Below are 57671 nucleotides of genomic sequence, written 5' to 3' on the forward strand. Positions count from 1 at the left end.
GGGTGGCCCCTGAAGCTTGTACGGGCGCGGGCGCGGCCTGCGTTGCGCGCTGCACCGGATGACCGGACGGGAGCGGGGACGTCAGACGCACAGCGGGCCGAGCCTCCGGCCCGGGCCTGAGCGGGGTGGGGGGCGCGAGCCCCACGGTCGGCAGGGGGGTGCCAGTGGCGGGCGGCGCGGCCATTGCGCGCTGCATCGGAGCCGCCTCCGGGAGACCCTTGTTCTCGGCCGAGACGGGCGGCGCCGGATGACCGGACGGGAGCGGGGACGTCAGTCGTACGGCCGGCAGAGCCTCCGGCCCAGACCTCGGCGCTGCGGCGTGTACGGGCAAGGGCCCGCCGGACGCCGTCGGCGGGGACGTGGGGGTGGCGCCAGGGCGCGCCTGGGCAGGCGCGGCAGGCGCGGCACGCTGCACCGAAGCCGCCTCCGCGACGCTCCCCCGCTCGGCAACCGGGACGGTCGGCAGCGGGGGCGCGAGCCCCGGCCTCGGCGGAGACATGGGGGCGGCGGCAGCACGCTGGACCACGGGCGTCGGTACGGGCGGTGCAGGGCGGACCGGCGGGATCGGGGCGGCGTCGGGGACGGGCGCCGCGTTGGGACTGACGTCGGCGCGCTGCACCACCGGGGCGGGCCCGTCGCCGCGGCCGGGCACGTTCGACGCATGACGCCCGGGCGCGGCCGGGTGGGTGCTGCCGTCGCGGCGGGGGGCGGGGGTATGAACGGGCCCGGCTGCCACGGGAACGCTCCGGGCGGTCGGCGACGGCTCATCGCCGACGGGCCGCCGCGCCACAGGGGCGCCGAGACCAGGCCGCGGCCGCGAGGTCGGGGCGGTGAGCCGCTGTACGACGTCGGCGCCTGCGGTCGGGGACACGTGTCCCGTCGGAGACACGACAGGTACGGCGTCGAACTGCGGGGCGGGAGAGGTGGTTTCCGGCCGAGGCACCCCTGCCGAGGGGTCGGCGGACGCCACGGCGGGGCGGCGCTGGACGGAGGTTGCGTGCTGCCCCGGGCGAGGCGGCGCGGACACGAAACCCACGGCCGGGCCGGACCCGCCGGGCCTTTGCTGCACAGACGGTACTGCGGCCCCTGACCGAGACGACTCAGGCGCCGGGCTTACCGCCGCGCCCGACCCGCCGGGCCGTTGCTGCACAGACGGTACGGCCGCACCCGGCCCAAGCGACGGAGACATCGCACTCGGCGCCGAGGCCGACCCGACCGGCCTGCCCTGCACGGCAGGTGCGGCCGCCTCCGACCGGCGTGGATCGGAAACCACCGGCAATCCCGACGTGCCCGGTCGACGCTCACCGGACGGTACGGCCGCACCGGGCGGAGGCGCCGACGACGCCGACCCAGCCAGCCGGTGCTCCGCCGACGGTACGGCCGCCGCCAAGCCGGTCGCGAACGGCCGGTGCTCCCCCGACCGAGACGGCTCGGCCGCCGGGCCAGACACAGCCGGCCGACGCTGCACAGACCGAACTGCGCCCCCCGGCCGAGGCGACTCGAGAACGGCCGAGCCAGTCCCGAACGATGCAGGCCGCTCCCCCTGGCGAGGCGCCTCGGCCGCCGGGCCAGACACTGCCGGCCGACGCTGCACAGACGGTACTGCGGCCCCCGGCCGAGACGGCTCAGGCGCCGGGCCCGACGCAGCTGGTGCTGCGGCTCCGGGCCGAGGCGACTCGGGAACGGTTGGGCCAGTCACGAGCGTTGCGGGCCGCTCCCCCTGGCGAGACGGCTCGGGCGCGAGACCCACCGGCGCTCCCGAAGCAGTCGCTCGGCTCAGCGCGGAGGACGGCGACTGGGCCCCCGGGCCCACCAGCCCGGCCGGTCGGCGCTGCACGGACGGTACGCCGACGCCCGGCCGCGGCAGCTCGGGGAGGGCCGAGCCGGTCGCGATCGTTGCAGGCCGGGGGTGCCCCGGACGAGACGGCTCGGCGAACGGGCCCGACGCAGCCGGGCGGCGCTGCGCAGAGGGTGCTGCGGCCCCCGGCCCAGGCGGCTCCGCCGCCCGGCCCGACGCAGCCGGTTCGCGCCGCACGGACGGTACGCCCGGTGCCGGGCGAGACGGCTCGGGCGCCGTCGAGGCTGCTGCGGAAGCCGAGCGAACTCGGCGCAGTGGTACGGCCGTCGGGGGCGACTGCCGGGAGTGCACGGAGGCCTGGGACGCCTGCGGCAGCGCGGCGGTGAGCGCGCGGGCCGGGGCAAGGGCCCGTACCGGAGGGGGGACTGGCCGTGACTGGGAGGGTTCGGGGACCGAGCCCCCGGGGGCGCGCTGGACAGCCGGTATCGGTTCGGCCGAGGTGTGTTCGAGCGGCGTCGTGTCCGCCGGCGCGGCGGTCGGGGGCCGTCGACGTACCGCCTCAGACGCGGTACCGGCCTCGGAGCCACTGCCAGGCAGTCGACGCGCCGACGCGGGCGTCCCCTCCTCCCGGGCCGGGGCACCCGCCTTCTCCCCGGAGGGCACCCCGCCCGCCACAGTCGCCAGCGTGCGGCGCTGTACGGCGGAGGCGGCCGAGGGCGTGGCCGGGCGGGACAGCGGGGTGACCGTGACGGCCGGCGGGGTCCAGGGCCGTACGGGTATCGGGTTGTCCTCCTCCGCCGCTGCCACCGGCAGGGAGAGCGAGGGCAGTTCGATACCGGAGGCGGGCGAGGAGGCTGCGGTCAGTACACCGTGGACCAGCCCGCCCGGTGCCCCGTCGAGCACGGCGTGCGACAGCGGGGCGGCGAAGGCCGGGCTCTGCCAGGTCGTGAGCCGGGCGCCGAAGCCGGTGTCGGCGACCGGGCCCGCCGACGCGGCGGTCACGCGCTGGATCGGCGGCAGTGCGGACCACCCGGCGGACCTGGCCACACCCGGTCCGGTGCCGGTGCCGGCAGCCACATCCACACCAGCACCCGTAGCCACACCGGACGGCGTCGTCGCGTCCTCCGCCGCCGCCCGTCGCCGTCGGCCACCGTCCCTGAACCTGCTGAGGAGTCCCACGCCCTACCCCTTCGCCGAGGCGCGCATGACGAGTCCCGCGATCTGGTCGGTGTACCGGCGGCGGTCGCGGTGTTCGAGGTTCAGGATCTCCTCCAGGCTCCAGTGGAAGTGGTAGGCGATGTACGCGATCTCCTCGTGGAGACGGTCGGTCGCGTACGTCACGATTCCCCCAGGCGGCTCCCGCCGAGTTCGACCTCGAACGGCTGCTCGCAGTGGGGGCAGGTGACGCCCGCCCTGGTGTGGCCCTCGGCGTTGATCTGGCGGTAGAAGTCCTGCAGGAAGGCCAGGTCGGAGGCGAACATGTTCTCCACCACCCCGTCGTGCACCAGCGGCAGCGTGCCGAGCCGGGTGATCACCCGGCCGAGCAGGACCACCGACAGGTAGGCCGGGTTCTCCTGCACGCGCATGTCGCGCAGCGGCACCAGCTCGTCCCGGGCGGTGGCGAGCCGCATGACTCCGTGGCGGTGCACGGTGCCGGAGTCGTCGACGTAGCCGCGTGGCAGCTCGAAGGCGAACTCCGTCAGCAGCCGTTCGGCCGCCGGGGCGGGAGCCGGCGCGGCGGTCTGCCGCTCCGGCTCCGTCCCGGTCTCCGCGGGTACGGGTGGGCCGTCCGCGAGCGCCGCAGCCGGACCCGCGCCAGGACCCGCGCCGACGCCCGCGCCGGCCCCGACGCCCGCACCCGCCCGGGGAGCAGTACGCCGCATTACTCGATGACCAGTTCTTCGAACGTGATGGTCACGGTCTCGGTGAGCGCGGACGCCTCGCCGGCCTTCACCGTGCTGGTGTCGATCTTGCTGCACCAGGCGTTGCGCATGTTGTACCGCTTGACCGGATTGTTCTGATAGTCCATCACCATGATGGTGGCGTTCTTCCGCGCGGTGGACATCGCGCCGTTCACCGACTCGGTGATCCACTGGTTGAAGGCCGCCGACTGCGTCATACCGCGTACGACGGTGCACGTGCCGGCCTTCTTCACACCGGGCAGCTTCTTCGTCACGGGCTTGCCCTGCGCGGAGACCTGCTGGTACTCGATGACGTCCTGTTCGAGACTGAGGCCGCTGACCTCGGCGAGGTACTCGACCATCACGCCGTCGATCTGAAGGCCGAAATTATGTGAGGTGAGGGCGTCACCCGGCTGGAGACTCATCTGTTCTCTGTCCTTCTAGGGGCTTGTGGCTTGGCTCGTACGGCGAATCGGGGACGACGGGCGGGGGCGGGGGCGGGAGGACTACTCCTCCAGTTCGCCGTTGCCGCTGGAGAACTGGGCCAGCCGGAAGATCACGAACTCGGCGGGCTTGACCGGTGCGATGCCGATCTCGCAGATGACCCGGCCGAGGTCGACCGACTCCTGGGGGTTGGTCTCCTCGTCACACTTGACGTAGTACGCCTCTTCCGGCCGGGCGCCGAAGAGGGCGCCGTTGCGCCACTCGTTGACCAGGAAGGCCGAGACGTTGCGGCGGATCCGGGCCCACAGCGCGTGGTCGTTCGGCTCGAACACCACCCACTGGGTGCCGATCAGGATCGACTCCTCCAGGTAGTTGAAGTACCGCCGCACGTTCAGGTAGCGCCAGGCCGGGTCGGAGGAGAGGGTGCGCGCACCCCAGACGCGGATGCCGCGGCCCGGGAAGGCCCGGATGCAGTTGACCCCGATGGGGTTGAGCAGGTCCTGCTCGCCGCGGGTGATCTGGATCTCCAGGTCCACCGCGCCGCGGACGACCTCGTTCGCGGGCGCCTTGTGCACGCCCCGCTCGAAGTCGTTGCGGGCCCAGATGCCGGCGATGTGGCCGCTCGGCGGGATCGTACGGGTCTGGCCGGTGGCCGGGTCGAAGGCCTTGATCCAGGGGTAGTAGAGGGCGGCGTACTTGGAGTCGTATCCGGCGGTCTCCTGGCGCCAGACCCGGATCTGGCGGGCGTTCAGGCCGGGCGGCGGGTCGATGACGGCGACCCGGTCCCCCATCAGTTCACAGTGGGCGATCAGTCCGAGCTGGACCGCCTTCACGGCCTCCAGGTCGATCGCGCCACGCTGGTAGGCGGCCATCAGGTCGGGCACGGCGACCATCGACACCTCGTCGACCGCCTCCAGGCCGCCGAAGCCGGTGCGGTCGGCCGAGTCGCCGAGGTACTCGGCGGGGCCGGGGTGCGCGGCCGCCGTGCCGGAGGGGACGGCAGGGCTGGCGGGGGCAGCCGGGGCGGGGGCGGGGGCCACCAGCGCCACGGTCTGGTTGTCGGGCCGGGCCAGCTGCGCGGCCGGCGCCGCCTCCTGGACGGCGATGAGCCGGGAGCGCTCCTTGACCTGCGTGACCACGTAGTTGCGCCCGCTCTTCTTCGCGGTCACGTCGAACGTCTCGGCGACGGTGTCGCCGTCCTTCACGATCAGCTTGAACCGTTCGGCCGGTCCGTCGCCCTCCGGGTCGGCGACCTCGACGCTCAGCGAGCCGGGGGCGACGGCGCTGACGGTGAAGGTGCCGAGCTGCCGGGGCTCCCCCGGCGGCAGGGCGGCCGGGGCCGCGGAGCCGGACACCGGGGCGGCGTTCGCGGCGGCCGGGGCGGTGTCGGACGCTCCCTCGGGGGCGCCGCCGACACGTACGACGTAGGCGGCCGTGCCGCCGTTGTTGAAGAAGCCGTAGACGCTGTGCGCAAGGTAGTACCCGTCGGTGAAGTCACCGAAGGCCGCGACGTACTGCGTCCAGTTGGTCACCAGCGTCGGTTCGTTCAGCGGACCGGTGGGCGCTAGCCCCACGAAGGCCGCCACCGAGGTTCCCACCCCTTCGATGGGACGCGAGCCACTGGCCACCTCCTCGACGTATACGCCGGGCGACAGGTAGGACGGCATGCTCTGCTCTCCTCGGGGTACGCGACAGGACGGCTTCCACCCTCACGCGCGCGGCGTGTCACCCGAAACGTCCTGCGGTACCTGCTCGGGGGCACCGCCGTTGCCCGCAGGGGCAGTTCACCGCGCCCCGGGAGCGCCCGCTGGGCCGCACCCACCCCCGAGGCTGCCCTTGGGACTGCCCTCAAGGCTCTCCCGGGGGCCGCCGCGAACGGGTAACGCTGGGATGCCAACCAGCGAGGAGAGCATCGTGCGCGCACACGAACAGCGGGCCGACCGGGCCGGTGACCGGGACAGAGCCCGCCCGAAGGCGCCGTTGACCACACCCGCGCTCCAGCTCCTGGCGCTCCAGCGCGCGGCGGGCAACGCCGCCGTGGCCCAGGCCGTTGCCGAGGAGCGCCACGAGCACGGCGCGAACTGCGGACACGGGCCCGCGGCCCAGGACTCGACGGTCCAGCGCTCCGCGGTGCACGAGGTGCTGCGTTCCCCGGGCCGGCCGCTGGACGCGCCGCTGAGGAGCGAGATGGAGGCCCGGTTCGGCGGCGACGACTTCAGCGGCGTACGTGTCCACACCGACGCGGTCGCCCAGCGGTCCGCGACGGAGATCGGCGCCAAGGCGTACACCTCCGGCTCGCACGTGGTCTGGGACGGTCAGGACAAGCACACCCTCGCCCACGAGCTGGACCATTACCGCCAGCAGAGCCAAGGCGCCGTCCCCGGCACCGACAACGGTTCGGGGCTGAAGATCTCGGACCCGTCCGACTGGGCGGAGCGGCAGGCGGAGGACACGGCCCGGCGGGTGATGAGCGGTGCTCCGCCGGTGCAGCGCGCCCGTACCACCGCCGGGGGCGGCGGCAGGGCGGCGGAGGCCGGCGGGGCCGCTCCCGTGCAGCGCGTCCTGGACTCGGAGGTGATCGACAGCGCCCGGGCGACGCTCGGCATCACCGGCACCGTGAAGATCGTGGAGGTTCCGGAGGGCATTCCGGCGGACACCCGGTTCGCCGACTACCCGGCGGGGCACTGCGTCGGACTCAGCGCCCAGGACGCTCAGTTGAGCATCCACGCCATGAACGGCGGTGATCCGGCGCAGCCCGCCGCAGACGCGGTCAGGAACGCCGGCGGCGGCGGATACTTCGCCCAGCACGGCATCATCGTGACGAACAGCAATCCGTCCCCCGGCTTCACCGTGTCGCAGACCATCCAGCACGAGATGGGCCATCTCCAGCAGCACGAGGCCGGGTTCAACGTCGACATGTCCGGCGGCCGGCGGGCGCTGGTCGAGTACCACAACGTGCTGGTGAACGAGAACCGCCTCACGGGCGAGATGCGCAGCTTCTACACCTCCGACGACAACACCACGCCCTCCTCGATCAGGGCGGCGGCCACGGCGCAGGGGATCAATCTGGGCAATCCCTGGAAGGCGCTCAACGACTATCTCGCGCAGCAGGGCGTCGACCCCGACGGTTCGCAGCAGCGGTTGCTGAACGCGATCATCGAGGAGCTCAAGGACGACAAGTACGACGCGATCGAGGGCAAGGGCATGGCGAAGGCGCCGATGCGCGACAAGATCAAGGCGCGGGTCGGCAGGATGTACTTCAACAAGCTGCTCGCCGCGCCGCCCGCATAGCCGTTCCCGCGGAGTCGGACGGGGCCGCGGCGGCGAAGGCGGGGCCGCGGCCGCGCGTACGGGGCAGGGCGCGCTGCCCCTGCGGGCAGCGACCGTACCCCTGCGGCTCCTGCCCCGGCCCCGGCCCCGCGGCTAGCGTCCGAACGTGAGCCTTTGGACTTCTCTGGAACCCGCGTCGGCCACGGTGGATCCCGGCGGTACGACGACCGTACGACTGCGGTTACGCAACACCGGGGACGTCGTCGACGAGTACCGCTTCGAGGCGGTCGGCGACGTCGCCCCCTGGACGACGGTGGAGCCGCAGACCCTCCGCCTCTATCCCGGCACCACGGGCACGGTGGAACTGACGATCGCGCCGCCCCGCACCCCCGACGCCGCGGCCGGACCACACCCGTACGCCGTACGCATCACACCCACCGAGCACCCCGAGGCCACGACCGTCCCCGAGGGCCACCTGACCGTCACCCCCTTCACCGAGGTACGCGCCGAACTCGTCCCGCCCACCGTCAAGGGACGGCTGCGCGGACGGCCCAAGCTGGCCATCGACAACCTCGGCAACACCAAACTCACGGCATCGGTCAGCGGCAGCGACAACGGCGACCACCTCTCCTACGAGATTCACCCCTCCAGCGTCCAGATCGAGCCCGGCCGCGCCGCCTTCGTCAACACCACCCTCAAACCCCGCGACATCATCTGGTTCGGCTCCAAAGAACAGCGCCCCTACACCCTGGCCGTGCAGCGCTCCGGAGTCACACCCCTCGACGTCGAAGGCACCTACATCCAGCGCGGATTCCTCCCCGGCTGGCTCGCCACCTTCCTCGGCGTCAGCGTCGCGCTCGCCATCACCTTCGTCATGCTCTGGATCGCCTACAAGCCACAAGTCCGCAGCGCCGCGCTGGAAAAGCCGGTCGAGGCAGGCGCCTCCGCCCTCCCCACTCCCACCCCCTCGGCCCCGCCCGCCAACTCCCCGGCACCCAAGGACCCCGCCCCGCCCGAGCCCCCGAAGGAAGATCCCCCGCCGCAGCCCAGCCAGGACACGGGCGGTGGCGAACCGGACTCGGACGGTGCGGCATCCGGTGGCGGGACCGGTGGCGGTTCGGGCGGCGCGCCCCCGCCGCCCGACAAGCCGGCCGCCGTCGGTTCCATGATCATCGGAAAGGGCTCGAAGCGCTGTATCGACGTGCCGAACGCGCAGGACGGCATCGGCCGCGACGGCACCCAGCTCCACCTCTGGGACTGCAGGGGCAGCGCCAACCAGAAGTGGGAGTTCCGGGGCGACGGCACGGTCCGCTCGCTCGGCCTGTGCATGGACGTCGCGAACGGCTCCCGCGACAACGGCGCCGCCATCCAGCTGGCCCGGTGCAGCGGCAACCCGGCCCAGCAGTTCGTCCTCAGCGGCGAGGGCGACCTCGTGAACCCGCAGGCGGACAAGTGCGTGGACGCCGACAACCACGGCACCGCCAACTGGACGAAGCTCCTGCTGTGGACGTGTGCGGGGACCCCGAACCAGAAGTGGCGCGTGAAGTGACCACCACGGTCATCGCCTCTTCCAGGGCCGGAGCTTCTCGGGGTTGAGCACGGCCCAGATCCGTCGGATCCTGCCGTCCGTGATGTCGAACGCGTACACCGACAGCACGGCGCCGTCCAGGTGTGCTGCCAGACCGGGCTGACCGTTGACCGTGCACTCCTCGACCGCCAGCCGACCCGGAAGGGTCCGGTCGGCGAAGAAGCGGGCGATCTGCTCGGCGCCCTCGATCGGGTGGAGCGACGCCGAACGAGAGGGCGCGGCTCGAAATTCGGCGCTGAGGTCGGGGAGGAGTTCGCTACCAGCCGCCCTCGCCCGGTACCAGCCGCCCCGCCTTGCGGTACTCGCGGCGGGCGCCCTCCAGCAGGTCGGCCGTGGTGACCGGTTCGCCACGGCCGGCGGCGGCGTACGCCGCGGTGACAACGGCGCTGCGGATCGATCCCCCGGCCAGCTCGAAGTCACGGGCGCACACCCCCGCGTCGGTGCCGTCCGCGCAGGGCACGCGCCCGAGGGCGTGCCGCCACAGGGCCAGCCGCTGCTCCGCGTCGGGGAACGGGAAGTCGATCACCAGATCCAGGCGCCGGGTGAACGCCTCGTCGATGTTGGCCCGCAAGTTGGTGGTGAGCACGGCGATACCGTCGAAGGACTCCAGCCGCTGGAGGAGGTAGGCGCTCTCCATGTTGGCGTAGCGGTCGTGCGCGTCCTTGACCTCAGAGCGTTTGCCGAAGACGGAGTCGGCCTCGTCGAAGAGGAGTACGGCGTCGGTCCGGTCGGCCTCCGTGAAGATCCGTTCCAGGTTCTTCTCGGTCTCGCCCACGTATTTGTCGACGACGGACGACAGCTGCACCACGTAGAGATCGAGGCCCAGTTCGGCGGCGACGACTTCGGCGGAGAGTGTCTTGCCGGTGCCGGACTCGCCGGCGAAGAGTCCCAGCACACCGCGCCCCCGGCCGCCGCCGGCGCTGAGCCGCCAGTCTCCGAGGACCCGGTCGCGGTGGCGGGCGCGCAGGGCGAGTTCCCCGAGTTGGGCGCGTGGCCGCTCGGGCAGGACGAGGTCCTCCCAGCCGACGTCCGGCCGGATCCGGCGGGCGTGCCGCTCCAGCCCGGACGCGGACTGCCGGCGGGCGGCCAGCCGGACATGGGTCCCGGTCAGCGGTGTGCCGTCGAACGCGGCGAGGTCCAGGGCGGCGCGCGCGGCCCGGGTGACACGGTCCGCGCCGAGGCGGTACGGGGCGACGGTGGCCGCCAGGTCGAAGGCGGCACCGGTCGCCGCGTCGCCGAGGGCCGCCGCCCACACGTCGGCGGCGCCCGCCGGCAGCCGCGGCGCGTCGAGGACCAGCGGGTCGCGGTCGCACCACTGGGGGTCGTACGGGCCGGTGCCGGTGAACAGCACCGGTACGTCGTCCACGGCCAGGGCTCTGATCAGCGGCCCGGCAGCGGCCGGCAGCGGCGACACGACGAGCGCCAGGCCCCGCAGCCGGGCCTCACGCAGCAGCGCGGCGAACGGCTCGGGGCCGGGGACGGAGCCAGGGCCGGTGTCGGGGCCGGGGGCGGCGACGGCGGGCGTGTAGTGCAGGGCGTCCAGACCGGCCGCGGCCAGCGCCGCCGCGGCCCAGGTGAGCCCGTCGCCCTCCCGGTGCTCGCGCAGATGGACGGTGAGCGGACCCGCGGCCAGCCGGTCGGCGAGCCTGCGGGTGAACTCCTCGTCGTACGGTCCGTGGGGCGCCGCGAGCGGGCGTACGCGGCCGGAGAGCGCGGCGTCCGGTGTGTCGTCGCCGAGGAGATGGGCGACGATCCGGTCGGGCACGCGCAAGGAGCGGCTGAGGAAGGGCCGTTCGGGCTCCTCGACCTCGACCAGTCCGAGCGCGGACAGCGACGCCGTCGGCTGGAGGAGGGCCCGGGACTCGGGCCGGTGCGCGGGGATGCCGCAGAGGTCGAGGGCGAGCCCTGTCGTCGCCCGGCGCCTGCTGACGTCGTCGTTGAGGTAGGCGTACAGCGGCTCGAAGTCCCGGTCGAGGTCGGGCGCGAGGGCGATGAGCAGCAGCTCGGTCTCCAGCTCCCCGAGCCCGAGCCGCACGGCGAGCCGCGCCGCCCGGTCCGGCGCCGAGGCGTCATGGGAGGGGCTCCAGGCTCCCTCATCCAGACCGTGGTGCCGGGGCGAGGAGCCGAGTACGTGACGTACCGCCTCCTCGGACAGGTACAGGCCGCGCAGGGGGTCCGCGGCCGTGGGATCGTCGGCGCCCCGCAGCTCGACCAGCCGGGCGACCCGCTCGCGGAGCCGTGCCAGCCGGGCCAGGAGCGCGGTGGCCGGGTCAGGCTCGCTGCGGGGAACGGGTCGGTCCGGCGTGGAGCCGGCGGGGTGGGTGGAGGCGTACGTCGTCATCGCCGCCGCGCCTCCCCGCTCACGCGGCCGGTGTCCGGGAGGCCAGCGCCTGGGGTGTCGCCGCCGGAGGTGGGCAGCCGGTGCCGGCGCTCCGGCGATCCTTCCAGGGTGCCGTCGATTCCGCGTACCCGCACCGCCGCGCCCTCCGTGACCGGCGGCCCGGCTTCGTACTCGGGGAACGCCGGGAAGGGTGCGGTCACCACCACGTCCAGCGAGGGCTTGAGTTCGCCGCCGAGCGCGGACCAGATCTCGGCCAAGGACCGGGACTCGCTCTGGATCCCGGCGACCGTGAGGGGTACGGACAGCCCCAACGCGCCCAGCGAGCCGGGGAGTTCTTCGGCGGGCAGGATCTCGCGGGGCAGCAGGGTCGCCAGCACCGCCGACAGCAGGCGGTGTTCGTCCTGGGGTTGCTTCGTCCAGGCGGTGACGAGGTACGACAGCCGGAACCAGCGGGGTGGCTGGCGCCGTTTGAGGACCGCGCCGCGTTCGTCCGTGACCGGCACCGTTCCGCGCTGGCGGCGGGTGACGTCCTCGCGGATGTCGTACAAGTAGGCGTTGATCGTGGGGGCGTTGCGCCGGGCGGCCCAGTCGCGGGTGGGGGCCTCCAGGGCGACGTCGATGCCGGAGCCGGCGAGTGCGCCGCCGGTGAGCATCCTCTTGAGGACGTCGTCCACCTCATGGATCACTGAACGCGCTCCCACCTTGCCGTGTACGTGCTGCCGCGTACGTGCTGCCTCGCCTGCTGACGATTCTTCACCGCGCCGCACCCGCCGCCGCAGGCGCTCCGGGGAAGGCGAAGGGGCGGACCCTTGGGCCGTACGGACCTCCGCGGCTGCCCCCGGGGCTGCCCGCGCGGTCAGATGTAGCCCTCGCGCAGGGCGTAGGCCACGGCGTGGGCGCGGTTGCGCAGATGCAGGCGGGTGGTCAGCCCGTGCATGACGTTCTTGACGGTGCGCTCGGAGTAGGAGAGCTTGCCCGCGATCTCGCCGGTGTCCAGCCCTTCGGCGACCAGCCGCAGGACGTCGACCTCGCGGGCCACGAGGCCCGAGGTGGGGGTGCCGGGGTGGCCCGCGGCGGAGCGCTGGAGCGTACCCACCTGGGTCATGAGACGGCCGAGGAGGTCGGCCGGCAGGTCGCCGTCGCCGCGGGAGGCGGCGAGCACGGCCTGCAGCAGGCGGTGCGCGGTCGCTTCGTGGCGCCAGACGACGGCGCCGACCCCGCACTCGATGACGTCGAGGAGTTCGGCCTCCCGGACCGCGCTCACGACGAGGACGGCGCGGGCGCCTTCGCTGCGGACCAGTCTGCGCAGCTGCGCCAGCATGGGCTCGTCCGGCGTCTCCCCGATCAGCACCGCCACGGTCCCGGGCCTGACCTCGGTGCCCTCGCGGAGCTCGACGGCCGGGTGCTGGCGCAGCTGACTGACCGCGCCCGCCCGGGAGATGGGATCCGCGGTGTGGACGACGACGGGGATCCGCTGTCCCGGATCCGCGCTGCCGGACCCGGCCTCCATGGTCCGTAATGAACTAAGCACTCGAATTCCCCCCATGTCGGCGTGCCGCCGCCGTGGCGGGGCCTGCCAATCGCAGGCACAAATCGGATACATGTGCCCATCAATGGTTCGCACAATCGTAGAGTCGGGCCGGGCGCCGCGGGCTGCCGAACACGCCGCGTCCGCGGTGGGGCGGCAGCGAAGTGTCCGAAAGGGAGCGGGCGTCCGGCCCGGCCGGAGGTCGGGCACGCGCGGCCGCAGCGGTGGCGGCCGGGGCCGGTCCGCCGAGTGTTTCTGCTGGTCAGACGCGGTTTGAGCGCCCTGGTCGCAGCAGGTCACCGGGGCCGTGGAAGCCCTCCGCACGCCGTACGGGACGCCGCCCGTTCTGAGAGCGCTCCCAGCACGGGTCGACCGAATGTCGATCCCGGCCACGCCGGAGCGGGGCCCTCCCGGGCCCAGCCGATCGACCGGGTACCTCGGTGGTCGGCCCGCGCGGCGCATCCGACCGGGACGCCCTGGTCGCGCAGGTACGGCGCTGGTCCGGGCGGCCCCGGGCCGGTCTGCGCGCTCTGGTCCCCCGACCCGGGGGCCGGACTGGTCGGGGAACTGGCCGCGTCGCGCCGCCCGGTACCTGCCGGCCGTCGGCCCTCCGGGGCGGCTGCCCCGAGGCCGGTCCCGGCGCCCTCAGCTCGGACGCCCTGTACGACTCCGCGTACGGGCGGGGTTGGATCGTCGCGGGTCGGGCGCGGGTGGGGCAGCCGCCCGCCCCCGGCTCCACACCGCCCACTACCGCACGTACCTCGCCGACCGGGGCGACGCGGCGGAGAGGCCGGCGGCGCGGCTGGGTGAGGAGGCGGCCGGGCGGCCGCCGTGCGCGGTGCTCACCGGGTACGAGCTGGAGACCGTAGTGCCCGCGCGCGGCCCGCGCCGCACGGCACGTGCGAGCGGTGCTCACGGAGTTCAGGCCCGCCTGCCGTGGGCGGGCACCGCGCCAGGCGTGGGCCGCCGCGGCCCCGTACGTCGCGCCGCCCCTGGGCTCCAAGAACGCTCTCAACGCCACGATCCGGCCTGCCGCCTGGCCGTACCGGGGCCGCACACCCTCACCGACTGCGCCGAGGTCCCCGAGAAGCGCGGCCCGGGCAGCGCCGGCCGGCGCTCTGCGTACGGTGCGGTCGACGGCGTCCGGGCCCTGTCGGAGCTCACCCCGGACCACTGCCCGCTCGCGGCCTTCGAGGACCTGGCCGCCAACTGCCTTGCCCGCTCCGGCGCCGCTGGCGCAGCCCGGATGTTCTCGTTCGCGTACGGCGTGGTCGAGGACGCGGCCATCGGCTCGGCCGCCGGACCGCTCGCGGTCCACGACTCCGCGCACCGGGCAGGTCCCCTTCGGCCGGTTCGTCGAGATGGTGCAGGGGGCCGAAATCGTCCGCCCCTCTCGGATGGTTGTCAGGGTCAGGGCCACGCATGGCCACGTACTGTCGGTCGAAGTCGGTGGCGAGGGCGTCACCGTGGCACACGGGAGGATCCATGTCTGAGCACAACGCCGCAGCCGGGTCGGAGAGCCTCACCGGAACCGTCGAGGCCGACTTCCCCGAGTACGCCGCCCCGCCGTCGGAACCGATCGGGCTGCTGCGGCGCTGGCTGGAGCACGCGGTGACGGTCGGGGTGCGCGAGCCGCGCGCGCTCGCCCTCGCCACGGCCGACGCGCAGGGGCGCCCCTCCTCCCGGACCGTCGTCCTGAACCGGCTCACCGAGACGGGCCTGGTCTTCGCCACCCATGACGGCAGCCGCAAGGAGCGCGAACTGCGCGACAACGCCTGGGCGTCGGGGCTGCTCTACTGGCGGGAGACCAGCAGGCAGGTCGCTGTCCGCGGGCCGGTACGCAGACTTTCCGCCGCCGATGCGGACGCGCTGTGGGCGTCCCGGCCGCCGTTCACCCATGCGATGACGGCCGCGTCCCGCCAGAGCAGGCCGCTGGACGGCCTGGACGACGTGGCGGAGCTGCGCGCCCGCGCCGACCAGCTTGCCGCCGCCGGACCGCTGCCCCGCCCCGAGCGGTACATAGGCCTCGAACTCGTCCCGGAGGAAATCGAGTTCTGGGCGAACGGCTCCGGCCGGCTGCACGAGCGGCTGCGCTACGACCGTACCGCCGAGGGCTGGCGGACCGTACGCCTCGCGCCATGACGGCCAGGAACCACCATGCCGCCGGGCCCTGACCAGTGTGACCACAAGGGCTGGGTCGCGGTGCCCGCGCCGTGAGTCCCCGTCAGCGGGCCGCGCGTTCGACGGCCTCCAGCACGGGCCGTACGCCGTCCTCGTCGGCCAGTCGGGCGGCGATCGCGCGGGCGCGGCGGCGGGGGCCCGCGTCGCGGGTCGCGGCCGTCAGCGCGGCGGCGAGGCGGGCGGAGGTCAGCTGCCGCAGCGGGATCGCGTCGGGCGCCACGCCGAGCCGGACCAGGCGGCCGGCCCAGAAGCCCGCGGCGAAGTGGATGGGCACCGGCACCGCGGGGACCCCGGCGCGCAGTCCGGCGGCGGTGGTGCCGGCGCCGGCGTGGTGGACGACGGCGGCCATGTGCGGGAAGAGGAGGCTGTGGGGGACTTCGCCGATGGTGATCATGTCGTCGCCGTCGACGCGCAGTCCGGCCCAGCCTTCTTGGATCACGCCGCGCAGACCCGCCGTACGCAGCGCCTCGCGGATCTGGCCGCTGAAGCGGGACGGGTCGGGGACGGTGATGCTGCCCGTGCCGATGAAGACGGGTGCGGGTCCCGCGGCGAGGAAGTCGCGCAGGGCGGAGGGCAGTTGGGTTGAGGTGTCGGGCGGCCACCAGTAGCCCGTGGCGTCCAGGCCCGGCCGCCAGTCCCTCGGCCGGGGAGCGACATGCGGGCTGTAGCCGTGCAGTACGGGCCAGCGCCGCCGCTCGCGCGCCCGGCGCTGGCCCTGGAGGGTGCGGGGCGGCAGGCCGAGCCGCCGGCGCAGGGCATGCGCGGCGGGGGCGTAGATCTGGTCGAGGGCAAGGTTCACGCCATGCCCGGCGGCTCTGTTGGCGAGCGCGCCCCAGGAGCCGCCTCCCGTCATGGGCGGGGCGAACTGGCGTGTGGGGTGGAGGGGTTGGAGGTGGAGACCGATGCTGGGCAGAGCGAGCCCTTCGGCGATGGCGTAGCCCAGGGGCGCCACCGATCCGGACAGCAGGAGGATGTCACTGGAACGCGCGGCCCGGAGGAGCGCCTCCGTCATGTCCCCGGCCAGGGCCCTGGCCATGGCCACCACCCGCACCAGCTTCCCCGGCCCGGTCCCGCTGCGGTGCAGGGTGCTCCCCCACTCCGACCGGAGTTCGGCCTGCGGATCGACGGGCAATGGATGGAATCCGGCCCTGGTGGTGGAGACCAACGACTCGAACCGGCCGTGCGTCACGACGGTGACCTCGTGCCCGGCGTCCACCAGCCCCTCGGCGAGCCCGGTGAAGGGCGCCACGTCACCACGCGAACCAACCGTCATGATCGCTACTCGCACGATCCCTCAGTATGAACCCCGGCCCGGCGCCGGCGGAGGAGCCACGCTGGCCGCCGGGGGCGCGCCCGCGCGCCTCTGCTCAGTCGTCCGCGCCGGGCTCAGTCCTCCGCGCCGATGGACGGCCAGCGGGCCCCGGGGAGCCCCACCCGGACGGCACGGCGACGGCCGATCGGCCGAACGGCCCAGCTCGGCGGCGTCAGCTGGGCGGGTACGAGGCGCCCTTGAGGCGGCGCGCGAGGTGGGCGGCGTTGGCGGCGAGCGTGGCCGTGGTGGCGGCGGTCTTCTCGGGGGTTTTGTCCAGGTCCTGGTAGTCGGTGCCATGCATGGCCTCGCCGACCCAGTAGGTGACCGCGTTCGCGGGCAGGGTGAAGCCGACGTCGTTCAATCCCTGGAAGAGATTGGCGCTGACGTTGTGGGCGCCGTCCTCGTTGCCGACCACGCACACGCCCGCGACCTTGCCGTAGGTGAGCATGCGGCCTTCGTCGTCGGTCTCGGAGAGTTCGGCGTCCAGCCGCTCCAGCACCCGCTGGGCGAGGCTGGAGGGGTGCCCGAGCCAGATCGGGGTGGACAGGATGAGGATGTCGCAGCCCAGGATCGTGTCCCGGATCTCCGGCCACGCGTCTCCGTCGCCCATGTCGGTCTTCACGCCGGGTTTCACGTCGTGATCCACGACACGGATCACCTTCCCGGTCACGCCATGCTCGCCGAGGGCGGTCATGGTCTGTTCGGCCAGCAGCTGCGAGCTGGAGCGGGCGGGGGACGGCGAGAGGGTGCAGACGAGTGCGACGGCACGGAGTGGTGTGTGATCCATGGTGTCGCTGCTGCCCCGCTCTCCGTGCTTCTACCGCTTCCGCGGCGAAATCCACCCGCACGTCCCGGGCCGCGTCCCGCATGGCATCGCATCGCATCGCATCGCATCGCATCGCATCGGCCACATCGTCGGAACCCGTCGCCCCGCCCGTATGTGACGCGGGACACTCGATTCCCGCCCTCCCGGGCCACGGAAAGTGAAACAGATCACTCTCAGTGAGCTTTTGCGCATGGTTCTTGCGGTCCGGGGCAGGCGGCCAGATCGCCGGGACCGCCCGGTAGGGGGATCAAGGAACGAAAGGCCATACGCGACGTGTCCGCAGCACAACAGACCATCCACGTGGGCGGAGAGTGGCGAGCAGCCGCCTCCGGCGCCACGCGCGAGATCATCGACCCCGTCGACGCGACCGTTTTCGCGGTCGTGTCGGAGGGCGGTGTCGCGGACACGGACGACGCCGTGGCCGCCGCACGTGCCGCGTTCGACGACGGCGCCTGGCCGCGTACACCGGTCGCCGAGCGCGCCGCGCTCCTGCGGCGCGTCGCCGACCTCCTGGAGCGCGACCGCGAGCGGATCGGCGCGCTGGAGAGCCAGGACGCCGGCAAGACCCTGGAGGAGGGCCGCGTCGACGTCGACTGCGTCCGCGACGCCTTCCGCTACTTCGCCGATCTCGTCATGAACGAGAGCGGCGGACGGGTCGTGGACGCCGGCTCCGACGAGATCCACAGCGTCGTCGTACACGAGCCCGTCGGCGTCTGCGCCCTGATCACGCCGTGGAACTACCCGCTGCTCCAGGCCAGCTGGAAGATCGCCCCCGCGCTCGCCGCCGGCAACACGTTCGTGATCAAGCCGAGCGAGATCACCCCGCTGACGACCGTCGCGCTGATCGAGCTGCTGATGGAGGCCGGGCTGCCGCTGGGCGCCGCGAACATCGTCACCGGCCCCGGCGCCACCGTCGGCGCCCGGCTCGCCGAACACCCCGACGTGGACCTCGTCTCGTTCACCGGCGGTCTCGTCAGCGGTACGAAGGTCGCCCGCGCGGCCGCCGACACCGTCAAGAAGGTCGCCCTCGAACTCGGCGGCAAGAACCCCAACGTCGTCTTCGCCGACGCCTGCGCGACCCCGGACGGCTTCGACACCGCCGTCGACCAGGCGCTCAACGCCGCGTTCATCCACAGCGGTCAGGTCTGCTCCGCCGGCTCCCGGCTCATCGTCGAGGAGTCGCTGCGCGAGCGGTTCGTCGCCGAACTCGCCCGCCGGGCCGAGCTGATCCGCCTGGGACGCGGCACGGACGAGGGTGTCGAGTGCGGCCCGCTGGTCTCCGCCGCCCAGCTGGCGCGGACCGAGGAGTACGTCGCCTCCGCGCTGAAGGAGGGCGCGGTCCTGCGCGCGGGCGGCGAGAAGCCCGAGGGCCCCGGCTTCTTCTACCGGCCCACCGTCCTCGACCGCTGCAACCGCCGGATGCGTGTCGTCCGCGAGGAGATCTTCGGGCCCGTCCTCACGGTCGAGACCTTCCGCACCGAGGACGAGGCCGTCGCCCTCGCCAACGACACCGAGTACGGCCTCGCCGGAGCCGTGTGGACCTCCGACGCGGGCCGCGCCCGCCGGGTCGCCGGGCGGCTGCGCCACGGCACCGTGTGGATCAACGACTTCCACCCGTACCTCCCGCAGGCGGAGTGGGGCGGCTTCGGGAAGTCCGGCACCGGCCGCGAGCTGGGCCCCACGGGTCTCGCCGAGTACCGCGAGGCCAAGCACATCTACCAGAACCTCGCTCCGCGCCCCGTGCGCTGGTTCGCGGGCCGAGCGGAGAAGGACCGCGCATGATGAACGACCAGACTCTTTACGACTACGTCGTCGTCGGCGGCGGCACCGCCGGATCCGTGATCGCCTCCCGGCTCACCGAGGACCCTGACGTCACCGTCGCCGTCATCGAGGGCGGCCCCAGCGACGTCGGCCGCGACGACGTGCTCACGCTGCGCCGCTGGATGGGCCTGCTCGGCGGTGAACTGGACTACGACTACCCCACCACCGAGCAGCCGCGCGGCAATTCGCACATCCGCCACAGCCGCGCCCGCGTGCTCGGCGGCTGCTCCTCGCACAACACCCTCATCGCGTTCAAGCCGCTGCCGTCCGACTGGGACGAGTGGGCCGAGGCCGGTGCCGAGGGCTGGGACGCGGCCGCCATGGACCCGTACTTCGCCAAGCTGCGCAACAACGTCGTGCCCGTCGACGAGGCCGACCGGAACGCGATCGCGCGTGACTTCGTCGACGCGGCGCAGGCCGCGCTCGGCGTGCCGCGCGTCGAGGGGTTCAACAAGCAGCCGTTCCACGAGGGCGTCGGCTTCTTCGACCTCGCGTACCACCCGGAGAACAACAAGCGGTCCTCCGCCTCGGTCGCCTACCTGCACCCGTTCCTGGACCGGCCGAACCTGCACATCGCCCTGGAGACCTGGGCGTTCCGGCTGGAGCTTGAGGGGACCCGCGCCACCGGCGTGCACATCCGTACCAAGGACGGCGCCGAGCATGTCGTACGGGCCCGGCGGGAGGTCCTGGTGTGCGCCGGGGCCGTGGACACCCCGCGGCTGCTGCTGCACTCCGGCATCGGGCCGCGCGCCGACCTGGAGAAGCTCGGCATTCCCGTCGTGCACGACCTGCCGGGCGTCGGGGAGAACCTCCTCGACCACCCCGAGTCGGTCATCGTCTGGGAGACCCACGGGCCGATCCCGGAGAACTCCGCGATGGACTCCGACGCCGGACTGTTCGTCCGCCGCGACCCGGAGGCGGAGGGGCCCGATCTGATGTTCCACTTCTACCAGATCCCCTTCACCGACAACCCCGAGCGCCTGGGCTACGAACGCCCCGCGCACGGCGTGTCGATGACCCCCAACATCCCCAAGCCGCGCAGCCGCGGCCGGCTCTACCTCACGAGCGCCGACCCGGAGGTCAAGCCGGCCCTGGACTTCCGCTACTTCACCGACCCGGAGGACTACGACGGCCGGACCCTCGTCGACGGCATCCGTATCGCCCGCGAGATCGCGGCGAGCGAGCCGCTGGCCGGCTGGCTGAAGCGGGAGGTCTGCCCCGGCCCCGAGGTGACCTCCGACGAGGAGCTCAGTGAGTACGCGCGGAAGGTCGCGCACACCGTCTACCACCCGGCGGGCACGTGCCGGATGGGTGCGGTCGACGACGAACTCGCCGTCGTCGCACCCGACTTGAAGATCCGTGGCCTGGAGGGCATCCGGATCGCCGACGCATCCGTGTTCCCCACCATGACCGCCGTCAATCCGATGATCGGCGTCCTCATGGTCGGGGAGAAATGCGCGGACCTACTGGGAGGTAAAGCCTGATGAACACTCCGACCGCACCGCATACACCCCCTTCCGTGTTCGCCGTCCGCGACCTGTGGAAGGTCTTCGGACCGAAGGCCGACCGCGTCCCCGGTGACGCCGGGCTCGCCGCCCTCGACGCGGCCGGACTGCGCGCGCGCACCGGCTGCACCGCCGCCGTACGCGACGTCTCCTTCGACGTCCGCAAGGGCGAGGTCTTCGTGGTCATGGGCCTGTCCGGCTCCGGCAAGTCGACCCTCGTCCGCTGCCTGACCCGGCTCATCGAGCCGACCTCGGGCACGATCTCCATCGACGGCGAGGACGTGCTGTCGATGGACGCCGGACGGCTGCGCGAACTGCGCCGGCACCGGGCGGCGATGGTCTTCCAGCACTTCGGGCTGCTGCCACACCGGTCCGTGCTCGACAACGTCGCCTACGGGCTGGAGATCCAGGGTGTGGGGCGCGCCGCGCGGCGCGAGCGGGCGGCGGAGTTCGTCACCAAGGTCGGCCTCGAAGGCATGGAGCACCGCCGGCCGGGCCAGCTGTCCGGCGGGCAGCAGCAGCGCGTCGGGCTGGCTCGCGCGCTCGCCGTGGACCCCGAGGTCCTGCTGTTCGACGAGCCGTTCAGCGCGCTGGACCCGCTGATCCGCCGTGACATGCAGGAGGAGGTCGTACGCCTGCACCGCGAGGAGGGGCGCACGATGGTCTTCATCACGCACGACCTGAGCGAGGCGCTGCGGCTCGGCGACCGGATCGCGCTGATGCGCGACGGCCGGATCGTGCAGCTCGGCACGCCCGAGGAGATCGTAGGCTCGCCCGCGGACGACTACGTACGCGACTTCGTCCGGGACGTACCGCGCGAGCAGGTCCTGACCGTCCGGGCGGCCATGCGCCCCGCGCGGTCCACCGAGTCCGAGGCGGGCCCGGCGCTCGCCCCGGACGCCACCGTCCACGAGGCCATCGAGGCCGTCGCCCGCACGGGCGAGACCGCGCGGGTCGTCCAGGACGGCCGCTGCCTCGGCGTGGTCGACCAGGCGGCCCTGCTGGGGGTCGTGGCAGGGGTCGCGGCCCCGGCCGGAAAGGCGGCCGCCTGATGTACGCGCATACGACCTGGCCGCCGCCGGGCCACCCGGCACACGATGACCGCCTTTCGGCGCGCGGTGGACGCCTCGGAGCGGATGACCGCCCGGCACACCGTGACCGCCGCGTCCGGAGGTGGGCCCGATGACCGCCACCGTCACCCCCAACGGCACGCCCGCCACAGTCCCGCCCGCCACCGCCACGCCCATGGGCCCCGCGACCGAGCCGGCCGCGTCCGCCACCGCCACCGCCACCGGTGCGCTGCGCGCCTTCGCCCGGGACCGCCGTCGGCCGATCGCGGCCGGAGCAGTCGTCGCGCTCGTCCTCGGCGCCCTGCTCCTGGGCGGCGGCGGCTGGCCCGCCGCGCTCACCGTCGACCTGTCCGGACCGCTCGGCACCACCAGCGACTGGATCATCGACAACCGCGACAGCCACCCGCTGTTCCTCTACGGCCTCGGACACGTCAGCAACGCCGTCGTCCTCTCCGTACGCGCCGTCTATCTGGTGCTGCTCGCCCTCGGCTGGGCCGGCGTCACCGCCGCGGCCGGGCTGGTCGCCTGGCGTGTGGCGGGCGCCCGGCTCGCGTTGGTCGCGGTCGCCGCCTTCGGGGCGTGCGGGCTGCTCGGCATGTGGGTGCCCACCATGCAGACGCTCGCCCTGATGGTGGTCGCCGTCGGCGCGTCCGTCGCGCTGGGCGGGGTCCTCGGACTTGCCGCCGGTCTCTCGGACCGTACGCACCGGATCCTGCGGCCCGTCCTCGACACCATGCAGGTGCTGCCGGCGTTCGCCTACCTCCTGCCGGTCGTGCTGGTCTTCGGCATCGGTGTGCCGGCCGCCGTCCTCGCCACCGTCGTCTACGCCGCCCCGCCCATGGCCCGGCTCACCGCCCTCGGGCTGCGCGGCGCGGACGCCGGCGTGATGGAGGCCGCCGCCTCAATGGGCGCCACCGCCCGGCAGCGGCTGCTCACCGCCCGGCTGCCGCTGGCCCGCAAGGAACTCCTCCTCGGCGTCAACCAGTCGATCATGATGGCGCTTTCGATGGCCGTGATCGCGTCCGTGATCGGCGCGGGCGGCCTCGGCGACCGCGTCTACCAGGCGCTCGCCTCCGTCGACGTCGGCGCGGCGCTCGCCGCGGGCGTCCCGATCGTGCTGCTCGCCGTCGTCCTCGACCGCGTCACCGCCGCCGCGGGCGAGCGGATCGGTGCGGCTCCGGCCCGCCACGCCCGGCTCGGCTGGGCCGTCGCCGCCGTGACCACCGCCGCCGTCGCCGTGGCCGGGCGTCTGTCCGGCCGGCTCGGATGGCCCGACGCCTGGACGGTGGACATCGCGCCGACGGTCAACACGGCCGTCGACTGGATGACCGCCCACCTCTACTCCGGCGTGCCCGTGATCGGCGGCACCGCCGACTGGGCCGGCCACTTCACCACGTGGGTCCTCGACCCGGTCCGCGGCGGCCTGCAGTGGCTGCCCTGGTGGGCCGTGCTGGTGACCGTCGGCGTGCTCGCCCTGCTCATCGGCACCTGGCGCACCGCGGCGACCGCTGTCGCCGCGATGGCCGGGATCGGCGTGCTCGGTGTCTGGGACCCGGCGCTCGACACGCTGTCCCAGGTGCTGGCCGCCGTCGCCGTGACGCTGGTGCTCGGCTTCGCCGTCGGCATCGCGGCGGCCCGCAGCGCCCGGCTGGCCCGCGCGCTCCGCCCCGTCCTGGACGTCTTCCAGACGATGCCGCAGTTCGTCTACCTCATCCCCGTGGTCGCACTGTTCGGCGTCGGCCGCGCCCCGGCCGTCGCCGCCGCCGTGGTCTACGCGCTGCCCGCGGTCGTACGGATCACCACACAGGGCATGCGTGCGGTGGATCCGGCCGCCATGGAGTCGTCCCGTTCGCTGGGCGCGACCGGGCGGCAGCAGCTGTTCCAGGTGCAACTTCCCCTGGCGCGGCCCGCGTTGCTGCTCGCCGTCAACCAGGGCGTGGTCCTCGTTCTCGCCGTCGTCGTCATCGGCGGCCTCGTGGGCGGTGGCGCACTCGGTTACGACGCGGTCTTCGGCCTCGCCCAGGGCGACCTGGCGACCGGTCTCGTCGCCGGTGCGGCCATCGTCGGCCTCGGCCTGATGCTCGACCGGGTCACCCAGCCCACGGAACGCCGAGACCCTGCCGGAAAGGGGGCCTGAGATGGCTCGCACCCGTACCCGCGCGCGTACCCGTACGCGCTTCGCCGCTCTGGCCGCCGCCGTCGCCCTGACGGCCCTCACCGGCTGCGGCGCCGCCGACATGACCACGCAGGCCTCCCCGTACGCCGACGCGAAGAGCTCGCGGACGGTGACCCTGTCCGTGCAGTCCTGGGTCGGCGCGCAGGCCAACGTCGCCGTCGCCCAGTACCTCCTGGAACAGGAGCTCGGCTACCGCGTGGACACCGTCCAGATCGACGAGATCCCCGCCTGGGACGCTCTCAGCCAGGGCCGGGTGGACGCGATCCTGGAGGACTGGGGCCACCCGGAGCAGGAGAAGCGGTACATCGACGACAAGGGGACCATCAAGCGCGGTGGCGATCTCGGGGTGACCGGCCACATCGGCTGGTTCGTGCCCACGTACTTCGCGAAGGAGCACCCGGACGTCACCGACTGGAAGAACCTGAACAAGTACGCCGACACCTTCCGCACGGCGGAGAGCGGCGGCAAGGGGCAGCTCCTGGACGGCTCGCCGTCGTACATCACCAACGACAAGGCGCTGGTGAAGAACCTGGACCTGGACTACCAGGTCGTCTTCGCGGGCTCCGAGGCGGCGCAGATCACCCAGATCAAGCAGTTCGCCAAGGAGAAGAAGCCGTTCCTGACCTACTGGTACAACCCGCAGTGGCTGTTCGAGAAGGTCCCGATGACGGAGGTGAAGCTGCCGGCGTACAAGGAGGGCTGCGACGCCGACCCGAAGAAGGTGGCCTGCGCCTACCCCCACACGCCGCTGCAGAAGTTCCTCAACGCCCGCTTCGCGGACGGCGGGGGTGACGCCGCCGCCTTCCTGAAGAAGTTCCGGTGGACGACCGAGATGCAGAACGACGTGGCGCTGATGATCGCGGAGCAGAAGCTGTCGCCGCGGGAGGCGGCCCGGAAGTGGGTCGAGTCCAACGAGGCCACCTGGCGGACCTGGCTTCCGTCGTGACGCGCGGGTGCGGTGGGCCCGGCCTGTGCCGGGTCCACCGCGCCGGCCTCTTGACGCGCCCCTAGGCTCTGTCGGCCGACGCCTCGACGGCCTTCGCAGAGGTGGCCAGCTCCACCACGGCCGTCAGGCTCAGCCCGGGTGCCGCCTGACGCAGCGCCTTGATCGCGGCGATCGAGTCGGCCGGGCCGGTCACACCCGCCACGTCGAGCCGCTCGCGCACCCAGCGGGCGCGCAGCCGCTCCGGCGGTACGGCCACGGCGTCCCGCACGATGGCCAGCGCCCGCTCAAGCCCGGCCCGCTCCTCCGGCGCGGCACCCTCGAGCGCCTCGCGGACGGCTGCCTCGATGCCGTCGGCGTCCCGTACCACGATCGTCTGCACTTCCGGCTTCGTGATTCCGAACATGCGGCGATCCTCCGCCCGTGCCGGTGCGTGGGACAAGCGAGTTGAGGATCTTCAGAGGTCGGGCCCAAAGCCCGGCGCCCGGCGACGGGTCGGTCGCGCCGGGGCGTCCACCGGGCGGCCTAGCTCTGCCTCGTCCAGCGCTGCGACGCCTCCCCGGCACACGAGGCCGTCACCAGGCCGCTGCTCATGCCCAGGTCGAGGCAGCCGCCGCCGTATTCGGCCCGCAGGCTGCCGCCCGGACCCGTGCTCCACAGCCGGCTGGCGTCCCCGGAGCAGTCGCCCACGAAGACGGCCTGGCCGAGACCGTTGGAGTACAGGCATCCGCCGGTCTGCCGGTTCTCGAGCTTGAAGGTACCGTCCGGCCCGCTCCGCATGGTCCACCGGGCGGTCGAGTCGGAGCACGCCCCGTGGTCGGAGGAGCCGTAGACCTGGATGATGCACCGGTTGTTGTCGCCGTTGCGGTAGCGGTAGGTGCCGGAGGTCGGGGGCTTCGTGGCCGTGGGCGTGGCACCGCCGGGGGTCCCCGAGGCGCCCGTGCCGGTGGAGGTGCCAGGGGTGCCTGAGCCGGTGGAGGCGCCGGAGCCTCCGGAGGGACCTGAGCCGGCCGAGCCGCCGGAGCCGTCCTGGGTGCCGGTCGCGGCGCCTGAGCCGGCCGTCACCTGGGTCCCGCCGCCGGCTCCCGCGCTCTGGCCCTTGCCGGCGTCCTGGCCCTTGTCCTGGTCCTTGGGCGGCGACGGGGGCGCCGTACGGGGCGGGGTGCCGCCCTTCGTCGGCGGCGTCGGGTCGGCGGGTGCCGAGACCGCCGAGGAGGGGGTGCTGCCTGCCTGGTTTCCGGGGGTCGACGTGTGCGGCAGGTTCTGGACGACGAGGGTCGTACCACCCGCGACCACGACGACGGGGACGACGGCGAGGACGACGCGCGTACGCCGCCGGCGTTCGGGCCGCCCTGGACGCTCGGTTCGCTCAGGCCGCTCAGGTCCTTCAGGGCGGGCCTCGGACTTCGGCTCCGGCTCGGACGTCCGCTCCGGCTCCGGCTCGGACTTCCGCTCCGGCTCCGGCGTTTCGCCCGCGAGCGGGAGGGTCGGTACGTCGACCTCCTGTACGTCCGCGGCGAACGCGGCCCGCTCGGAGAGCCGCTCGCTGATCGCTGCCGGCCACAGCGAGGCGGCGAACGGGCCCTGTCGCGAGGCGCGTTCGAGCAGTTCCGCGGCGCTGGGGCGGGCCTCGGGGTCCTTGGCGAGGCAGCCCGCGACGACCTCGGCGAGGTCCGGCGCGAGAGCCCGCAACGGCTCCAGGTCGGGCTCCTCGTGGACGATGCGGTACAGCACACCGTGCCCCGACTCGTCCCCGAAGGGCGGCCGCCCGCACGCCGCGTAGGCGAGCACCGAGCCCAGCGCGAAGACATCGGCGGCGCCGCTCACTCCCTTCGTCCCCGAGGCCTGTTCGGGCGCCATGTAGGCGGGCGTGCCGACGACCATGCCGGTCCTGGTCAGCTGGCTCTGCTCGGCGGCGCGGGCGACACCGAAGTCGATGAGGGTGAGACCGTCGAGGGTCAGCATGACGTTGGACGGCTTGATGTCCCGGTGCACCATCCCGAGCGCGTGCACCGACGCGAGACCGGCCGCCGCCTCCCGCAGCAGCAGCCACAGCGCGGGCACGGGCAGCGGAGCGCCGTGCAGGTCGACGGCCTCCCTCAGCGTGATGCCGGGGACGTACGCGGTGGCGAACCAGGGCGGCCGCGCCGTGCGGTCGCCGGCCAGCAGCGGTGCGGTGGTCTCGGCGGGCAGTCGGGCGAGGTTGTCCAGCTCGTGCCCGAAACGGCGCAGGAAGTCCTTGTCCTCGCCGACGACCGAGGCCAGCAGCTGCTTCACGGCGACGTACCGGCCCTGGTGGACCCCGAGGTACACCCGCCCCATGCCGCCGGCGCCGAGCCGGCCCACCAGCGGAATCGCCCCGATCCGCGGCGGATCCTCCGCCTCCAGCGGCTCGGCTCCGCTCCCCCTCAGCTCCACCATGTCTCCAAGATCTGCCCCGTCAGAATTGGAATCAGGTTCCAGAATCTACTCTAGATCCAGGCCCAGTCGGCGACTTCGGGAAGGTCCGTGCCGTGTTCACGGATCCAGGCGTGGTGACGGGTACGGGCGTCCGCCATCGCCTGGCGTACGCCCACGGCACGCACCCCGAGCCCCGGCACACGGTCGATGACGTCCATGACGAGCCGGTAGCGGTCGAGGTCGTTGCTGACCACCATGTCGAAGGGCGTGGTGGTGGTGCCCCTCTCCTTGTAGCCGCGGACGTGGAGGTGGGCGTGGCCGGTCCGGCGGTAGGCGAGGCGGTGCACCAGCCAGGGGTAGCCGTGGTACGCGAAGATCACCGGCCTGTCCGGTGTGAAGAGCGCGTCGTACTCGGCGTCGGTCATGCCGTGCGGGTGCTCTCCCTGGGGCATGAGCCGGGTCATGTCCACGACGTTGACGACACGTACGGCGAGGTCGGGCAGATGGTCGCGGAGCAGTCCGGCGGCCGCGAGCACCTCCTGGGTGGGGACGTCGCCCGCGCAGGCGAGGACCACGTCCGGCTCCCGCGTGCCGTCCTCGGTGCCCGCCCACTCCCACACACCCGCGCCCCTGGCGCAGTGGACGCGGGCCTCGTCGAGGGAGAGCCAGTCGAAACAGGGCTGTTTGCCGGCGACGATCACGTTCACGTAGTCGCGGCTGCGCAGGGCGTGGTCCGCCACCGACAGCAGGGTGTTGGCGTCCGGCGGCAGGTAGACGCGGACGACTTCGGGGCTCTTGTTGAGCACGTGGTCGACGAAGCCCGGGTCCTGGTGGGAGAAGCCGTTGTGGTCCTGCCGCCAGACGTGGGAGGTGAGCAGGTAGTTGAGGGAGGGGACGGGTGCGCGCCAGTGCAGGGTGCGCGCGGTCCTGAGCCATTTGATGTGCTGGTTGACCATGGAGTCGACGATGTGGACGAAGGCTTCGTAGCAGGAGAAGAGTCCGTGGCGGCCGGTGAGGACATAGCCCTCCAGCCATCCCTGGCAGGTGTGTTCGGAGAGGATCTCCATCACCCGGCCGTGCCGGTCGAGGTGTTCGTCGGTGTCGGCGGTCCGCTCCTGCCACGCCTTGCCGCTGGCCTCGTACACCGCGTGGAGGCGGTTGGACGCGGTCTCGTCCGGGCCGACGAGCCGGAAGTCACGGCGGTCGGCGGTGGCGGCCATGACGCCTTCCAGCAGGTCGCCGAGGACCTTGGCCGGCTCGTGCCGGCTACGGCCCGGCTCCTCGACGGGGACGGCGTAACGTTCGAGCGGCGGCACGGGCAGGTCACGGGTGAGCAGACCGCCGTTGGCGTGCGGTGTGGCGCCCAGCCGCCGCCGGCCTTCCGGTACGCAGTCCAGGACGTCCGCCCGTGGGCGGCCGCGCTCGTCGAAGAGCTCCTCGGGGGCGTACGAGCGGAGCCACGCCTCCAGCTGGGCCAGGTGGTCGGGGTTGTCCCGCACGCCGGCCAGGGGGACCTGGTGCGAGCGCCAGGTGCCTTCCACCGGCAGACCGTCGACCTGCGCGGGGCCGGTCCAGCCTTTGGGTGTCCGCAGGACGATCAGCGGCCAGCGCGGCCGCTGGGCCGGACCGCCGGAGCGCGCCGTCCGCTGGATGTCTCGGATGCGGTCGAGGGCGGTGTCCATCGCGCCGGCCATCGCGCGGTGCACCTGAAGCGGGTCGTCGCCGGTGACGTGCAGGGGGTCGTGGCCGTATCCCCGCAGCAGCTCGTCCAGCTCCGCCTCCGGCAGCCGGGCGAGCACGGTCGGATTCGCGATCTTGTAGCCGTTGAGGTGGAGGACGGGCAGCACCGCTCCGTCCCGCACCGGGTCGAGGAACTTGTTGGAGTGCCAGGAGGCGGCGAGCGGCCCGGTCTCCGCCTCGCCGTCGCCGATGACGCAGGCGACCAGCAGCTCGGGGTTGTCGAGTGCGGCGCCGTAGGCGTGCGACAGGGAGTAGCCGAGCTCGCCGCCCTCGTGGATGGAGCCGGGCGTCTCGGGCGCGACATGGCTGGGGACGCCGCCGGGGAAGGAGAACTGGCGGAACAGCCGGGCCATGCCGGTCTCGTCCCGGCTCACGTCCGGGTACACCTCGCTGTAGCTGCCTTCGAGCCAGGAGTTGGCGAGGACGGCCGGTCCGCCGTGCCCCGGGCCCCAGATGCACAGGGCGTCGAGTCCATGCTGTGCGATCACCCTGTTCAGATGGGTGTGCACGAGGTTGAGCCCGGGTGAGGTGCCCCAGTGCCCCAGCAGCCTCGGCTTGATGTGGGCCGGTTCCAGCGGCTTGCGCAGCAGGGGGTTGTCCATCAGGTAGATCTGCCCGACCGACAGGTAATTGGCGGCCCTCCAGTGGGCATCGAGCCTGGCCAGCTCCTCGTCGCTCGGCGGGATGCTCTGCGGTGCGCCCTGGGGCCGGGTGACGTCACTCATCTGGTCCTCTGCCTTTCCTGTGGAGCCCTGTCTTCGACGCTGTACGCCTTCCCCGGAACTCTCCGGAGAACAACCTGAGGTGGTTGCGGCGCGCGGGGAGTGGGACGCTGAAGGTGGGAATCTGTACCGAGGAGACTCGGGAGGCCCGAATGGGACGCGATGTCCCGGCGCTGGTGTTCACCCGTGACGACCGTCGCCAGTTCCGGAACAAGATGCACATGTGCCTCGACGTGCTGGCGCGGATGCTGCGTGAGTCGCGCTTCGACTTCGAGCGGCCGCAGGTCGGTCTGGAGATCGAACTGAACCTCGTGGGCCCCGGAGCCGAGCCCGCCATGCGCAGTACGGACGCCCTGGAGGCGATCGCGGATCCCTCCTGGTCGAGCGAGCTGGGCCGGTTCAACCTGGAGATCAACATCGCTCCGCGTCGGCTCACAGCGGGCGGCCCCGACTCCTGGGAGCAGGAGATCCGGGACGCGCTCAACCATGCCGAGGAGAAGGCCGCGGCGATCGGCGCGCATCTGATCATGATCGGGATCCTGCCGACGCTGGAGCTGAAGAACGTGGGTCTGGCCGCGCTGTCGGAGAATCCGCGGTACCACCTGCTGAACGAGCAGATCTTCGCCGCGCGGGGCGAGGACCTGCTGATCGCGGTGGACGGCGTCGAGCGGCTGAGGACGTACGCGGACACGATCACGCCGGAGGCGGCGTGCACCAGCACGCAGTTCCACCTGCAGGTTTCGCCGGACGAGTTCGCGGACTACTGGAACGCCGCACAGGCCATCGCCGGGGTGCAGGTGGCCTTGGCGGCGAACTCTCCGTTCCTCTTCGGCAAGGAGCTGTGGCGCGAGACGCGTATCCCGCTGTTCGAGCAGGCCACCGACACCCGTCCGGACGAGATCAAGGTGCAAGGTGTACGGCCCAGGGTGTGGTTCGGCGAGCGGTGGATCACCACCGTCTTCGACCTCTTCGAGGAGAACGCGCGCTACTTCCCGGCGCTGCTGCCGCTGTGCGACGACGAGGACCCGCAGGAGACGCTGGAGGGCGGTGGCACGCCGGGTCTTGCCGAGCTCACCCTCCACAACGGGACGATCTACCGCTGGAACCGCCCGGTCTACGCCGTCGTCGACGGCGTGCCGCATCTGCGGGTGGAGAACCGGGTGCTGCCTGCCGGCCCCACGGTGGCCGACATACTGTCGAACGGTGCCTTCTACTACGGACTGACCCGGGCCCTGGTCGACGAGGACCGGCCCGTGTGGTCGCGGATGTCGTTCTCGGCCGCGGAGGACAATCTGCACACCGCGGCCCGGCACGGCATCGACGCCGAGCTGTACTGGCCGGGGATGGGCGAGGTCCCGGTGACCGAGCTGGTGCTGCGGCGCCTGCTGCCGCTGGCCCACCGCGGTCTGGAGCGCGGGGGCATGGACGCGGCCTGGCGGGAGCCGCTGCTGGGGATCATCGAGCAGCGGTGCGTCACCGGCCGCAACGGCGCGGTGTGGCAGTCGGAGATGTTCCACCACCTCCACGACGTCATCCACGCCGACCGGCCCGTCGCGCTGCGGCGGATGACTCAGCAGTACATCGACTACATGCATCTGAACGCTCCGGCGCACACCTGGCCGGTCGAGTGACCCGCGCGCCCCGGGGGCCCGAGACCGCGCGGACCGTTCGGGCGTAGGCTTCGCCCGATACGAACGCGTGGGGGCGGGGGCGCATGACGGCTGAGGCGGCACGGTGGGGTTCGACCCTCGATTCGGTGGTGGTGTACGCGCAGGGCGCGCTCTGCCGCCGCCTGGCCCGGGGCAGCGTGCCGCCGGACGGCTGGCTGCGGGTGACGGGACTGCCCCGCTCACTGGACCCGGGCTCACTGCGGGCCCGGGTGCTGGGCGCCCCCGGGGTGCGGGTCACCGAGGCACGGGTGGAGGTCGAGGCCGAGCCGCCCGGGACCGGCGCGCCGGACGACGTACGGCGTGAGGTGGAGCGGCTGCGTGACGAGTACGCGGCGGCGCAGGAGCGCCGGGAACGGCAGTTGGGCCTGATCGAGGAGGTCAGGGGTCTGCGGCCGGTGTCCCCGCCCCGCAGACGGGACGAGGGGCACCGCCGCACCCCGGCCGACGCATGGCTGGAGCTCGCAGGCTTCGTCGACGAGCGGCTGACCGCACTCCACAGCCGCCTCGTGGAACTGGAGCAGGCGCTGCTCCGCGCCGAGCAGGAGCTCATCGTCGCCGAGGACACACTCGCCCGCGCCTCCACCGACGCACCGTCAGCGCACGTGCCGACCACGGTCTGCGCGGTCCTGACCCTCGACGGCCCCGCCGGCGCGGAGGTGGAGCTGGAGTTGGAGTACGGGGTGCCGGGCGCCGTCTGGGTGCCGGCGTACCGTCTCACCCACCGTCAGGGCGACGGCACCGGCCGTCTGGTGCTGCGTGCCTCGGTCGCCCAGCGCACGGGCGAGGACTGGACCGGGGTGCGCATCGCCCTGGCCACCGCGGACCTCCGGCGCCGCACCGACCTGCCGCGACTGCGCTCGATCCGGATCGGACGCCGTCAGTCCGCGCCCGCGCCGTCCGGCTGGCGCGAGCCTCCGGCGGGGCTCGCCGACCTGTTCGCCGGGTACGACGCGGCGGGTCCTCGCCCTGCCACTCCCGCCGCGTCCGCGGCTGTGCCTGTGGCTGCGGGAGCTGGATACGCGCCCGGCTCCGCGCCGCCACCCCCGCCGCCGGCTCCCCAGGGCTACGGCGCGCCGATGCCGGTCGCCGTCGACCGCGGGTTCTCGGGCCCGGCCGGCAGGCCGGGCAGCGGCGACAGGTCCTTCGCCGGTGCCCCCGCCGCCATGCCGCCGGCGGCTCCGGCGGCCCCCGGCTTCGCCGCGCCGCCACCACTCGCGGTCCCCGCGGCTCCCGGCGCCGCCGCGCCACCCCTGCCGCCGCCGCTCACGCCACCGCCGCCCGGTCCGCCGCAGCCCAGCGACGCCGAGCTCGACTACGCCGCCCTCGTCCTGTCCGGCCCCGACGAGCGGGGCGGCCGCCGAGGCCGGCTGTTCCCCGGCGCTCCCGTGGACGCCGTGGCGGCCGAGTACCGCCGCCGCGCCGAAGCGGTGGCCGCGCTGCCGCTGCCCGGACACGCCGTACGTCCCCGCGAGTCCGCCGGCTCCTTCGACCACCGCTTCGATGCCGCCGCCCGCGCCGACGTTCCCTCGGACGGTACCTGGCACACCGTCACCGTCGGCGAGATCCCGGTCGGCCTGCGCACCGAGTACCTCTGCGTGCCGTCCGTGGAGCAGACGGTGTACGCGACCCTGGTGCTCTCCAATGCCACCGACCAGGCCCTGCTGGCCGGCCCGGTCGAGGTCACCGTCGACGGCGACTTCCTGCTGACGGCGGCGCTTCCCACGCTCGCCCCCGGCGGTGTCCGCCGCGTCGGCCTCGGTCCGGCCGACGGAGTGCGGGTCACCCGCCGGACGCACCTGCGCGAGTCGACTTCCGGCCTGCGGAACAACACCACCGTGCTCGACCACGGCGTCCACGTGGAGCTGGCCAACCGGCTCGCGCGGCCCGTCACCGTCGAGGTCCACGAGCGGGTGCCGGTCACCTCCGAACCGGACGTCCGGATCGAGGAACGGGCCGACTGGGCGGTGCCCGAAAACGGCGCCGGACCCGAGGACCACCCCCCGGGCACCCGCGTCTGGCGGGTGGACCTGCCCGCCGGCGGCACCGCCGCCCTCGACGGCGGCTACCAGATCCGTATCCCGGCCGGCAAAGCCCTGGTCGGCGGTAACCGCAGGAGCTGACACCCCATGTCCACGGCACCCACCTCCACGACGGCCACCGCCACGGCACCGGAGCCGATCGCCGTCCCCGTCACCGCCGTCACCTGCCTGGAGGACCGCGCCCACGTCGAGCGGGCCGTCGTGCTCGACCTGGCGGCCGGGGTCCAGCGCCTGCGGCTGGGACCGGTCAGCGCGCTGGCCGTCGACCGTACGCTCCACGCCGACCTGACCGCCGACCACCCGGCGAACGTCCTCGACCTGCGCATCGTCCGCACCTGGACGCCGCGCGGGCCGGTGCCGTCCGCCGACGACTCCGCCCTGCGCCACCGCATGCACACCCTGGAGGAGGAGCGCCTCACCCTGGAGCAGCGGCGCGAGCGGCTGCAGGCCCGCCTCGACCTGCTCGGCCGTCTCGCCGCCGACGTGCTGCGGGAGATCGGCGAGGGCGCCGGCGCCGGGGAGTGCGAAGGGGCCCGCTGGACCCGGGAACTGGACCGGGTGGACGCCGAGCGCGAGACGTACGCCGAGCAGCTGCGCACCGTGAAAGCCCGGCTGGCCGCGCTCGACGCCGAGTCCGGCGAGACGCGGCGGGCCATGGACCTCACCGAGGAGGAGCCCGCCGAGCTGGTCGGTCATGTCGAGCTGACCGTGGAGGCGGCCGTCGCCGGGCCGGCCGAACTGCGCCTGAGCCACCTCACCCCGTGTGCGCTGTGGCGGCCTGCGTACCGTGCCGTGCTCGACGGTGACTCGCTGACGCTGGAGAGCGAGGCGATGGTCTGGCAGCGGACCGGCGAGGACTGGTCGGACGTACGGCTGACGCTGTCGACGGCCCGGTCGGCGTCGGCCACCGAGCCACCGCGCCTCGCCGAGGACCGGCTGACGCTCAGGGACCGCTCCGCCGCGGAGCGCCGCACGGTCGACGTCGAGCTGCGCGAGGAGGAGATCGGGGAGCTCGGCCCGGTCCCGGTGCTCGGCCTGCCGGGGGTGGACGACGGCGGCGAGGCGCGGGTGCTGAGCGCCCCGGCGCCGGTCTCCGTGCCCGGTGACGGCCGCGCCCACCGGCTGCCGCTCTCCGTCTTCACCACGGCCGCGAGCAGTGAGTACGCCTGCTCACCGGAGCTGTCGCCGCTGGTCACCCAGGTCGTGCGGTTCGACAACCGGTCCGGCCATGTGCTGCTGGCCGGGCCCGTGGACCTCGTCCGCGGCAGTGGGTTCAGCGGCCGCGGCACGCTGGACTTCACCGCTGCCGGCGCCCCCGTGGAGCTCGCCTTCGGCAGCCGCGACGACCACCGGGTGGTCCGGCAGGCCGAGGAGTCCCGCGAATCCGCCGGGCTCACACAGCGGACCGTGGTCACGCGCACGGTCCGGCTGCACGTGTCCCGGTTCTCGGCTCCCGGGGAACAGGGCGAACGGGTGGTCGTCGTCCGGGAGCGGATCCCGGTCTCCGAGGTCTCGGCGGTGGAGGTACGTCTGCGCAAGGAGGCCTGTTCACCGGTGCCCGACGCGGTCGACGCCGAGGGGATCGCCCGCTGGGACGTCGCCCTTCCTCCCGGCGGGCGCCGCACGGTCACCCTGGTGTACGAGCTGTCGGCGAGTTCCAAAGTCGCCGGGCTCTGAACCGACGGAATGGATGAGGCCGGGAAAACGAGTTCGGACTTCTGACCGCTTGTCACGCGGGAGTGCCCTGTACGTGTTCTCGTAGCGGTGCGGTGTGTTCTCGTCGCTGTGCGGTCTGCGGTGCGCGACCATACGGACGCAGCGAGCAGAAGGAAACACCGCGACAGGAAGAAGGACGGACGTGTCCGGCAGCGAATCCGAGAACCCGGCAATTCCCTCCCCGGAGCCCACGGCGACCCGCCCCAAGACGAACCGGGACTGGTGGCCGAACCAACTGGACCTTCAGGTTCTCCACCAGCACTCGCCCCGGGCCAATCCGATGGGCGAGGACTTCGACTACGCAAATGAGTTCGCCACGCTCGACGTCGACGCGCTGAAGCGGGACGTCTTCGAGGTGATGACGGCGTCGCAGGAGTGGTGGCCCGCCGACTACGGCCACTACGGGCCGCTCTTCATCCGGATGAGCTGGCATGCCGCGGGGACGTACCGCATCGCCGACGGCCGGGGCGGCGGCGGCTCCGGCGCTCAGCGCTTCGCCCCCCTCAACAGCTGGCCGGACAACGCCAGTCTGGACAAGGCGCGCCGTCTGCTCTGGCCGGTCAAGAAAAAGTACGGCCGGAAAATCTCCTGGGCCGACCTTCTGGTTTTCGCCGGAAACTGCGCCATGGAATCGATGGGGTTCAAGACGTTCGGGTTCGGCTTCGGGCGGGAGGACATCTGGGAGCCGGAGGAAATCTTCTGGGGGCCCGAGGACACCTGGCTCGGAGATGAGCGCTACAGCGGCGACAGGGAACTCACCGGTCCATTCGGCGCCGTTCAGATGGGACTGATCTACGTCAATCCGGAGGGGCCCAACGGAAACCCGGATCCGCTGGCTGCCGCCCGGGACATTCGCGAGACGTTCGGGCGGATGGCGATGAATGACGAGGAGACGGTCGCTCTCATCATCGGCGGCCACACGTTCGGCAAATGCCACGGTGCGGTCGACCCCTCGTACATCGGCCCGGAGCCGGAGGCCGCCCCCCTCGAGCAGCAGGGCATCGGCTGGCGGAACACGCACGGCAGCGGCAAGGGCGCCGACACGCTCACCAGCGGGCTCGAAGGGGCATGGACCACCGAGCCGACGAAGTGGGACAACGGCTACCTGGACAACCTGTTCACGTACGACTGGGAGCTGACGACCAGCCCGGCGGGTGCGAAGCAGTGGACTCCCACGGACCCCTCCGCCCAGGGCACCGTCCCCGACGCCCATGATCCGTCGAAGCGGCACGCTCCCATGATGCTGACGACGGACCTCTCACTGAAGCTGGATCCGGTCTACGGGCCGATCTCGAGGCGTTTCCACGAGAACCCCGACGAGCTCGCGCTGGCGTTCGCCAAGGCGTGGTACAAGCTGCTGCACCGCGACATGGGGCCTCTGTCGCGCTACCTCGGCCCGTGGGTCGCCGAGCCGCAGCTGTGGCAGGACCCCGTCCCCGAGGTCGATCACGAGCTGGTCGGGAACGACGACATCGCGGCCCTCAAGAGCAGGATCCTCGACTCGGGACTGTCCGTCTCCCAACTGGTCACCACCGCCTGGGCGGCGGCGGCGAGCTTCCGCGGCACCGACAAGCGCGGCGGGGCCAACGGGGCCAGGATCCGGCTCGCGCCGCAGAAGGACTGGGAGGTCAATGCCCTGCCCGAGGTGGCCGACACGGTGCGGGGCCTGGAGCGGATCCAGCAGGACTTCAACACCTCCCAGACCGGCGGGACGAAGGTGTCGCTGGCCGACCTGATCATCCTGGGCGGCTGCGCGGGCGTCGAGCGGGCCGCGAAGAACGCCGGTCACGACATCACGGTCCCGTTCACACCGGGGCGCACGGACGCCTCGCAGGAGCAGACGGACGTGGACGCGTTCGCCGTACTGGAACCCCGCGCGGACGGGTTCCGCAACTACCTGCGGGCCGGTGAGAAGCTGTCGCCGGAGACCCTCCTGCTGGACCGTGCCAACCTGCTGAACCTGACCGCGCCCGAGATGACGATCCTCGTCGGCGGCATGCGGGCCCTGAACACCGGCTTCGGCGGATCCTCGCACGGCGCCTTCACGCACCGCCCGGAGACTCTGACCAACGACTTCTTCGTCAACCTGCTCGACATGGGCACGGAATGGAAGGCGTCGACCGCGACCGAGAACGTCTTCGAAGGCCGGGACCGCGCCACGGGCGAGAACAAGTGGACGGCCACCGCCGTCGACCTGGTCTTCGGCTCGAACTCCCAGCTGCGGGCGATCTCGGAGGTCTACGCGTCGGAGGACGCGGGAGAGAAGTTCGTACGCGACTTCGTCTCGGCGTGGGACAAGGTGATGAACCTGGACCGCTTCGACCTCACCTGATCCCCCCGTCCCGGCCGGCCAACCGCCGGCCGGCCGGGACGCGGCCGCCCCTCATTACCCCCGGCGTAATCGACCACGCTCCCCCTCACCCGGCAGGATCAGACACATCGACGGGAACCCCCGTCGAGGCCCGTCGGCCGCCGGGACTCGGCCGTAGCTTCGAGGAGAGCGTCATGACCGTCACGCCCCCTTCCCCCACGGCCGGTTCGGCCGCCACCGCGAGTTCCGTCGCCGAGGTCACCCGGGCCGTCGTGCGGGAGTTCCTCACCGCCCGGCTGGCCGGCGACACCGGGCGGCTCGTCGCGCTCTTCGCCGACGAGGTCGACTGGGTGCTCGCCGAGAACCCCGGCGTCCCGTGGATCCGGCCGAGGTCCTCCGCCGCCGAATGCGCCGCGCAGTTCACGGAGTTGATGGAGCACACCGTGCCCGAGGACGCGCGCGCCTCCGTCGACACCTTCCTCGTCGACGGCACCGACGCCGTCCTGATGGGGCATGTGTCGGGGACCGTACGGGCCACGGGAAAGGCCTTCGAGGGGCCGTTCGCGCTGCATCTCACCGTCGAGGACGGCCGGATCACCCGGCACCGCCTCTACGAGAACAGCCTGTCGATCGCCGAGGCATGCACCCCGTGAGGGCGCGGCCGGCTCATTCGCTCCCTGCCGGAGTCAGGGACAGGTGCCAGAAGTCGGCGTAGCGGCCGCCGCGGCGCAGCAGCTCGTCGTGGCCGCCTTCCTCCACGACGCGGCCGCCGTCCAGGAAGACGACGCGGTCGGCGCCGCGGACGGTCCGCATCCGGTGCGCCACCATCACCACCGTACGGCCCGCCAGGAGACGCTCGATGCCCTCGTGGACGGCGGCCTCGTTCACCGGGTCCAGTGCGGAGGTCACTTCGTCGAGCAGTACGACGGGCGCGTCCTTCAGCAGTGCCCGGGCGATCGCGACGCGCTGGCGCTCACCGCCCGACAGCAGCGCGCCGCCCTCACCGACGTGCGCCGCCCATCCGCCGGGCAGCCGCTCGATCACCTCGTCCAGCCGCGCCGCGGCCGCCGCCGCCCGTACCTCGGCCTCGTCGGCGTCGGGGCGGCCGAGGCGTACGTTCTCCTCGATCGTGCCGTCGAAGAGATGGACGTCCTGGAAGACGATGGCGATCCGGGCCATCAACGCCTCCGTGGAGATGTCACGCACGTCCGCGCCGCCCATACGCACCGCGCCCGCGTCCACGTCGTAGAACCGGGCGATGAGCTGCAGCAGTGTGCTCTTGCCCGCGCCCGACGGTCCGACCACGGCGAGCCGCCGGCCCTGCGGCACGGACAGCGACACGTTGTCGATCACCGTGCGGCCGCCGTGCCGGAAGACGACGGACGCGCACTCCAGGTCGTGGCCGGCCGGCTGGAGGGGGTCGGCGGCTTCCGGCAGCGGCTCGGTGCGCAGTACGGCGTCGAGTCCCGCCAGTACGGTACCGGCGCCGCGGAGTTGGCCACCGATGTCCGAAAGCGACAGCAGCGGGTCCGCGCTCCGGGCGGCCAGCACCAGGATCGCCAGGACCTCCGCCGCGCCGATGCTCCCGTCGAGCGCGAGGTAGGCGCCCAGGACCAACAGCCCGGTGAACATCGCCTGCACCGTGAGCGTCAGGCCGACCACTCCGGGCAGCGCCGAGAGCGTGGAGCGGTGGGACGCGCGCTGGACTTCCCGTAGCGAGTCGTCCAGGAGCCGGAAGCGTTCGGCGGTCCGGCCGCCTGCCCGCAGCACCGGCTGGGCCCGGAGGTATTCGACGACCCGCCCGGTGGCCTCGTGGTCGCGCGCGGTGCGCTCGGCGTCGTCGGCGGCCGTCGAGCGTCCCGTGCGGATCTGGATCGCCGCCACGACGGGTACGGCGACCAGCGCCGCCAGCCCCAGCTGCCAGTTGAAGGCGAGCATCACGACGACGATCGTCAGCGGAGTCACGGAGGCGGCGGTGAACGGCGCCAGAAGGTGGGCGATCACGCTCATCGCGTCCAGGACGCCCCGGCCGGCCAGCACGGACACCTCCCCGACGCGGCTGGCGCCGTACCAGCCGAGGGGCAGCCGGGCCAGGTGGTCGCCGAGCCGGTGGTACAGGCCGCGCAGCAGCGCGGATCCGACGCGGAAACCGGTCAGATCGCTGAGGTAGCGCAGCGCCGCGTAGCCGGCGGCCGCCGCCCCGAAGGCGATCAGCCAGGGCCAGGCATCGGCGGGCGTACTCCCAAGCAGTGCCCGCAGCACCGGAACCAGCAGCGCGTAGGACAGCCCCTCGGCCATCGCGGTCGTCGCCATCAGGGCCACGGTGCGGCGCATCGGCCGGGCGTGTTCGTGGCCCAGCACGCGCAGCAGCATTCGGATCATCGGGGCATGCCTCCGTGCGGTACGACGAGTCGGCGATGTGGATGGCCGAAGCCATCCTGGCCGGGGCCGTCGACCACGGATGCACACCCGAGCAGAGCGTCGACGTCTTCCGCGGCATCTGGTACTTCACCGTCGGCGAGGTCCTCGTCCGCGCCCACTCCGCCCGCCGACGGGACGAAGGCCGGCCCTTCGCCCACCGCGACGACCTGGACCCCTCCCAGGTGCCCCACCTGGCCGCCATCGGCGTCCGGTGGGCCCCACTCGCCGCGCGCGACATCTACCCCGAGAGCCTGCGCGCGTTCGTCGACGGCCTGCTCGCCCAGGCGGAACGCGACGCTCCCTAGCCGGCGCTCCCCTTCCGCGCCGGGCGCCGCCCTCGGCGTCCCGCGGGATTCACGCCCCGTGGGTCACGCGGAGTTTCGACTGGCCGTGCGGCAGCCGCTCCCAGTCGTCCATGAAACGGGCCGTCATACCGTGCCGCGCGGCCAGCCGGGTCAGCGTCTCCGTGCGGTAGTAGAAGTCCTCGCCCAGGACATGGTGTTCGCGCGTCTCCGTACGGTCGAAGGTGAAGTCGAAGAAGCCGCCGGGCGCGAGGATCCGTCCGACGTGGGCGAGGCATTCGTCGATGATCTCCAGCGGTGAGTGCGAGAAGACGCTGTGCGCGTGCACGACCGTGAACGAGGCGTCGGGCAGGAAGTCCAGTTTCAGGTCGTCGACCGGTGTCAGGTACGGCAGCTTGTGCTGAAGGCCGTAGCGGACGAGGGTCTTCTTGGCCTCGATGAGGATGTCGGGCGAGATGTCGATCCCGTAGTAGTGGCCCGGCTCCAGATGGTCGATGAACCGCCAGCCCGCCCGCAGGTTGCCGCAGCCGATCTCCAGCAGCCGGTCGTGCGGCTGCAGCCCGTGCTCGCGCAGGTAGTCGAACTGCATCTGCCCGATCGCGAGCCAGCGCTCCCGCGAGGGCGCCCCGCCGACCGCCGCCTCGGGGCTGCGGGCCGTGTCGGACGCCATCACCGCCCGGTAGTAGGCGACGTGGCCGCCGCGGTGACGCAGCCGCAGCCACGCGTCCCGGCACGCGCGCCGCAGATGGGGCGCCACGCGGCGGGGGTGCCGCAGGGCGTACCGCACCTTGTGGCCGATCCGTGCGCGGTTCACCGACAGACGGGATGCGGGTCCTTGCTGCATGACGACCTCCGTGCCGTCCGTGGGAGCGCCCATTTCACGGATGCTAGCGAGGGAGGCGGCGCTCGGGTGGGACCTCACTCGTTCGTCACGCGCGTTGCGCCGAGTGCCACGCCGGCCCGAGCGGCCCGCCGTGGCCGGCGGCAGCCTGGCTGCCATGCGGGACAGAGGCGTGATCAGCGAGGTACGGGCCGGTGCGGCGGGCACGGCGCGGCAGGGACCGTCCGCCGGGGCGGCCCCGAGAAGTCCGCTGCTGTTGCTCGGGGCCGTCTGCGCCGCCTTCGCACTCGTCCATCTCGCGCTGGTGGCTCCCGGGCTCGGGCTCGGCTGGGACGAGTCGGTGTACGTCAGCCAGGTGAGCCCGCAGGCCCCGGCGGCGTTCTTCAGCGCGCCGCGCGCCCGGGGCATCACCTACCTCGTCGCCCCCGTCACGGCGCTGACCACCTCCACGGCAGCGCTCCGTGTCTATATGGCCGTGCTGGCGGGCTGCGGACTGTTCCTCGCCCTGTGGGCGTGGCGCCGGCTGCTGCCCGCGCCCGTTCTCGGTGTCGCGGGCGGGCTCTTCGCCGGCCTGTGGATCACGATGTTCTACGCCTCGCAGGCGATGCCCAACCTGTGGGTCGCCTACGGGGCGCTCGCCTCGGTCGGCTGCTTCCTGCGGGCCGCACGCGACCCTGGAGACCGGTGGGCGCCCGCCGGCCTGGCCGCCGCGGTGGCGTTCGCCGCGCTGATGCGCCCCACGGACGCGGTGTGGCTCGCCCTGCCGCTCGCGGCCGCGTCCGTGGTGCTGAAGGCACGGCGGCGGGTGCTCCTGCTGGTCGCGCTCGCCGTCGGCCTGGCCGTCGGATGCGCCCAGTGGGTCGTCGAGGCGTACGTCTCGTACGGCGGCCTCGCCGCCCGGCTGGACCGGGCCAGCGAGATCCAGGGCCGGCTCGGCTGGTACTTCTCCGTCGACGACCATGCGCGCGCCCTCGGCGGGCGGACACTGTGCCGCCCCTGCAATGTGCCCTGGCGGCACCCCGCCGCCGCCCTGTGGTTCTTCGCCCTGCCGCTGCTCGTGGCGGCGGGCGTACGAGCCGCTGTCCGCGCCCGCCGCCACCGCACGGAGCTGGTGGTGGCGACGGTGGTCGGTACGGCACTGGCCGCGCCCTACCTGTTCACCGTCGGCTACGCCGCGCCGCGTTTCCTGCTGCCCGCCTACGCGCTCCTGGCCCTGCCCGTCGCGTACGGCCTGCTCCGTGCCTGCCGGCCCCGCCCGCGCGGCCGCCGGATCGTGATCGGGATGGTCGCCGTGGCCCTCGTCGCGCACCTGGCGATCCAGTACCAGCTGGTCGCCAGCACGGCCGACCGCGTACGGCGCGACACCGCCGACCTGGGGCGCGTCGCGGCCGAACTGCACGCCCTGGGCGTGCGCCCACCGTGTGTGGTCAGCGGTACGGAGTCGATCCGGGTGGCCTTCCGCGCCGGCTGCGCCTCCCGCCAGCCCTACGGACCCAACAAGAGCACCACACCGGAGGAACTCGTCGCGACGGCGCTGCGCCAACCGGTCGCGATCCTGGTGTCGGACGGGGCGCAGCCTCCCTCGTACGCCCGCGCGTGGCCCTCTCATCCACTGCCGGACCTGGGCAACCGGACAGCGCTGCGGGCGTACGTGTCCGGTGCGGGCGGGCCGGGGCGTCGGTGAGGACGGTTGCGGCGGGCGACAAGCCGCTGAGCCGCTGAGCCGCTGCCGAATATCGACGGCTGCGGTGTCGAGGGCCGACGACCGGGCATGCGGCGTCGGGCGCGCCCGCGCCGGGTTCCCGTCCGGCCGGGCGACTACCGGTCGGGGTAGATGTCGCCGCTCGCCATGCCGGACTCCTGCTCGCTCTGATCCCGGAGCCGGCGGGCCTCGTCCCGCAGCCGCTGCTTCTCCTGCGGGTCGGCGGCGCCTTCGGCCGCCCTGTCCAGCTCCTTGGCCTTCTCGCGCATCTGCCGGGCGTGGATCCGCGACTCATCAGCGGTACTCATCAGGGCACTCCTCGCGGTACGACGAACCGACCCCACCAGGGAAGCAGTGCGCCCGCCGGTACGCACGTCGAAGGTCCGGCGCACGCTCGCGCGGGGTGCGACCCTGGAGGTGACGGGGCCTCGCGAAGGGGTGATGGTGTGCCCGAGCTGCCGGATGTCGAGGGGTTCCGGGAGGTCCTCGCCCGCTGCGCGCAGGGCAAGCGCATCACAGGGGTCGAGGTGCACGATGCGGGCGTTCTGCACGGGGTGGGCGCGGAGCGGCTGCGCCGCCGGCTGGAGGGGCGCCGGTTCACCGAACCCGGGCGGCACGGCAAGTGGCTGCTCGCCCGCACCGACGGGCCGACCGTGCTGATGCACTTCGGCATGACCGGACAGCTGGTCTGCTGCCGGGCGACGGACGACCTTCAGGCGCACGACCGCGTCGTGTTCGTCCTCGGCCGCGACCAGCTGCGCTTCCGTGACCAGCGCAAGCTTCAGGGCATCTGGCTCGCCGAGGATCCCGACGCCGATGTCGCGCGGGCCCTCGGTGACCAGGGGCCCGACGCGCTGTCCATGGACCGGGACGGGTTCGACGAGCTGCTGTCCGGGCGGCGCGGCCGGGTCAAGTCGGTCCTGACCGATCAGTCCCTGATCGCCGGTCTTGGCAATCTCCTCGCCGACGAGATCCTGTGGCGTGCCCGCCTGCATCCGGCCCGCCAGGCGGGGGAACTGAGCGACGACGAGCGCCACCGGCTCCACACGGAGATGCGGCGCACCCTGCGCTCGTCGGTACGCGCGGGACGCGTACCGCCGCGCAGGTCCTGGCTCACCGGCCGCCGCGACGACGCCGACCCGGCGTGCCCGCGCTGCGGCGGTCCACTCGACCGCCGGCGGGTCGGCGGACGCGGCACGGTGTGGTGCCCCCGCTGCCAGCCGGACACCTCGTGACCCGCCCGGGATACGCCGAAGGGGTGCCCCGCAGGTCGTACGTTCGCACGCACGCGGGGCACCCCAGTTGAGCCGGTGTGAGGGTCAGTTCCCCTCGGTTTCGAAGGTGCGCAACAGGTCGGCGGCGACGCTGACGGCGATGGTCGCCGGTTCCTTGCCGGTGATGTCGGCCAGCCCGATCGGGGTCTTGATCCGGTCGATGGTGGCCTCGTCGTGACCGCCCTCGGTGGAGAGGCGTTTACGGAACCGCACCCACTTGGCCGCCGACCCGATCAGCCCGATGGAGCCGAGGTGGGTCGTACGCAGGGCGGCGTCGCACAGCGCGGCGTCCTCGGCGTGATCATGGGTCATGATCAGGATGTGGGTGCCGCGCGGCAGATCCGCCAGTACCTCCTCGGGCAGCAGCGGCGTGTGATGCACATGCACCTGCGCCACCGCGTCCGCCAGCACATCGAGCCGCTCCTTGGCGAGCATGTCGGAGCGGGAGTCGATCAGATGGAGGTCGAGGTCCTGACGGGCCAGGATGCGCGCCAGTTCCAGCCCGACGTGCCCGACGCCGAAGATCGCCACCGCCCGTACCACCGGCAGTGGTTCGAGCAGCACCGCGACCGTTCCGCCGCAGCACTGCACGCCATGCTGGTTGACCACCTTGTCGTTCAGGGCGAAATCGATCAGCTCCGGCTCCGGCTTGGACGCGGCGATCATCTCCCGGGCCCGGTCGATCGCGACGGCCTCGACGTTGCCGCCGCCGATCGAGCCCCACGTCTCGGTCGAGCCCACGACGAGCTTGGCACCGGCGTCGCGCGGAGCGTGGCCGCGCACGGTCGCGACGGTCACCAGCACGCCGGACTCCCGGCGTGCCCGCAACCGTGCGACCGCGGCGACCCATGTCATGTCAGGCACCGCTCAAGGCTTCTGCGTGGACCTTGCCGTCGTGGACGTCGGCGGTCTTCGGGGCATCCGCCGCGCGAGCCTCCTGGACCGCCCAGAACACCGCCTCCGGCGTCGCGGGAGAGGCCAGATCGACGCTGACCCCGCTCGGCCCGAACGCGGCGGCGGCCTGCCGCAGCGCCTCGCGCACCGAGAACGCCAGCATCAGCGGAGGCTCGCCCACCGCCTTGGAGCCGTAGACCGCACCCTCCTCGGTGGCGTTCTCCAGCAGCGTGACGTTGAACTCCTCGGGCATCTCCGAGAAGCTCGGCAGCTTGTACGTGCTCGCCGCCTGCGTCAGGAACCGGCCGCGGTTCGGGCCGTCGCTGGTGTCCCAGCGCAGGTCCTCGAGCGTCAGCCAGCCCGCGCCCTGCACGAAGCCGCCCTCGACCTGACCGATGTCGATCATCGGGGAGAGGCTCTCGCCCACGTCGTGGACGATGTCCACGCGCCGGATGCGGTACGCGCCGGTGAAGCCGTCGACCTCCACCTCGGTCGCCGCGGCGCCGTAGGCGAAGTACTTGAACGGCGAGCCCCGGAACGACTTCGCGTCCCAGTGCAGCCCCTCGGTCCGGTAGAAGCCGGACGCCGAGAGCTGAACACGCTGGAAGTACGCGGTGCGCACCAGGTCGTCCCAGGCCAGCTCCTTGTCGCTGCCCAGGGCGCGCGCGACGCCCTCGACGATGCGTACGTCCGAGCCGTTGGCGCCGAGCTGGGTGGCGGCGACCTGCAGCAGCCGCTCGCGCAGCTGCTCACAGGCGTTCTTGATCGCTCCGCCGTTGAGGTCCGCACCGGAACTGGCGGCGGTGGCCGAGGTGTTGGGCACCTTGTCGGTACGCGTGGGGGCGAGGCGCACCTTGTGCAGCGGGATGCCCAGCGTGGTCGCGGCCACCTGCATCATCTTGGTGTGCAGGCCCTGGCCCATCTCGGTGCCGCCGTGGTTGATCAGGACGGAGCCGTCCTTGTAGATCAGCACCAGCGCGCCGCCCTGGTTGAAGGCGGTGAGGTTGAACGAGATGCCGAACTTGATGCCGGTGATCGCAAGGGCCCGCTTGGTGTTCGGATGTGCGGCGTTGAACGCGGCGATCTCGCGCTTGCGGTCGGCGATGCCGCCGTTCTCCAGCACCTGCTGCCAGACGGTGGAGATCCGCTCGGGCTGGGTGACCGGCTGTCCGTACGGCGTGGTCTGGCCCTGGCCCGGCTGGTAGAAGTTGCGCTCGCGCAGGTCCATCGGGTCGAGGCCGAGCTGCGGCGCGCAGCGGCCGAGGATGTCCTCGATCACCAGCATGCCCTGCGGTCCGCCGAAGCCGCGGAACGCGGTGTTGGAGACGGTGTTGGTCTTGGCGATGCGGCCGGCGACGCGCGCGTTGGGGATCCAGTACGTGTTGTCGATGTGGCAGAGCGCGCGGGCGAGGACCGGTTCGGACAGGTCCAGGCTCCAGCCGCCGTCCGCGACCAGGGTGGCGTCGAGGGCCTGGATACGGCCTTCGGCGTCGAAGCCGATCTTCCACTTGGCGTGGAACCCGTGACGCTTGCCGGACATGGTCATGTCCTGGGTCCGGTTGAGCCGGAACCGGACCGGCCGGCCGGTCAGCTTGGCGCCGAGCGCGGCGACGGCCGCGAAGCCGTGCGGCTGCATCTCCTTGCCGCCGAAGCCGCCGCCCATCCGCAGGCACTGCACCGTCACCTCGTGGGCGGGCACACCGAGGACGTGGGAGACGATCTCCTGGGTCTCCGAGGGGTGCTGGGTGCTGCTCTGGATGAACACCTGCCCGTTCTCGTCGACCTGGGCGAGCGCCGCGTGTGTCTCGAGGTAGAAGTGCTCCTGGCCGGCGAACTGGAACTCGCCGGTGAACACGTGCGCCGAGTCGGCGAAGCCGGCGTCGACGTCGCCGTGCACCATCAGGGGCTGGGCGCCGTGGTAGCTGCCGGCCTCGATCGCGTCCCGCAGGCTGACCAGGGAGGGCAGCTCTTCGAGCTCCACCTCGACGGCCGCCGCACCGAGCCGGGCCGCCTCCAGGGTCTCGCCGAGCACCCAGGCCACCGCGTGGCCGTGGAACATGACCTCGTCGGGGAAGAGCGGCTCGTCGTGCTTCATGCCGGCGTCGTTGACGCCGGGCACGTCGGCGCCGGTGAGCACACGGACCACGCCGGGCACGGCGAGCGCGGGCTTGGTGCGCAGCGCGGTGATCCTGCCGTGGGCCTTCATGACCTGGACCGGGTAGGCGTGCAGTACGTCCTTGGTGCGCTGGACCAGGTCGTCGGTGTAGAGCGCGGTGCCGGTGACGTGCTGGAAGGCGCTCTCGTGCGGCATCGAGACGCCGACTACGGGCTTCTCGGGGCGCTCGGACAGATGACTCATGACGACACCGCCTCGGTGGTCTGTGCGTGCAGCTTCAGCAGGCTCTGGCCGAGCATCGCGGAACGGTAGAGGGAGCTGGCGCGATGGTCGTCCATCGGCGTGCCCTCGCCGCGCAGCAGCCGGGCCGCGGCCTCGACGGTCTCCGCCGACCACGGCTTGCCCTCCAGGGCCGCCTCGGTGGCCAGCGCGCGGATCGGGGTGGCGGCCACGCCACCCAGGCCGATGCGGGCCTTGCGGACGACCCCGTCCTCGATGTCGAGCGCGAAGCCGACCGCGACGCTGGAGATGTCGTCGAAGCGCCGCTTGGCGATCTTGTGGAAGGCCGTGACCGGCGACAGCGGCAGCGGGATCCGCACCGCGCGGATCAGCTCGCCGGGACGGCGCACGCTCTGCCGGTAACCGGTGAAGTACTCCGCCAGCGGGACCACGCGCTCGCCGTCGGCGTCGGCGAGGACCAGCGACGCCTCCAGCGCGAGCAGTACCGGCGGGCTGTCGCCGATGGGGGAACCGGTCCCCAGGTTGCCGCCGAGGGTCGCGCCGTTGCGGATGAGCCGGGAGGCGAACTGCGGGAACAGCTCGGCCAGCAGCGGGACTTCGCCGTCGAGGCGGCGCTCGATCTCGGTGAGCGTCAGCGCCGCGCCGATCTCGATGTGGTCGGACTCGACGCGCAGCTCCCGGAGTTCGGGCAGCCGGTCGATGGCGACCACGCAGTCCTCGCGGCGGGAGCGGATGTTCACCTCCACGCCGTAGTCGGTGGAGCCGGCGACCACGACCGCGTCGGGCCGCTCGCGCAGCAGCCGCAGCGTCTCGGCAAGGGTGTTCTTCCGTACGAACGCGCTGTCGTCCTGGACGTATTCGGTGGCGACCGGTGCCGGCGGCGCCTGCTCGCGGCGCTGCGCCAGCGGGTCCTCGTCGGCCGGCTCGCCGACGGCGAACGCGGCGTCGCGGATCGGGCGGTAGCCGGTGCAGCGGCAGAGGTTTCCGCTCAGCGCGTGCAGGTCGAAGCCGTTCGGACCGTGCTCGTGGTCGGTGCCGTCGGCCGGGTCGGACTCCGGTTCCGGGTGCGCGCAGCGGTCGGGCCGGTAGTACTCGGCGGCCATGCTGCAGACGAATCCCGGCGTGCAGTAGCCGCACTGGGAGCCGCCGCGGACCGCCATCTCCTCCTGCACCGGGTGCAGGGTGGGCGCCGTGCCGGCTTCGCCGACGGTGGCGAGGCCTTCGGAGGTGATGACCTCCTGGCCGTCCAGCGCCGCGACCGGGACCAGGCAGGCGTTGACCGCCACCCAGTCGGTGGGCTTGTTCACTCCCGGACGGGCCACCAGAACCGAACAGGCACCGCACTCACCCTCGGCACAGCCCTCCTTGGTGCCGGTGAGGCCGCGCTCGCGCAGGAAATCCAGGACCGTGGTCTGGGGCGCGGCCGGCGAGATGGGCGTTTCTTCCCCGTTGATGGTGATACGCGGCGCTACCATGACAGGCCTTCGTTTCGGTACGCAATCAGTTGATTCATCATGTTTGCCAATTCCAGGCAGCTTTCTGTGATCAGAGGGCGCCGCGTGACGGGAGCGGGCGCGAAGCGGCACGCGACAGCGGCGTGCCAAAGAGGCGGTGAAGAGAAACCTGGACCGTGCCATGAAAGGGCACGTCAGAACGGCGTGATCAGCAGCCGTGCGCGATACGACCCGGAACCCAGACCGTGCTGTGGGCGAGGCGACTCAGGTCAGAGCTGGTGTACATCCGCCGGTCGCCTCCTCTCGGTCGTCATGGGTCGACGTTGACCGCAAATTAGTGGCTGACGCCACAGAGGTCAAGAGGTTGTCCGCTCCCTGAGCCTCTCCGGGGCCTCCGCCCGCCGGTACAGCCGCGGCGCCGGTTCTGCGCGTACCCGGCTCCGGCTGTGTGCCCCTGTGTCACCGCGGCGCCCGTACGCGCAGCGCCGTGACGGACCAGTCGAGGGCCGGGGCCAGAGGCTGCGGGGCCGGCCAGTCGTTGATGACCGCGAGCAGGTGGAAGTAACGGTCTCGGCGCGGATCGTTCGCGGCCTCCAGACGCGGCAGCAGCCACAGGTGGGGTTCGGTGTCGTCGAGACGGCCGAGGGCGCGGGCACAGCCGGCGGTGAGCTCCCTGACGACAGAGTCGGCCTGGGGCGCTTCCGGGGCGATCCCCGACCCGGCGGCGGCTCCGGCGAGGTCACGGGCGACGGCGACGACATTCGGGCGCGGTGGTGTGGATCCGCTCCCGGACAGACCCGCTGCGTAGTCTACGGTCACTCTCCGCACACGCTCGCGGAAGTCCGGGTCCAGCGACAGTTCGGCCAGCTCCACCCATGCCTCGATCTGCGCGTCCGTGGGGCTGTCGGGGAGTTCCGGTGTCATGGAGCGCCGGGCTGCGGCATGGCGACCGGCGCCGCCGCCCAGCCCCTCGAAGACGGTGTCGAGGAAGCCGTCGATCAGTCGTCGGCGTTCTCCTTGGGAAAGCTGAGCCAACTGGTGCATGCGTTCCATCTCCTCATGGGTTGGCCTGCGCCTGGCCGCGGCCATCAGCACCGCCCGCTGCAGCCGCAGGGCGGCGATCTGCACGTCCAGCGCGGCCGCGTGCTGCTCCGCGACGTCGCCGAGCGTCAGCTCTCGCTCCACGACCTGCCGGATCGCGTCGAGGCCCAGTCCGAGTTCGCGCAGCGTCCGCACCAGGGTCAGTCGGGCGACGGAGTCGGGACCGTAGCGGCGGTAGCCGGCCAGGGTGCGGTCGGCCGGCACCACGATGCCGCGGTCGGAGTAGAAGCGGATGGTCTTGACCGTCAGCCCCGTGCGCCGGGCCAGTTCACCGATCGAGTAGAGCGTGCCGTCGTCCATGACCTCACCTTCGCGTCTCCCCCTACGGGAGACTCAAGCCCGCTCCGGCGGCCCGTGGATCAGGCACGGCTGCTCACCGCGGCCGGATGAGGACGGCCGCGCGGGCGGGCTACGCGAGCGGCTTCGGTGCCACCGTAGTCCGCCCCGCGGCCCAGGCCCCGTCGTCTCCGTGCGGTGCGTGTACGCGCCCCGACGGCGACATCGCGCGGCGCCGCACGCCACGGCTGCCCGATGGCCCGGAGGCAGTCCGTCAGGTCAGGCTCGACGGGACGATGCCGTAACGGCGCATCTTGCGGTACATCGTGGCGCGGGAGATGCCGAGGTCCAGCGCGGTGCGCTGGACGTTGGAGTGGTGGTCCAGCAACCCGCGTAGGATGGCGTCGCGTTCCAGCGCCTCGATGGTGGGGCGGCATTCCAGTGGGAGGTCGTCGGCATGGATCATCGGGCCGGATGGCCGCCGCGCCAGCCCGCGCATCACCGACTCGAGCTGCCGGACGTTCTCCGGCCAGGGGCATCGCTGCAGCATGGTCAGGGCATCCGGGGAGAACCTGCTCTCACCGCTCGGCCGGTACTTGCGCAGGAAGAACCGCGCCAGGTCCTCGATGTCCCCGGGGCGGTGGCGCAGGGGCGGCACCTCCACCAAGGCACCGCAGAGCCGGTCGAGTTGGTCGTCGGTGCTCACCATGGACGGCTGGCTGGTCAGGACCAGTTGCCCGGTGGCGGTGCCGTCCAGGTGTGTCAGCAGGTTCCTCAGCCGTTCCCGCAGCTGGTCGCCCAGCAGGTGGACGTCGCGCAGGACGAGCACATTGGACGGCACGGCGAGCAGCTCTCCGACGTCGTGCAGCCAGCCCTCGGTGGCGGCCGGTGCATCGGACAGCGGCGGCTGCGTCGTCTCCAGCCGGCGTCCGGCGCCGTGGGCCCGGTGCAGGGTCTCGACCAGCGTCCTCTTTCCGACACCGGCCTCGCCCAGGAGGTGCAGCGGCGTCCCGGCGACGAACGCCGCCCGGCTGTCGGCGACCGCGCGCAGCCTGCCTGGGGAATCCCGCGCGACACGACCGGGGTCCAGGTGGGCGTCCGGCCCGAGTACGTCAAGATCGTCACGGACCCCGGTCCCAACACCTTCCCCGGCAGACTGCGGGGCGTCACGGACCACGGCGCGCAGCGCGTGCTCGAGGTGGAGGTGGCCGGGCAGCTCGTGAGGACCAAGACGCCGCGGGAGGAGGGGGTCCCGGCCGGCGAGGAGGTGCTGGTCCATCTGCCGCGCGCCAAGGTCCTTCCATACGCGGACGGCCGGTTGGTACTCCGGTCGTCATGACCCGTCGAGCAGGACATCAGCAAAGGAATCCCATGATCTTCATCACCGCCAAGTTCCGAGTCCGTCCCGAGCACGCCGACCGCTGGCCCGAGGTCACCGCCGACTTCACCCGGGCCACGCGCGCCGAGCCGGGCTGCCTGTGGTTCGACTGGTCGCGCAGTGTGGAAGACCCGACGGAGTACGTCCTGATCGAGGCCTTCCGCGACGACGAGGCCGGGGCCACGCATGTGCAGTCCGCGCATTTCAAGGCGGCGCAGCAGACGTTGCCGCCCCATCTGGTCGAGACGCCGCGCATCGTCAACATGAACCTTCCTCAGCACGACTGGTCGCTGCTGGGGGAGATGGCGGTCCCCGGCCAGGAGTAGCAAGGCCCGCTACGGTCAGGTGGACGTGCCGGCCAGAGGTTGTTCGGTCCACACCGTCTTTCCCTCGCGGGTGTACCGGGTGCCCCAGCGTTCGGCCATCTGGGCCACCAGGAACAGGCCGCGCCCGCCCTCGTCGGTGGTGCGGGCGCGGCGCAGGTGGGGTGAGGTGTGGCTGGTGTCGCTGACCTCGCACACCAGGCACCGTTCACGGATCAGGCGCAGGGTCGCCGGGCCGCCCGCGTAGCGGTAGACGTTGGTGACCAGTTCGCTGGCGATCAACTCGGTGGTGAACGCCAAGTGCTCCAGACCCCACTCGGTCAGCTTGGCGGAGGTCAGGGCGCGGGCGCGGGCGGCGCTTGCGGGCTCCGGTGGCAGACGCCAGGAGGCGACATCGTCCGGTGGCAGCGTGCGAGTGCGGGCGATCAGCAGAGCGACGTCGTCGCCGGGGCGCGATGGCACGAGCGAGTCGACCACCGCTTGGCAGGTCCGTTCCAGCGCGTCGGCGGGATGGGTCAGCGCTGCGCACAGCTTGGTCAGGCCGACGTCGGCATCGATGTGGCGTTCGCCGATGAGTCCGTTGGTGTACAGGCTCAGCAGACTTCCCTCGGTCAGTTCGACGTCCCGGGCCTCGAACGGCAGGCCGCCCAGGCCGAGCGGTGGGCCGGCGGGCAGGTCCAGCAGCTCCACCTGTCCGTCCGGGGCGGTCACCGCGGGCGGCGGGTGGCCGGCGCGGGCCATGGAGCACCGCCCGGAGACCGGGTCGTACACGGCGTACAGGCAGGTGGCACCGATGACCTGCTCCCCTACGGGCCGTTCGCCGGCTGCTTCCTGTTCGGCCGCCAGGAGGTCGACCAGGTCGTCCAGGCGGGAGAGGACCTCGTCCGGTTCCAGGTCGAGGCTGGCGAGCGTGTGGACGGCGGTACGCAGTCGGCCCATGGTGGCGGCGGCGTGGATGCCGCGTCCCACCACGTCGCCGACGACCAGGGCGACCCGGGCCCCGGACAGGGGGATGACGTCGAACCAGTCGCCGCCCAGGCCTGGGGCCGCGCTGGCGGGCAGGTACCGCATGGCCACCTCGACGGCCGACTGGTCCGGGACCGTCCGGGGCAGCAGGCTGCTCTGCAAGGTGAACGCGGTCTGCTGTTGCTGGGTGAAGCGCCGGGCGTTGTCGATGGCGACGGCGGCGCGCGAGGCGAGTTCCTGGGCGAGGGTGAGGTCGTCCGCCTCGAAGGGATCAGGGCGGCGCGAGCGCCACAGGGTCATCACGCCCAGCACCAGGCCTCGCGCGGCGACGGGGACCACGATCAACGAGTGAGCGCCCAGGGCCGGGGCATGGGCCCCCTGGTGGCCTTCCTTCGAGTACCAGTCGGGTGGGAGAACCGGTTCCAGGACGGGCCGTCCTTCGGCCAGGCATCTGGCCTGGGGGGTGTCAGGCCCGAACTCCACCGGCTCGCCGTGGGGATGGGGCGGGCCGGCCTGTTGGGCGCCGACGCTGCAGACGCCCACGCGGACCACCGGCTCTGCCAGCGCCTGCGCCAGTTCCCCACCGCACGTCACCGGCCGAAGCAGGTCCACCGACGCGTGGTCGGCAAGGTGAGGCACCATCACCTCGGCGAGTTCCCGGGCGGTCTCCGCCACGTCCAGGGTGGTTCCGATACGGCTGCCGGCCTGGTCGAGAAGCCCGAGCCGACGCTGGGCCCGGTGACGTTCGGTGATGTCCTCGATCATCTCGGCCACACCCAGGACACGGCCGGACGCGTCCTCCATCGGGAAGGAGGAGACCATCGCGACCCGCTCTCGTGCCGGATCCCACTCCAGGCGAACGAACTGCTCGGAGTAGACCGTCGGCCTTCCGGTCTCCATCACCTGGCGCACCCGGTCCACGGCCCTGCGTGCGTCGTCGGGCACGAGGAAACAGCCGGTGGGCAGCCCCCGAAACTCCGCTGCCGGGACGCCGCTGAAGCGTTCGATGGCCCGGTTGACCCGGAGAAGCCTCAGGTCGGGGCCGTGGACGACCAGGCCGATCGGACACCGGCGGTACAACCCGTCGAGCACCGCGCGGTCCCTCTGCCACTCCAGGACGTCAACCGCGAGTGCTCCGGCGAGAAACCACTCGCGGCTGTGGCCGCCGCGCGAGAGCGCTTGTGCCCGGAGCCCCATCTCCAGGAGCCGCCCGTCGCTGTGCCGCACGTTGAGCACCCCGAACCAGCCGCTGTCTCTCCTGCAGCTCGCCGCGGCGTCCCTGACCGCCGGCAGATCGCGGGGATCGGCCAGGACCTCGAATGCCGGACGGCCGATCACGGCTGTGTCGGGATGGCCGAGCAGTTCCTGGGCCCGCCGGTTCCATCCGACCACGGTTCCCCGGTCGTCGAGCACAGCCAGGGCGGCGAGGTGCGGGGCGAACGGATCGTCGTGGGTTTCGCTGAGCTCCGTCATCCGCTTCTCCACCGCTGGACACCAGTTTGTCCCATTGAACCCGGTGAGGCCGCGCGCTCGCCGCCGCGAGGTACGGCGTGGCGGGCACCGGTGACGGAGCGGGGGCGGCCCCGAGGTGTCAGGGCATCGACCGGGACCGCCCCCGCCGGCTGCCGCTCGTCCGAACAGGCCCTGGGGCCGCACCGGGCGCACATGGGTGTGAGCACCCAACTTCCGGGCTGCCGGACTGTGCGCCGCGCACAGATCCCCGCGGGCGGATGTCCCACCCCGGGCCTGTTGACGGAGCACGAGGCGGGCGGCGACGATCGGCGCCGTGCCTCGTGGACCCGCTCTGGGCACCCTCCGACTCTCCGAACCGCTCCGCCGGGAGCGGCGGCGGATCCTGCACACCGTCCACGACCGGCTCGAGGAGGTGGCGGAGCAGGAGCGCCGGACCGCGGCCACGCTGACCGCCGAGCGCAGCCGTGGCGTGGACGACCCCATCGCCCTCTTCGTGGCCGGAGCCAGGGCCTACCTGGAGGGCACCTGGACAACCGAAGGCTCGGCAGACTCCTCGTGGAGGACGACGGCCCCGCGGGGTTCGACGCCTTGCGCCGCCAGTGGGACCGCGCGTGGGTCCGGCGCAACGCCCGGCTCCTGAAGGTGGACGAGCGGCGACGCGCCGGCCGGGTCCGCGCGCCGCCGCGAACGCGCCGAAGGCGAGGCCTACGGCCTCCGGGAGATCGTGGACGAGGTGTGCGGCATCCTGATCCATCTGTCGGCACCGCCCGGTTGAATCACCGGGCGGGCCCCACGGCGTTCGGCCTAGGCGCCGATGCCGGCTCCTTGCCTGAACGGGAGCGCGTCACCGAGCAGTTGGCCACCGTCGATCACCATGGTCTCGCCGGTGATCCAACTCGCGGCGTCGGAGACGAGGAAGGCGACCGCCGAGGCGATGTCGGCGGGCTCCCCTATGCGCCCGAGTGCCGTCGAGGCGGACACGGCCTGCTCGTGCTCCTTCCACAGCGCCTCGGCCAGCTTGGTGCGCACCACACCCGGTGCCACCGCGTTGACGCGGATCTTCGGCGAGAGCTCCAGGGCCAGTTGCTTCGTGAGATGGATCAGTGCGGCCTTCGACGCGTTGTACAACCCGATGTTCGCCTCGAAGGCCATGCCGCCGACCGACGCGGTGTTGACGACCGCACCGCCGTGCTCGCCCATCCAGGCCCGGGTGGCCAGCCCCGTCCACAGGACGGGAGCCCACAGGTTCACGTCGAAGGTTTTGGCGAACCGGCCGTGGTCCTGGTCGATGACCGGCCCGAAGGCCGGGTTGGTCCCGGCGTTGTTGACGAGGATGTCCAGGCTTCCGAAGCTTTCGAGCGTCAGATCCACACAGCGCCGGGCCGCCTCTTCGTCGACCGCGTGCGCACCGACACCGACCGCGCTGCCCCCGACCTGGACCGCTGCGGCCTCCGCCGCCTCCTGGGAGCGTGACGTGAGGACGACGTTCGCGCCGGCGACGGCGAGGGCTCGGGCGATCGCCAGCCCGATACCGCGCGAGGCACCGGTGACCACTGCGGTGCGACCGGTGAGATCGAGTCCTGCCATCTCAGTTCACCGCCGCCGCGGCCTCGTCGCGGTACTGCCGCAGTTCCTGTTTGGCGATGGCCCGCTTGTGAACCTCGTCGGGACCGTCCGCCAGCCGCAGCGTCCGCAGCTGCGCGTACATCAGCGCCAACGGGAAGTCGTCGGTCACTCCCGCTCCCCCGTGCACCTGGATCGCGCGGTCGACGATCTTCAGCGCGATGTTCGGGGCGGCCACCTTGATTGCGGCGATCTCGGTGCGCGCTTCCTTGTTTCCGACCGTGTCCATCAGATACGCGGCCTTGAGCGTGAGCAGGCGGATCATCTCGATGTCGATGCGCGCTTCCGCGATCCAGTCCTGGATGTTGGACCGTTCGGCGACCGGACTGCCGAAGGTCACCCGTGACTGCGCGCGCCGGCACATCAGCTCCAGCGCCCGCTCGGCCGCACCGATGGCCCGCATGCAGTGGTGGATACGACCGGGCCCGAGCCGCGCCTGGCTGATCGCGAAGCCCTCGCCCTCACCCTTGAGCAGGTCCTTGGCCGGCACCCGTACGTCGTGGAAGTCGATTTCGGCGTGCCCCTCACGGTCCTGGTAGCCGAACACCGGCAGACCGCGCATCACCGTGATCCCGGGGGCGTCGATCGGGACGACCATCATCGACTGCTGCCGGTGCGGGGCGGCGGTGGGGTCCGTCTTCCCCATGACGATGAGCACCTTGCAGTTGCGGTGCAGGGCGTTGGATGCGAACCACTTGCGGCCGTTGAGTACGTACGCGTCGCCGTCGCGCTCCATCCGCAGCTCGATGTTGGTGGCGTCGGAGCTGGCGACACGCGGCTCGGTCATCGCGAAGGCCGATGCCATCGTTCCGTCGAGGAGCGGCTTGAGGTACTTCTCCTTGTGCTCGTCGCTGCCGAACAGCGTGAGCACCTCCATGTTGCCGGTGTCGGGAGCGTTGCAGTTGCACGCCTCGGAGGCGATGTGGCTGCGCCCCATGATCTCCGCCAGCGGCGCGTACTCGAGGTTCGTCAGCCCCGGGCCCCACTCCGGGTGCGGGTGGAAGAGGTTCCACAGTCCGCGCCGGCGCGCCTCCGCCTTGAGTTCCTCGATGATCGGCGGGTGGAAGTGGGGGTCACCCGACGCACGCATCTGCTCGTGGTACACCGCCTCGGCGGGGTAGACGTGCTCGTCCATGAACTCGAGCAGATCCGCCCGGTACTTCTTGGCGCGGTCCGAGGTATCGAACAGGGACATACGAACTCCTTACGGGGATGGAGGGAAATTCGGGGCGGGCGGCGAGGAAGGCTCGCCCGGCGTACCGGTCATGGCTGCGCCAGCAGGGCCCTCTGGTAGCGGCGCATCCCGCGCAGGCACCGTCCCCGGAGTCCTCTCCGGAGGTCAGCATCCTGGTGTTCACGCCCATCGGGCACAGACAGCTGACCCGGACCCCGCGATCGCCGTACGTGACGCTCAGCCATTCCGCGAAGGCGACGGCCGCGTGCTTGGTGACGGCGTACGTGGCGGAGCCGATCTGGGTGAGCAGGCCGGCCGCCGAGGCGGTGCTGACGAAGTAGCCCTCACCCCGCTCGGCCCACCGCGTCACCAGCAGCCTCGCCGCACGGATGTGGGCCCGCAGGTTCACGTCGATCGCAACCCTCTCCGTTGACGGGGCGTGCTGTGCGTTCCACCTGTATAGTTGAATCCGACGTCAAGTTCAATAGCTGCTTGCGCGGAAGCACAAGAGAAAGCCGCTCAACCCCAGGGGTTGAGCGGCTACGAGGCAGGCGGATCAGTGGTGGCCGGGGAACCGCAGGGCGTTCGCCCAGAGCCGGGTGACCGTGGACACGAGTTCCTCGAAGTCCACCGGCACATCTCCCTCTTGCTCTTCACTGAGTACGAAGGCGTTGTAAGCCATGACGCTGACCATGCCGGACAGTGCACGGGACGCCATCATCGGATCGACCTCCCGATCTGCGACGCCCCGCGCCTGCAGATCGACGATGCCACGGGCATTGCGGCGGATGAACGCGTCCCCGCGCCGCCT

43 protein-coding genes and 1 pseudogene (1 of these 44 running past the window's edge) are annotated in these 57671 nt (G+C 72.5%); 19 read left to right on the forward strand and 25 right to left on the reverse strand.

Features of this window, described 5'->3' with window-relative positions:
• Window positions 1-2980 precede the first annotated feature (2980 nt).
• From IEZ01_RS25080 to IEZ01_RS25095, 4 genes are all read right to left on the reverse strand, one after another.
• Window positions 2981-3139 carry a DUF6760 family protein gene (locus IEZ01_RS25080; protein WP_189203893.1) on the reverse strand — a complete coding sequence of 53 codons (159 nt, stop codon included), beginning with the start codon at window positions 3137-3139 and terminating at the stop codon, window positions 2981-2983.
• The gene (locus IEZ01_RS25085; RefSeq protein ID WP_019884203.1) at window positions 3136-3681 is read right to left on the reverse strand and encodes a hypothetical protein; all 546 of its coding nucleotides are present in this window, start codon (window positions 3679-3681) and stop codon (window positions 3136-3138) included. The genes IEZ01_RS25080 and IEZ01_RS25085 overlap by 4 nt, the downstream gene beginning before the upstream one ends.
• Window positions 3681-4124, reverse strand: coding sequence for a phage tail protein (locus IEZ01_RS25090; RefSeq protein ID WP_019884204.1), 444 nt, complete (start codon window positions 4122-4124; stop codon window positions 3681-3683). Before IEZ01_RS25090 ends, IEZ01_RS25085 begins: the two co-directional genes overlap by 1 nt.
• A gap of 81 nt (window positions 4125-4205) precedes the next feature.
• Window positions 4206-5810 carry a phage tail sheath subtilisin-like domain-containing protein gene (locus tag IEZ01_RS25095; protein WP_019884205.1) on the reverse strand — a complete coding sequence of 535 codons (1605 nt, stop codon included), beginning with the start codon at window positions 5808-5810 and terminating at the stop codon, window positions 4206-4208.
• 247 nt (window positions 5811-6057) lie between these two features.
• On the opposite strand from IEZ01_RS25095, the gene IEZ01_RS25100 reads away from it, so the two are divergent.
• Both IEZ01_RS25100 and IEZ01_RS25105 read left to right on the forward strand, forming a co-directional pair.
• On the forward strand, window positions 6058-7434 hold the full coding sequence (locus IEZ01_RS25100) for an eCIS core domain-containing protein (RefSeq protein ID WP_373287666.1): 1377 nt from the start codon (window positions 6058-6060) through the stop codon (window positions 7432-7434).
• A 145-nt stretch (window positions 7435-7579) separates the two neighbouring features.
• Window positions 7580-8962, forward strand: a complete 1383-nt coding sequence (locus tag IEZ01_RS25105) for a ricin-type beta-trefoil lectin domain protein (RefSeq protein WP_189203897.1) — start codon at window positions 7580-7582, stop codon at window positions 8960-8962.
• A gap of 295 nt (window positions 8963-9257) precedes the next feature.
• On the opposite strand, the gene IEZ01_RS25110 is transcribed toward IEZ01_RS25105, so the two are convergent.
• The 3 genes from IEZ01_RS25110 to IEZ01_RS25120 form a co-directional block, all read right to left on the reverse strand.
• Window positions 9258-11342: an ATP-binding protein gene (locus IEZ01_RS25110; RefSeq protein ID WP_189203899.1), complete on the reverse strand. Its 2085-nt coding sequence runs from the start codon at window positions 11340-11342 to the stop codon at window positions 9258-9260.
• The gene (locus tag IEZ01_RS25115) at window positions 11339-12028 is read right to left on the reverse strand and encodes a Pvc16 family protein (RefSeq protein WP_189203901.1); all 690 of its coding nucleotides are present in this window, start codon (window positions 12026-12028) and stop codon (window positions 11339-11341) included. Before IEZ01_RS25115 ends, IEZ01_RS25110 begins: the two co-directional genes overlap by 4 nt.
• Before the next feature lie 170 nt (window positions 12029-12198).
• A complete protein-coding gene (locus IEZ01_RS25120) occupies window positions 12199-12852 on the reverse strand; it encodes a helix-turn-helix transcriptional regulator (RefSeq protein WP_019884211.1) in 654 nt (217 codons plus the stop codon).
• A 1503-nt stretch (window positions 12853-14355) separates the two neighbouring features.
• Here IEZ01_RS25120 and phzG point away from each other — a divergent pair.
• Entirely contained in the window at window positions 14356-15012 is a 657-nt protein-coding gene (gene phzG, locus IEZ01_RS25125) for a phenazine biosynthesis FMN-dependent oxidase PhzG (RefSeq protein ID WP_019884212.1), read from the forward strand.
• An 82-nt stretch (window positions 15013-15094) separates the two neighbouring features.
• Here phzG and IEZ01_RS25130 read toward each other — a convergent pair whose 3' ends face one another.
• Together IEZ01_RS25130 and IEZ01_RS25135 are read right to left on the reverse strand one after the other, a co-directional pair.
• A complete protein-coding gene (locus IEZ01_RS25130) occupies window positions 15095-16324 on the reverse strand; it encodes a glycosyltransferase (RefSeq protein WP_189203903.1) in 1230 nt (409 codons plus the stop codon).
• 211 nt (window positions 16325-16535) lie between these two features.
• Window positions 16536-17150 carry a flavodoxin family protein gene (locus tag IEZ01_RS25135; protein WP_019884214.1) on the reverse strand — a complete coding sequence of 205 codons (615 nt, stop codon included), beginning with the start codon at window positions 17148-17150 and terminating at the stop codon, window positions 16536-16538.
• Between the two features lie 312 nt (window positions 17151-17462).
• On the opposite strand from IEZ01_RS25135, the gene IEZ01_RS25140 reads away from it, so the two are divergent.
• The 5 genes from IEZ01_RS25140 (at window position 17463) to IEZ01_RS25160 (ending at window position 24707) form a co-directional block, all read left to right on the forward strand.
• The gene (locus IEZ01_RS25140) at window positions 17463-18971 is read left to right on the forward strand and encodes an aldehyde dehydrogenase family protein (RefSeq protein WP_189203905.1); all 1509 of its coding nucleotides are present in this window, start codon (window positions 17463-17465) and stop codon (window positions 18969-18971) included.
• A complete protein-coding gene (locus tag IEZ01_RS25145; RefSeq protein WP_019884216.1) occupies window positions 18971-20494 on the forward strand; it encodes a GMC family oxidoreductase in 1524 nt (507 codons plus the stop codon). The genes IEZ01_RS25140 and IEZ01_RS25145 overlap by 1 nt, the downstream gene beginning before the upstream one ends.
• Window positions 20494-21567: a quaternary amine ABC transporter ATP-binding protein gene (locus tag IEZ01_RS25150; protein WP_028797227.1), complete on the forward strand. Its 1074-nt coding sequence runs from the start codon at window positions 20494-20496 to the stop codon at window positions 21565-21567. The genes IEZ01_RS25145 and IEZ01_RS25150 overlap by 1 nt, the downstream gene beginning before the upstream one ends.
• A 130-nt stretch (window positions 21568-21697) precedes the next feature.
• Window positions 21698-23722: an ABC transporter permease subunit gene (locus IEZ01_RS25155; RefSeq protein ID WP_189203908.1), complete on the forward strand. Its 2025-nt coding sequence runs from the start codon at window positions 21698-21700 to the stop codon at window positions 23720-23722.
• Between the two features lies 1 nt (window position 23723).
• A complete protein-coding gene (locus IEZ01_RS25160; RefSeq protein WP_019884219.1) occupies window positions 23724-24707 on the forward strand; it encodes an ABC transporter substrate-binding protein in 984 nt (327 codons plus the stop codon).
• Between the two features lie 61 nt (window positions 24708-24768).
• Here the strand turns inward: IEZ01_RS25160 and IEZ01_RS25165 are convergent, their stop codons facing one another.
• The 3 genes from IEZ01_RS25165 to IEZ01_RS25175 form a co-directional block, all read right to left on the reverse strand.
• A complete protein-coding gene (locus tag IEZ01_RS25165) occupies window positions 24769-25110 on the reverse strand; it encodes a hypothetical protein (protein WP_019884220.1) in 342 nt (113 codons plus the stop codon).
• 119 nt (window positions 25111-25229) lie between these two features.
• Window positions 25230-27125 (reverse strand): protein kinase domain-containing protein, encoded by a 1896-nt coding sequence (locus tag IEZ01_RS25170; RefSeq protein ID WP_189203910.1) that lies wholly within the window; start codon window positions 27123-27125, stop codon window positions 25230-25232.
• A 50-nt stretch (window positions 27126-27175) separates the two neighbouring features.
• On the reverse strand, window positions 27176-29569 hold the full coding sequence (locus tag IEZ01_RS25175; protein WP_019884222.1) for a phosphoketolase family protein: 2394 nt from the start codon (window positions 29567-29569) through the stop codon (window positions 27176-27178).
• Window positions 29570-29718: 149 nt separating this feature from the next.
• On the opposite strand from IEZ01_RS25175, the gene IEZ01_RS25180 reads away from it, so the two are divergent.
• From IEZ01_RS25180 to IEZ01_RS25200, 5 genes are all read left to right on the forward strand, one after another.
• The gene (locus tag IEZ01_RS25180) at window positions 29719-31197 is read left to right on the forward strand and encodes a glutamate-cysteine ligase family protein (protein WP_019884223.1); all 1479 of its coding nucleotides are present in this window, start codon (window positions 29719-29721) and stop codon (window positions 31195-31197) included.
• An 83-nt stretch (window positions 31198-31280) separates the two neighbouring features.
• Window positions 31281-33356, forward strand: a complete 2076-nt coding sequence (locus IEZ01_RS25185) for a DUF4139 domain-containing protein (RefSeq protein WP_052185613.1) — start codon at window positions 31281-31283, stop codon at window positions 33354-33356.
• Window positions 33357-33362: 6 nt separating this feature from the next.
• Complete coding sequence (locus IEZ01_RS25190; protein ID WP_019884226.1) at window positions 33363-34952, forward strand: mucoidy inhibitor MuiA family protein; 1590 nt, start codon at window positions 33363-33365, stop codon at window positions 34950-34952.
• 181 nt (window positions 34953-35133) lie between these two features.
• Entirely contained in the window at window positions 35134-37323 is a 2190-nt protein-coding gene (katG, locus tag IEZ01_RS25195) for a catalase/peroxidase HPI (RefSeq protein ID WP_189203913.1), read from the forward strand.
• A gap of 173 nt (window positions 37324-37496) precedes the next feature.
• Window positions 37497-37955 carry a nuclear transport factor 2 family protein gene (locus IEZ01_RS25200; protein ID WP_189203915.1) on the forward strand — a complete coding sequence of 153 codons (459 nt, stop codon included), beginning with the start codon at window positions 37497-37499 and terminating at the stop codon, window positions 37953-37955.
• A 13-nt stretch (window positions 37956-37968) separates the two neighbouring features.
• Here IEZ01_RS25200 and IEZ01_RS25205 read toward each other — a convergent pair whose 3' ends face one another.
• The gene (locus tag IEZ01_RS25205) at window positions 37969-39684 is read right to left on the reverse strand and encodes an ABC transporter ATP-binding protein (protein ID WP_189203917.1); all 1716 of its coding nucleotides are present in this window, start codon (window positions 39682-39684) and stop codon (window positions 37969-37971) included.
• 14 nt (window positions 39685-39698) lie between these two features.
• Between IEZ01_RS25205 and IEZ01_RS25210 the strand changes: the two genes are divergently transcribed.
• Window positions 39699-40028, forward strand: coding sequence for a hypothetical protein (locus tag IEZ01_RS25210; RefSeq protein ID WP_229833215.1), 330 nt, complete (start codon window positions 39699-39701; stop codon window positions 40026-40028).
• A gap of 49 nt (window positions 40029-40077) precedes the next feature.
• Here IEZ01_RS25210 and IEZ01_RS25215 read toward each other — a convergent pair whose 3' ends face one another.
• Window positions 40078-40902 carry a class I SAM-dependent methyltransferase gene (locus tag IEZ01_RS25215; RefSeq protein WP_019884233.1) on the reverse strand — a complete coding sequence of 275 codons (825 nt, stop codon included), beginning with the start codon at window positions 40900-40902 and terminating at the stop codon, window positions 40078-40080.
• 121 nt (window positions 40903-41023) lie between these two features.
• Here IEZ01_RS25215 and IEZ01_RS25220 point away from each other — a divergent pair, with 121 nt between their 5' ends.
• Window positions 41024-42550 (forward strand): glycosyltransferase family protein, encoded by a 1527-nt coding sequence (locus tag IEZ01_RS25220; protein WP_229833217.1) that lies wholly within the window; start codon window positions 41024-41026, stop codon window positions 42548-42550.
• A 134-nt stretch (window positions 42551-42684) separates the two neighbouring features.
• Here IEZ01_RS25220 and IEZ01_RS25225 read toward each other — a convergent pair whose 3' ends face one another.
• Complete coding sequence (locus IEZ01_RS25225; RefSeq protein WP_019884235.1) at window positions 42685-42876, reverse strand: DUF6381 family protein; 192 nt, start codon at window positions 42874-42876, stop codon at window positions 42685-42687.
• Between the two features lie 138 nt (window positions 42877-43014).
• Here IEZ01_RS25225 and IEZ01_RS25230 point away from each other — a divergent pair, with 138 nt between their 5' ends.
• Window positions 43015-43803, forward strand: a complete 789-nt coding sequence (locus IEZ01_RS25230; protein WP_189203920.1) for an Fpg/Nei family DNA glycosylase — start codon at window positions 43015-43017, stop codon at window positions 43801-43803.
• A gap of 84 nt (window positions 43804-43887) precedes the next feature.
• Here the strand turns inward: IEZ01_RS25230 and xdhC are convergent, their stop codons facing one another.
• The 5 genes from xdhC to IEZ01_RS36205 form a co-directional block, all read right to left on the reverse strand.
• The gene (gene xdhC, locus IEZ01_RS25235) at window positions 43888-44697 is read right to left on the reverse strand and encodes a xanthine dehydrogenase accessory protein XdhC (RefSeq protein WP_019884237.1); all 810 of its coding nucleotides are present in this window, start codon (window positions 44695-44697) and stop codon (window positions 43888-43890) included.
• Window position 44698: 1 nt separating this feature from the next.
• Window positions 44699-47095: a xanthine dehydrogenase molybdopterin binding subunit gene (gene xdhB, locus IEZ01_RS25240; protein ID WP_019884238.1), complete on the reverse strand. Its 2397-nt coding sequence runs from the start codon at window positions 47093-47095 to the stop codon at window positions 44699-44701.
• Window positions 47092-48567, reverse strand: coding sequence for a xanthine dehydrogenase small subunit (locus tag IEZ01_RS25245; protein ID WP_189203921.1), 1476 nt, complete (start codon window positions 48565-48567; stop codon window positions 47092-47094). The genes xdhB and IEZ01_RS25245 overlap by 4 nt, the downstream gene beginning before the upstream one ends.
• A 438-nt stretch (window positions 48568-49005) precedes the next feature.
• Window positions 49006-49947, reverse strand: a complete 942-nt coding sequence (locus IEZ01_RS25250; protein ID WP_189203923.1) for a MerR family transcriptional regulator — start codon at window positions 49945-49947, stop codon at window positions 49006-49008.
• 250 nt (window positions 49948-50197) lie between these two features.
• Complete coding sequence (locus IEZ01_RS36205) at window positions 50198-50632, reverse strand: AAA-type ATPase lid domain-containing protein (protein ID WP_444545491.1); 435 nt, start codon at window positions 50630-50632, stop codon at window positions 50198-50200.
• Between the two features lie 381 nt (window positions 50633-51013).
• Between IEZ01_RS36205 and IEZ01_RS36210 the strand changes: the two genes are divergently transcribed.
• The gene (locus IEZ01_RS36210) at window positions 51014-51262 is read left to right on the forward strand and encodes a TOBE domain-containing protein (protein WP_444545492.1); all 249 of its coding nucleotides are present in this window, start codon (window positions 51014-51016) and stop codon (window positions 51260-51262) included.
• Window positions 51263-51294: 32 nt separating this feature from the next.
• Window positions 51295-51627, forward strand: coding sequence for a putative quinol monooxygenase (locus IEZ01_RS25265; RefSeq protein WP_189203925.1), 333 nt, complete (start codon window positions 51295-51297; stop codon window positions 51625-51627).
• Window positions 51628-51642: 15 nt separating this feature from the next.
• Here the strand turns inward: IEZ01_RS25265 and IEZ01_RS25270 are convergent, their stop codons facing one another.
• Window positions 51643-54063, reverse strand: coding sequence for a SpoIIE family protein phosphatase (locus tag IEZ01_RS25270; RefSeq protein ID WP_189203927.1), 2421 nt, complete (start codon window positions 54061-54063; stop codon window positions 51643-51645).
• Between the two features lie 313 nt (window positions 54064-54376).
• Here IEZ01_RS25270 and IEZ01_RS25275 point away from each other — a divergent pair, with 313 nt between their 5' ends.
• A complete protein-coding gene (locus IEZ01_RS25275; protein WP_189203929.1) occupies window positions 54377-54703 on the forward strand; it encodes a hypothetical protein in 327 nt (108 codons plus the stop codon).
• 164 nt (window positions 54704-54867) lie between these two features.
• Here the strand turns inward: IEZ01_RS25275 and IEZ01_RS25280 are convergent, their stop codons facing one another.
• The 4 genes and pseudogenes from IEZ01_RS25280 to IEZ01_RS25295 all read right to left on the reverse strand — a co-directional run.
• A complete protein-coding gene (locus IEZ01_RS25280) occupies window positions 54868-55650 on the reverse strand; it encodes an SDR family oxidoreductase (protein WP_189203931.1) in 783 nt (260 codons plus the stop codon).
• Between the two features lies 1 nt (window position 55651).
• Window positions 55652-56881 carry an acyl-CoA dehydrogenase family protein gene (locus tag IEZ01_RS25285; protein WP_189203933.1) on the reverse strand — a complete coding sequence of 410 codons (1230 nt, stop codon included), beginning with the start codon at window positions 56879-56881 and terminating at the stop codon, window positions 55652-55654.
• Between the two features lie 121 nt (window positions 56882-57002).
• Window positions 57003-57278, reverse strand: a pseudogene (locus IEZ01_RS25290) (SDR family oxidoreductase); the annotation flags it as partial.
• Between the two features lie 138 nt (window positions 57279-57416).
• Window positions 57417-57671: the end of a TetR/AcrR family transcriptional regulator gene (locus tag IEZ01_RS25295; protein ID WP_028797231.1), read on the reverse strand. It continues 438 nt past the right edge of the window; the window shows 255 of its 693 coding nt (coding positions 439-693); its start codon lies off the right edge, out of view — the gene reads right to left on this strand; its stop codon occupies window positions 57417-57419.

The sequence above is a fragment of the Streptomyces purpureus genome (genome assembly GCF_014648195.1).
Classification (GTDB): domain Bacteria; phylum Actinomycetota; class Actinomycetes; order Streptomycetales; family Streptomycetaceae; genus Streptomyces; species Streptomyces purpureus.

What these genes read in the sequence shown, in the direction of transcription:
- IEZ01_RS25085 (WP_019884203.1), bottom strand. Translation starts at nt 3,681, where the DNA reads ATGCGGCGTACTGCTCCCCGGGCGGGTGCGGGCGTCGGGGCCGGCGCG.
- IEZ01_RS25090 (WP_019884204.1), bottom strand. Translation starts at nt 4,124, where the DNA reads ATGAGTCTCCAGCCGGGTGACGCCCTCACCTCACATAATTTCGGCCTT.
- IEZ01_RS25095 (WP_019884205.1), bottom strand. Translation starts at nt 5,810, where the DNA reads ATGCCGTCCTACCTGTCGCCCGGCGTATACGTCGAGGAGGTGGCCAGT.
- IEZ01_RS25110 (WP_189203899.1), bottom strand. Translation starts at nt 11,342, where the DNA reads ATGACGACGTACGCCTCCACCCACCCCGCCGGCTCCACGCCGGACCGA.
- IEZ01_RS25120 (WP_019884211.1), bottom strand. Translation starts at nt 12,852, where the DNA reads ATGGAGGCCGGGTCCGGCAGCGCGGATCCGGGACAGCGGATCCCCGTC.
- phzG (WP_019884212.1), top strand. Translation starts at nt 14,356, where the DNA reads ATGTCTGAGCACAACGCCGCAGCCGGGTCGGAGAGCCTCACCGGAACC.
- IEZ01_RS25130 (WP_189203903.1), bottom strand. Translation starts at nt 16,324, where the DNA reads ATGACGGTTGGTTCGCGTGGTGACGTGGCGCCCTTCACCGGGCTCGCC.
- IEZ01_RS25135 (WP_019884214.1), bottom strand. Translation starts at nt 17,150, where the DNA reads ATGGATCACACACCACTCCGTGCCGTCGCACTCGTCTGCACCCTCTCG.
- IEZ01_RS25145 (WP_019884216.1), top strand. Translation starts at nt 18,971, where the DNA reads ATGAACGACCAGACTCTTTACGACTACGTCGTCGTCGGCGGCGGCACC.
- IEZ01_RS25150 (WP_028797227.1), top strand. Translation starts at nt 20,494, where the DNA reads ATGAACACTCCGACCGCACCGCATACACCCCCTTCCGTGTTCGCCGTC.
- IEZ01_RS25155 (WP_189203908.1), top strand. Translation starts at nt 21,698, where the DNA reads ATGACCGCCACCGTCACCCCCAACGGCACGCCCGCCACAGTCCCGCCC.
- IEZ01_RS25160 (WP_019884219.1), top strand. Translation starts at nt 23,724, where the DNA reads ATGGCTCGCACCCGTACCCGCGCGCGTACCCGTACGCGCTTCGCCGCT.
- IEZ01_RS25165 (WP_019884220.1), bottom strand. Translation starts at nt 25,110, where the DNA reads ATGTTCGGAATCACGAAGCCGGAAGTGCAGACGATCGTGGTACGGGAC.
- IEZ01_RS25170 (WP_189203910.1), bottom strand. Translation starts at nt 27,125, where the DNA reads ATGGTGGAGCTGAGGGGGAGCGGAGCCGAGCCGCTGGAGGCGGAGGAT.
- IEZ01_RS25175 (WP_019884222.1), bottom strand. Translation starts at nt 29,569, where the DNA reads ATGAGTGACGTCACCCGGCCCCAGGGCGCACCGCAGAGCATCCCGCCG.
- IEZ01_RS25180 (WP_019884223.1), top strand. Translation starts at nt 29,719, where the DNA reads ATGGGACGCGATGTCCCGGCGCTGGTGTTCACCCGTGACGACCGTCGC.
- IEZ01_RS25185 (WP_052185613.1), top strand. Translation starts at nt 31,281, where the DNA reads ATGACGGCTGAGGCGGCACGGTGGGGTTCGACCCTCGATTCGGTGGTG.
- IEZ01_RS25190 (WP_019884226.1), top strand. Translation starts at nt 33,363, where the DNA reads ATGTCCACGGCACCCACCTCCACGACGGCCACCGCCACGGCACCGGAG.
- IEZ01_RS25200 (WP_189203915.1), top strand. Translation starts at nt 37,497, where the DNA reads ATGACCGTCACGCCCCCTTCCCCCACGGCCGGTTCGGCCGCCACCGCG.
- IEZ01_RS25205 (WP_189203917.1), bottom strand. Translation starts at nt 39,684, where the DNA reads ATGATCCGAATGCTGCTGCGCGTGCTGGGCCACGAACACGCCCGGCCG.
- IEZ01_RS25215 (WP_019884233.1), bottom strand. Translation starts at nt 40,902, where the DNA reads ATGGGCGCTCCCACGGACGGCACGGAGGTCGTCATGCAGCAAGGACCC.
- IEZ01_RS25220 (WP_229833217.1), top strand. Translation starts at nt 41,024, where the DNA reads ATGCGGGACAGAGGCGTGATCAGCGAGGTACGGGCCGGTGCGGCGGGC.
- IEZ01_RS25225 (WP_019884235.1), bottom strand. Translation starts at nt 42,876, where the DNA reads ATGAGTACCGCTGATGAGTCGCGGATCCACGCCCGGCAGATGCGCGAG.
- xdhC (WP_019884237.1), bottom strand. Translation starts at nt 44,697, where the DNA reads ATGACATGGGTCGCCGCGGTCGCACGGTTGCGGGCACGCCGGGAGTCC.
- xdhB (WP_019884238.1), bottom strand. Translation starts at nt 47,095, where the DNA reads ATGAGTCATCTGTCCGAGCGCCCCGAGAAGCCCGTAGTCGGCGTCTCG.
- IEZ01_RS25245 (WP_189203921.1), bottom strand. Translation starts at nt 48,567, where the DNA reads ATGGTAGCGCCGCGTATCACCATCAACGGGGAAGAAACGCCCATCTCG.
- IEZ01_RS25250 (WP_189203923.1), bottom strand. Translation starts at nt 49,947, where the DNA reads ATGGACGACGGCACGCTCTACTCGATCGGTGAACTGGCCCGGCGCACG.
- IEZ01_RS36205 (WP_444545491.1), bottom strand. Translation starts at nt 50,632, where the DNA reads ATGGTGAGCACCGACGACCAACTCGACCGGCTCTGCGGTGCCTTGGTG.
- IEZ01_RS25265 (WP_189203925.1), top strand. Translation starts at nt 51,295, where the DNA reads ATGATCTTCATCACCGCCAAGTTCCGAGTCCGTCCCGAGCACGCCGAC.
- IEZ01_RS25270 (WP_189203927.1), bottom strand. Translation starts at nt 54,063, where the DNA reads ATGACGGAGCTCAGCGAAACCCACGACGATCCGTTCGCCCCGCACCTC.
- IEZ01_RS25280 (WP_189203931.1), bottom strand. Translation starts at nt 55,650, where the DNA reads ATGGCAGGACTCGATCTCACCGGTCGCACCGCAGTGGTCACCGGTGCC.
- IEZ01_RS25285 (WP_189203933.1), bottom strand. Translation starts at nt 56,881, where the DNA reads ATGTCCCTGTTCGATACCTCGGACCGCGCCAAGAAGTACCGGGCGGAT.